This window comes from Bradyrhizobium sp. LA6.8, assembly GCF_040547935.1.
Classification (GTDB): domain Bacteria; phylum Pseudomonadota; class Alphaproteobacteria; order Rhizobiales; family Xanthobacteraceae; genus Bradyrhizobium; species Bradyrhizobium barranii.
In genome coordinates, this window is sequence record NZ_JBEPQQ010000016.1 from 54,995 (window position 1) to 111,067 (window position 56,073).

At 64.7% G+C, this 56,073-nt stretch carries 52 protein-coding genes (2 of these 52 only partly in view); 19 read left to right on the top strand and 33 right to left on the bottom strand.

The genetic code is table 11. The features are described from left to right. The 9 genes from pstC to ABIA90_RS43650 form a co-directional block, all read right to left on the bottom strand. Window positions 1–933, bottom strand: partial view of a phosphate ABC transporter permease subunit PstC gene (gene pstC / locus ABIA90_RS43610; RefSeq protein ID WP_063979880.1) — the 5' portion only. It extends 57 nt beyond the left edge of the window; only the first 933 of its 990 coding nucleotides appear in the window; it begins with the start codon at window positions 931–933; the stop codon falls past the left edge of the window. A gap of 144 nt (window positions 934–1,077) precedes the next feature. Continuing rightward, window positions 1,078–2,091, bottom strand: coding sequence for a phosphate ABC transporter substrate-binding protein PstS (gene pstS / locus ABIA90_RS43615; RefSeq protein WP_063985930.1), 1,014 nt, complete (start codon window positions 2,089–2,091; stop codon window positions 1,078–1,080). A gap of 144 nt (window positions 2,092–2,235) precedes the next feature. Next, window positions 2,236–3,534, bottom strand: a complete 1,299-nt coding sequence (locus ABIA90_RS43620; RefSeq protein WP_354118929.1) for an ATP-binding protein — start codon at window positions 3,532–3,534, stop codon at window positions 2,236–2,238. Window positions 3,535–3,565: 31 nt separating this feature from the next. After that, a complete protein-coding gene (locus ABIA90_RS43625) occupies window positions 3,566–4,621 on the bottom strand; it encodes a lysylphosphatidylglycerol synthase domain-containing protein (RefSeq protein WP_208084046.1) in 1,056 nt (351 codons plus the stop codon). A gap of 453 nt (window positions 4,622–5,074) precedes the next feature. Continuing rightward, window positions 5,075–5,302: an Rdx family protein gene (locus ABIA90_RS43630; RefSeq protein WP_354118930.1), complete on the bottom strand. Its 228-nt coding sequence runs from the start codon at window positions 5,300–5,302 to the stop codon at window positions 5,075–5,077. 11 nt (window positions 5,303–5,313) lie between these two features. Further along, a complete protein-coding gene (locus ABIA90_RS43635) occupies window positions 5,314–6,246 on the bottom strand; it encodes a haloalkane dehalogenase (protein WP_354118931.1) in 933 nt (310 codons plus the stop codon). After that, window positions 6,243–6,833 carry a TetR/AcrR family transcriptional regulator gene (locus ABIA90_RS43640; RefSeq protein WP_354118932.1) on the bottom strand — a complete coding sequence of 197 codons (591 nt, stop codon included), beginning with the start codon at window positions 6,831–6,833 and terminating at the stop codon, window positions 6,243–6,245. Before ABIA90_RS43640 ends, ABIA90_RS43635 begins: the two co-directional genes overlap by 4 nt. Before the next feature lie 125 nt (window positions 6,834–6,958). Next, on the bottom strand, window positions 6,959–7,255 hold the full coding sequence (locus ABIA90_RS43645) for a hypothetical protein (protein ID WP_063979886.1): 297 nt from the start codon (window positions 7,253–7,255) through the stop codon (window positions 6,959–6,961). Window positions 7,256–7,257: 2 nt separating this feature from the next. Continuing rightward, entirely contained in the window at window positions 7,258–8,652 is a 1,395-nt protein-coding gene (locus ABIA90_RS43650; protein WP_063979887.1) for an OmpA family protein, read from the bottom strand. 164 nt (window positions 8,653–8,816) lie between these two features. Between ABIA90_RS43650 and ABIA90_RS43655 the strand changes: the two genes are divergently transcribed. Both ABIA90_RS43655 and ABIA90_RS43660 read left to right on the top strand, forming a co-directional pair. Further along, the gene (locus ABIA90_RS43655; protein WP_166348133.1) at window positions 8,817–9,875 is read left to right on the top strand and encodes a polysaccharide deacetylase family protein; all 1,059 of its coding nucleotides are present in this window, start codon (window positions 8,817–8,819) and stop codon (window positions 9,873–9,875) included. Between the two features lie 104 nt (window positions 9,876–9,979). Beyond that, on the top strand, window positions 9,980–10,780 hold the full coding sequence (locus ABIA90_RS43660; protein WP_028155161.1) for an SDR family oxidoreductase: 801 nt from the start codon (window positions 9,980–9,982) through the stop codon (window positions 10,778–10,780). A 175-nt stretch (window positions 10,781–10,955) separates the two neighbouring features. On the opposite strand, the gene boxB is transcribed toward ABIA90_RS43660, so the two are convergent. The 5 genes from boxB to ABIA90_RS43685 form a co-directional block, all read right to left on the bottom strand. Then, a complete protein-coding gene (gene boxB, locus ABIA90_RS43665) occupies window positions 10,956–12,392 on the bottom strand; it encodes a benzoyl-CoA 2,3-epoxidase subunit BoxB (protein ID WP_354119230.1) in 1,437 nt (478 codons plus the stop codon). A gap of 133 nt (window positions 12,393–12,525) precedes the next feature. After that, entirely contained in the window at window positions 12,526–14,214 is a 1,689-nt protein-coding gene (gene boxC, locus ABIA90_RS43670) for a 2,3-epoxybenzoyl-CoA dihydrolase (RefSeq protein WP_354118933.1), read from the bottom strand. A 116-nt stretch (window positions 14,215–14,330) separates the two neighbouring features. Continuing rightward, a complete protein-coding gene (locus tag ABIA90_RS43675) occupies window positions 14,331–14,858 on the bottom strand; it encodes a DUF309 domain-containing protein (protein WP_085399608.1) in 528 nt (175 codons plus the stop codon). Between the two features lie 18 nt (window positions 14,859–14,876). Then, window positions 14,877–15,695, bottom strand: coding sequence for an alpha/beta fold hydrolase (locus ABIA90_RS43680; RefSeq protein WP_354118934.1), 819 nt, complete (start codon window positions 15,693–15,695; stop codon window positions 14,877–14,879). Between the two features lie 224 nt (window positions 15,696–15,919). Further along, on the bottom strand, window positions 15,920–17,461 hold the full coding sequence (locus ABIA90_RS43685; RefSeq protein WP_354118935.1) for a benzoate-CoA ligase family protein: 1,542 nt from the start codon (window positions 17,459–17,461) through the stop codon (window positions 15,920–15,922). Window positions 17,462–17,489: 28 nt separating this feature from the next. Between ABIA90_RS43685 and ABIA90_RS43690 the strand changes: the two genes are divergently transcribed. Both ABIA90_RS43690 and ABIA90_RS43695 read left to right on the top strand, forming a co-directional pair. Beyond that, a complete protein-coding gene (locus ABIA90_RS43690; protein WP_256461640.1) occupies window positions 17,490–18,506 on the top strand; it encodes a helix-turn-helix transcriptional regulator in 1,017 nt (338 codons plus the stop codon). Window positions 18,507–18,771: 265 nt separating this feature from the next. Then, entirely contained in the window at window positions 18,772–19,167 is a 396-nt protein-coding gene (locus ABIA90_RS43695) for a group II truncated hemoglobin (RefSeq protein WP_354118936.1), read from the top strand. A 67-nt stretch (window positions 19,168–19,234) separates the two neighbouring features. Here ABIA90_RS43695 and ABIA90_RS43700 read toward each other — a convergent pair whose 3' ends face one another. The 4 genes from ABIA90_RS43700 to ABIA90_RS43715 form a co-directional block, all read right to left on the bottom strand. Continuing rightward, complete coding sequence (locus tag ABIA90_RS43700) at window positions 19,235–19,495, bottom strand: hypothetical protein (protein ID WP_354118937.1); 261 nt, start codon at window positions 19,493–19,495, stop codon at window positions 19,235–19,237. After that, entirely contained in the window at window positions 19,446–21,179 is a 1,734-nt protein-coding gene (gene ybaL / locus ABIA90_RS43705) for a YbaL family putative K(+) efflux transporter (RefSeq protein ID WP_354118938.1), read from the bottom strand. Before ybaL ends, ABIA90_RS43700 begins: the two co-directional genes overlap by 50 nt. Window positions 21,180–21,264: 85 nt before the next feature. Next, entirely contained in the window at window positions 21,265–21,597 is a 333-nt protein-coding gene (locus ABIA90_RS43710; protein WP_014491274.1) for a PRC-barrel domain-containing protein, read from the bottom strand. 68 nt (window positions 21,598–21,665) lie between these two features. Then, entirely contained in the window at window positions 21,666–22,451 is a 786-nt protein-coding gene (locus tag ABIA90_RS43715) for an IclR family transcriptional regulator domain-containing protein (protein ID WP_354118939.1), read from the bottom strand. A 111-nt stretch (window positions 22,452–22,562) separates the two neighbouring features. Between ABIA90_RS43715 and ABIA90_RS43720 the strand changes: the two genes are divergently transcribed. Beyond that, window positions 22,563–23,921, top strand: coding sequence for an aromatic ring-hydroxylating dioxygenase subunit alpha (locus ABIA90_RS43720; protein ID WP_354118940.1), 1,359 nt, complete (start codon window positions 22,563–22,565; stop codon window positions 23,919–23,921). Window positions 23,922–24,084: 163 nt separating this feature from the next. Further along, window positions 24,085–25,521, top strand: a complete 1,437-nt coding sequence (locus ABIA90_RS43725; protein ID WP_354118941.1) for a glutamine synthetase family protein — start codon at window positions 24,085–24,087, stop codon at window positions 25,519–25,521. A 312-nt stretch (window positions 25,522–25,833) separates the two neighbouring features. Here ABIA90_RS43725 and ABIA90_RS43730 read toward each other — a convergent pair whose 3' ends face one another. The 9 genes from ABIA90_RS43730 to ABIA90_RS43770 all read right to left on the bottom strand — a co-directional run bounded on the left by ABIA90_RS43730 (window position 25,834) and on the right by ABIA90_RS43770 (window position 34,597). After that, on the bottom strand, window positions 25,834–28,125 hold the full coding sequence (locus ABIA90_RS43730) for a TonB-dependent siderophore receptor (RefSeq protein WP_354118942.1): 2,292 nt from the start codon (window positions 28,123–28,125) through the stop codon (window positions 25,834–25,836). 110 nt (window positions 28,126–28,235) lie between these two features. Then, window positions 28,236–29,117: an AraC family transcriptional regulator gene (locus tag ABIA90_RS43735; RefSeq protein ID WP_502916637.1), complete on the bottom strand. Its 882-nt coding sequence runs from the start codon at window positions 29,115–29,117 to the stop codon at window positions 28,236–28,238. A gap of 143 nt (window positions 29,118–29,260) precedes the next feature. Further along, window positions 29,261–29,989 (bottom strand): ABC transporter ATP-binding protein, encoded by a 729-nt coding sequence (locus ABIA90_RS43740; RefSeq protein WP_354118944.1) that lies wholly within the window; start codon window positions 29,987–29,989, stop codon window positions 29,261–29,263. Continuing rightward, window positions 29,982–30,749, bottom strand: a complete 768-nt coding sequence (locus ABIA90_RS43745; protein ID WP_063979902.1) for an ABC transporter ATP-binding protein — start codon at window positions 30,747–30,749, stop codon at window positions 29,982–29,984. Before ABIA90_RS43745 ends, ABIA90_RS43740 begins: the two co-directional genes overlap by 8 nt. Beyond that, on the bottom strand, window positions 30,742–31,686 hold the full coding sequence (locus ABIA90_RS43750; RefSeq protein WP_071909117.1) for a branched-chain amino acid ABC transporter permease: 945 nt from the start codon (window positions 31,684–31,686) through the stop codon (window positions 30,742–30,744). The genes ABIA90_RS43745 and ABIA90_RS43750 overlap by 8 nt, the downstream gene beginning before the upstream one ends. Next, complete coding sequence (locus ABIA90_RS43755; RefSeq protein WP_354118945.1) at window positions 31,683–32,600, bottom strand: branched-chain amino acid ABC transporter permease; 918 nt, start codon at window positions 32,598–32,600, stop codon at window positions 31,683–31,685. The genes ABIA90_RS43750 and ABIA90_RS43755 overlap by 4 nt, the downstream gene beginning before the upstream one ends. A gap of 296 nt (window positions 32,601–32,896) precedes the next feature. Next, window positions 32,897–33,115, bottom strand: a complete 219-nt coding sequence (locus ABIA90_RS43760; RefSeq protein WP_008540920.1) for a hypothetical protein — start codon at window positions 33,113–33,115, stop codon at window positions 32,897–32,899. A gap of 1 nt (window position 33,116) precedes the next feature. Continuing rightward, the gene (locus ABIA90_RS43765; RefSeq protein ID WP_071909116.1) at window positions 33,117–33,776 is read right to left on the bottom strand and encodes an acyl-homoserine-lactone synthase; all 660 of its coding nucleotides are present in this window, start codon (window positions 33,774–33,776) and stop codon (window positions 33,117–33,119) included. Between the two features lie 83 nt (window positions 33,777–33,859). After that, complete coding sequence (locus ABIA90_RS43770; RefSeq protein ID WP_063979905.1) at window positions 33,860–34,597, bottom strand: helix-turn-helix transcriptional regulator; 738 nt, start codon at window positions 34,595–34,597, stop codon at window positions 33,860–33,862. Window positions 34,598–34,762: 165 nt separating this feature from the next. Here ABIA90_RS43770 and ABIA90_RS43775 point away from each other — a divergent pair, with 165 nt between their 5' ends. The 9 genes from ABIA90_RS43775 (at window position 34,763) to ABIA90_RS43815 (ending at window position 43,805) form a co-directional block, all read left to right on the top strand. After that, complete coding sequence (locus tag ABIA90_RS43775) at window positions 34,763–34,939, top strand: hypothetical protein (protein WP_014491261.1); 177 nt, start codon at window positions 34,763–34,765, stop codon at window positions 34,937–34,939. Window positions 34,940–35,191: 252 nt separating this feature from the next. Further along, window positions 35,192–36,130, top strand: coding sequence for a LysR family transcriptional regulator (locus ABIA90_RS43780; protein WP_135215216.1), 939 nt, complete (start codon window positions 35,192–35,194; stop codon window positions 36,128–36,130). Window positions 36,131–36,274: 144 nt separating this feature from the next. Further along, window positions 36,275–37,153, top strand: a complete 879-nt coding sequence (locus ABIA90_RS43785; RefSeq protein WP_354118946.1) for a shikimate dehydrogenase — start codon at window positions 36,275–36,277, stop codon at window positions 37,151–37,153. A gap of 58 nt (window positions 37,154–37,211) precedes the next feature. Next, the gene (locus ABIA90_RS43790) at window positions 37,212–38,342 is read left to right on the top strand and encodes an ABC transporter substrate-binding protein (protein ID WP_354118947.1); all 1,131 of its coding nucleotides are present in this window, start codon (window positions 37,212–37,214) and stop codon (window positions 38,340–38,342) included. 237 nt (window positions 38,343–38,579) lie between these two features. Further along, window positions 38,580–39,455: a branched-chain amino acid ABC transporter permease gene (locus ABIA90_RS43795; protein ID WP_063979909.1), complete on the top strand. Its 876-nt coding sequence runs from the start codon at window positions 38,580–38,582 to the stop codon at window positions 39,453–39,455. Continuing rightward, on the top strand, window positions 39,452–40,450 hold the full coding sequence (locus ABIA90_RS43800; protein ID WP_354118948.1) for a branched-chain amino acid ABC transporter permease: 999 nt from the start codon (window positions 39,452–39,454) through the stop codon (window positions 40,448–40,450). The genes ABIA90_RS43795 and ABIA90_RS43800 overlap by 4 nt, the downstream gene beginning before the upstream one ends. Beyond that, window positions 40,447–41,190, top strand: a complete 744-nt coding sequence (locus tag ABIA90_RS43805) for an ABC transporter ATP-binding protein (protein ID WP_354118949.1) — start codon at window positions 40,447–40,449, stop codon at window positions 41,188–41,190. The genes ABIA90_RS43800 and ABIA90_RS43805 overlap by 4 nt, the downstream gene beginning before the upstream one ends. A 9-nt stretch (window positions 41,191–41,199) precedes the next feature. After that, on the top strand, window positions 41,200–41,937 hold the full coding sequence (locus ABIA90_RS43810; RefSeq protein ID WP_208067631.1) for an ABC transporter ATP-binding protein: 738 nt from the start codon (window positions 41,200–41,202) through the stop codon (window positions 41,935–41,937). Next, on the top strand, window positions 41,934–43,805 hold the full coding sequence (locus ABIA90_RS43815; protein ID WP_354118950.1) for a bifunctional sugar phosphate isomerase/epimerase/4-hydroxyphenylpyruvate dioxygenase family protein: 1,872 nt from the start codon (window positions 41,934–41,936) through the stop codon (window positions 43,803–43,805). Before ABIA90_RS43810 ends, ABIA90_RS43815 begins: the two co-directional genes overlap by 4 nt. Before the next feature lie 293 nt (window positions 43,806–44,098). Here the strand turns inward: ABIA90_RS43815 and ABIA90_RS43820 are convergent, their stop codons facing one another. Next, a complete protein-coding gene (locus ABIA90_RS43820; RefSeq protein ID WP_028148067.1) occupies window positions 44,099–45,271 on the bottom strand; it encodes an ABC transporter substrate-binding protein in 1,173 nt (390 codons plus the stop codon). 301 nt (window positions 45,272–45,572) lie between these two features. On the opposite strand from ABIA90_RS43820, the gene ABIA90_RS43825 reads away from it, so the two are divergent. Then, on the top strand, window positions 45,573–46,835 hold the full coding sequence (locus tag ABIA90_RS43825; RefSeq protein WP_354113888.1) for an NAD(P)/FAD-dependent oxidoreductase: 1,263 nt from the start codon (window positions 45,573–45,575) through the stop codon (window positions 46,833–46,835). A 219-nt stretch (window positions 46,836–47,054) separates the two neighbouring features. Here the strand turns inward: ABIA90_RS43825 and ABIA90_RS43830 are convergent, their stop codons facing one another. Genes ABIA90_RS43830 through ABIA90_RS43840 form a run of 3 tightly spaced genes read right to left on the bottom strand, consistent with a single transcriptional unit; the run spans window position 47,055 to window position 49,863 of the window. Next, a complete protein-coding gene (locus ABIA90_RS43830; RefSeq protein WP_354118951.1) occupies window positions 47,055–48,266 on the bottom strand; it encodes an ABC transporter substrate-binding protein in 1,212 nt (403 codons plus the stop codon). Between the two features lie 52 nt (window positions 48,267–48,318). After that, window positions 48,319–48,642, bottom strand: a complete 324-nt coding sequence (locus ABIA90_RS43835) for a 2Fe-2S iron-sulfur cluster-binding protein (protein WP_208067634.1) — start codon at window positions 48,640–48,642, stop codon at window positions 48,319–48,321. A 12-nt stretch (window positions 48,643–48,654) separates the two neighbouring features. Continuing rightward, window positions 48,655–49,863 carry a cytochrome P450 gene (locus ABIA90_RS43840; protein WP_354118952.1) on the bottom strand — a complete coding sequence of 403 codons (1,209 nt, stop codon included), beginning with the start codon at window positions 49,861–49,863 and terminating at the stop codon, window positions 48,655–48,657. Window positions 49,864–49,946: 83 nt separating this feature from the next. On the opposite strand from ABIA90_RS43840, the gene ABIA90_RS43845 reads away from it, so the two are divergent. Then, window positions 49,947–50,453: a MarR family winged helix-turn-helix transcriptional regulator gene (locus ABIA90_RS43845; RefSeq protein ID WP_354118953.1), complete on the top strand. Its 507-nt coding sequence runs from the start codon at window positions 49,947–49,949 to the stop codon at window positions 50,451–50,453. A gap of 352 nt (window positions 50,454–50,805) precedes the next feature. On the opposite strand, the gene ABIA90_RS43850 is transcribed toward ABIA90_RS43845, so the two are convergent. Further along, entirely contained in the window at window positions 50,806–52,656 is a 1,851-nt protein-coding gene (locus ABIA90_RS43850; protein ID WP_354118954.1) for a feruloyl-CoA synthase, read from the bottom strand. A gap of 148 nt (window positions 52,657–52,804) precedes the next feature. Between ABIA90_RS43850 and ABIA90_RS43855 the strand changes: the two genes are divergently transcribed. Both ABIA90_RS43855 and atzF read left to right on the top strand, forming a co-directional pair. After that, window positions 52,805–53,311: a MarR family winged helix-turn-helix transcriptional regulator gene (locus ABIA90_RS43855; RefSeq protein ID WP_354118955.1), complete on the top strand. Its 507-nt coding sequence runs from the start codon at window positions 52,805–52,807 to the stop codon at window positions 53,309–53,311. Between the two features lie 192 nt (window positions 53,312–53,503). Further along, window positions 53,504–55,309: an allophanate hydrolase gene (gene atzF, locus ABIA90_RS43860; RefSeq protein WP_354118956.1), complete on the top strand. Its 1,806-nt coding sequence runs from the start codon at window positions 53,504–53,506 to the stop codon at window positions 55,307–55,309. A 111-nt stretch (window positions 55,310–55,420) separates the two neighbouring features. Here atzF and ABIA90_RS43865 read toward each other — a convergent pair whose 3' ends face one another. Further along, window positions 55,421–56,073, bottom strand: partial view of a GntR family transcriptional regulator gene (locus ABIA90_RS43865; protein WP_071909100.1) — the 3' portion only. Its footprint extends 70 nt past the window's final position; only the last 653 of its 723 coding nucleotides appear in the window; the start codon falls outside the window, past its right edge; the stop codon is at window positions 55,421–55,423.

A 56,073-nucleotide genomic window follows, 5' to 3' on the forward strand; every position in this document is an offset into this window, starting at 1 on the left:
GAAGAATGTCAGCACGAACAGCAGCAGGCCGAGCAGGATCAGGCCGGACTGGTGCAGGCCGTCGCTCTCGGCGAACTCCGATGCGATCGCCGCCGAGATCGTGGTGCCCGGGGCGAAGATCGACGACGAGATGCGGAACGAGTTGCCGATGATGAAGGTCACCGCCATGGTCTCGCCGAGCGCGCGGCCGAGCGCCAGCATGACACCGCCGATGACGCCGACGCGGGTGTAGGGGATCACCACGCTGCGCACGACTTCCCAGGTGGTGCAGCCGACGCCGTAGGCGGCTTCCTTGAGCACCGGCGGCACCGTCTTGAACACGTCGACCGAGATCGAGGTGATGAAGGGCAGCACCATGATGGCGAGGATCAGCGCCGCGTTGAACAGGCTGAGATAGGACGGCGGGCCTGCGAAGATCGCGCCCAGCACGGGGACGCCGTCGAAGATCTTGATCATGAAGGGCTGGAACGTGTTGGCCAGGAACGGGCCGAGCACGAAGAAGCCCCACATGCCGTAGATGATCGAGGGAATGCCGGCGAGCAGCTCGATCGCCATGCCGATCGGGCGGCGCGCCCATTGCGGGCAGAGCTCGGTCAGAAAGATCGCAATGCCGAGACCGACCGGAATGGCGATCGCCATCGCGATGAAGGAGGTGATGAGCGTGCCGTAGATCGGGCCGAGCGCGCCGAGCACGGGCGGATCTGCCGACGGCGCCCAGCGCTGCGTCCACAGGAAGGCGAAGCCGTATTCCTTCATCGCCGGGAACGCGCCGACGATCAGCGAGATGATGATGCCACCGAGGATGAGCAGCACCGAGATCGCGGACAGCCGCGTGATCCAGTAGAAGGTGAGGTCGCCGAGCTTGAAGGCGCCCAAGGCCTTGGCGCGGTCATACGGTCCGGCGTCGTCGATTACATCGCTCTGAACGGCCATCTCTGCCACGCCGATCCCCTGTGCCCGTTTGATATGCGCTTGTTGTCGGTCTTGTTGTTGGTCTTGCGCTCCGGATGCGGCGCGAGGCCGATCCGGAGCGGAGGTCTTGTGAGATCCCGGCGCCCAGTCCGGGACACAGAGCGCTTAGCTCTTGATCTCGGCAGCCCAGGTCTTCTCGATCAGCTGGACGACCGGGTCCGGCATCGGGATGTAGTCGAGCTCTTCAGCCGCCTTGCCGCCGCTCTTGAAGGCCCAGCGGAAGAACTTGATGGCTTCCTGCGAGGCTGCCTTGTCGGTGGCATCCTTGTGCATGAGGATGAAGGTCGCCGCCGTGATCGGCCAGGACTTGTCGCCGGGCTGGTCGGTCAGGATGACGTAGTAGCCGGGAGCCTTGGCCCAGTCGGCGTTGGAAGCCGCGGCCTGGAAGGCCTCGACGGTCGGCTGCACCGGCTTGCCGGCTTTGTTGACGAGACCGGTGTAGGTCAGCTTGTTCTGCTTGGCATAGGCGTACTCGACGTAGCCGATCGAGTTCTTGGTCTGGCTGATGTTGCCCGACACGCCTTCGTTGCCCTTGGCGCCGACGCCGACCGGCCACTCGACCGCGGTGCCCTCACCGACCTTGCTCTTCCAGTCCGCGCTGGCCTTGGCGAGATAGTTGGTGAAGTTGAAGGTGGTGCCCGAACCATCCGAGCGGCGGACCACGGTGATCGCGTCCGACGGCAGCTTCACGTTCGGATTGAGCTTCTTGATCGCGGCGTCGTCCCACTTGGTGATCTTGCCGAGATAGATGCTGGCCAGGGTCTCGCCGTCGAACACCAGCTCGCCGGGCTTCACGCCCTCGATGTTCACGACCGGAACGATGGCGCCCATCACCATCGGCCACTGGACGAGGCCGTCCTTTTCGAGCTGCTCGGCCTTGAGCGGCGCGTCGCTGGCGCCGAAGGTCACGGTCTTGGCCTGGATCTGCTTGATGCCGCCGCCGGAGCCGATCGACTGGTAGTTCAGACCGTTGCCGGTCTCCTTCTTGTAGGCGTCAGCCCACTTGGAATAGATCGGGAACGGGAACGTCGCACCGGCACCCGTGATGTCGGCAGCAAACGCCGCCGTCGCCGATGCGGCGACCAAGCCGGCAGCGACGATAGTTTTGATGAAATTCATGGTGGTCTCCATACAGGGGAGCGAAGCGCCATCCGCGCCCGATCGCGCTCCCCGTGCCGCCCCTTTAGGAGCGGTCGGCTGTGCTTTTACGAAGGTTTCGTGACAGCTGGATGACACGGCCAAGCGATTGAAATCGCTTGAATATCAGGTTGGAGCCGCGGTCTTCGCCTGGGGAAAACAGGCCGTGAATACGGCGCCCTGCTTGGGCACGCTCTCGATCAAAAGCCGGCCGCGATGGCGGTTAAGAATATGTTTCACCAGCGATAATCCGAGCCCCGTCCCGCCCTGCGAGCGGCTGTCGCCGACGTCGACCCGGTAGAACCGCTCGGTCAGTCGCGGCAGATGCTCGGGCGCGATGCCGGGTCCGAAATCCCGGACCAGGACCCGGATTTCCTGAGTTCCATCAGTGGCTGCCGCGGCGGCCAGCGACACGATGACACGTCCGCCCGACGCCCCGTATTTGAGGGCGTTCTCGATCAGGTTCTCGAACAGGCGAAGCAATTCCTCGCGGTCGCCCGCAATCATCACCGGAGTCTCAGGCAGATGGGTCTCGACCTCGACCTGGCGCTCCCGCGCCAGCGGCTCGAGCCCGTCGGCGACCTGGAAGATGATCGGCAGCAGGTCGACCAGGGTGTCGGGCCGCACATGGGCCGACAGCTCGACCCGCGACAGCGAGAGCAGATCGTCGATCAGGCGCGCCATCCGGGTCGCCTGATTGTGCATGATGCCGAGGAACCGCTCGCGTGCCTTGGGATCGTCCTTGGCCTGGCCCTGGAGCGTGTCGATGAAGCCCGACAGCGCGGCGAGCGGCGTACGCAGCTCGTGGCTGGCATTGGCGACGAAGTCTGCGCGCATCTCCTCGACCCGGCGCAGCGGCGTCTGGTCGTGGAAGGTCATCAGCATGCATTTGTCGGCGCCGCCGAAGGAGGTCGGCACCGGCACCGGTGTGATGGTCAGCTCCATCCAGCGGTCGACCGGCACATGGTCGAGATAGGTCGTGCGCCGCGGCTCGGTGGTCGCGATCGACTCCCGCAGCGCTGTGATGATCTCCGGCGAGCGCAGCGCGAACTGGGCGAGCTCGTTCTTGCGCAGTGCCGGCGCCAGCTGGGCGGCGGCGGCATTGAGATGGATGACACGCCCGGCGCGGTCGAGCAGCACCGCCGGATCCGGCATGCCGGCGACGACCGCGGCCACTGCCGCGCTCTCGACCGGGTTGACGCGGCGGGTGTCGTCGCGCGAGGCCGCATTGTCGTGCAGCCGCCAGGGGATCAGCGCCGCGGCCGCGATGCAGAGGAACACCGTGGCTGCCCGCATCACCGACAATTCGCCGAGCGAGACCACCACCGACAGCGCCAGCGCCGCGGCGATCAGGATGACGGTCGAGTGCCGCAGCCGGTCGGACCAGGGCTGCGCGGAGGGAGAAGATGGGGCGTCGATCGCCATCGGGGCGGGCTTCTCCTAAGGGATGCGCCGGTCAGGCGCCGGTGTCGCTGCGCTCTCTCACATAGGCGGCTTCACGCGCCGGGCCGGGGTCGAGCTTGAGCGCCGCCTGCTGCAAGCGCTTCGATCGAGCGCCGATTATAACCTCGCGAAACGTCAGCAAGATTACAGATATGACGAAGGGGGAGAGATAATAGAGGACGCGGAACAGGAGCATGCCACCCAGCAGTTCTTCGCGGTCCATCTGCCAGAGGCCAACCAGCATGGCGGCATCGAACACGCCGAGCCCTCCCGGCGAGTGGCTGGCGAAACCGAGCAACGTCGCCGAGACGAAGATCACCGCCACCACGACGAAGCCGAGATTGGGCTCGTCCGGGACCAGCACGTACATCGCGAGCGCGCAGAAGCCGAGATCGATGATGCCGATGGCGATCTGGAGCAGCGTCAACGGGCCGCCCGGCAGCACCACGGTCCAGGGCCCGCGGCCGACCACCCGCGGCTGGGTCCAGACCCAGACCACATAGGCGACCAGCCCCGCGATGATCATCATCGCCAGCATCCGGTTCAGCCAGGGCGGAAGCTGGTCGATCGAGGCAGCGGCTTCCGGATGGTAGGAGATGCCGAGGCCGAGCACGGCGGCATTGCCGAGCCAGAAGGTCAGGCCGGCGAGAAAGCAGATCTTTGCGACGTCGATCGCGTTCAGGCCATAGGCCGAATAGATGCGGTAGCGCACCGCGCCGCCGGTGAAGACGCTGGCGCCGACATTGTGGCCGATCGAATAGCTGGTGAAGGCGGCGAGCGCATTGATGCGGTAGGGCACATGGGTGTGACCGATCGCGCGCACGGCGAACAGATCGTAGAAGGTCAGGGTGAAATAGCCCGCGGCCACGAACAGCGCCGCCATCGCGATCTGGCTCGGCTCGGTGCTCTTGATCGCTTCGAGGACCTCGTTGACGTCGATGCCCCGCAGCATGTGGTAGAGCACATAGCAAGCGATGCCGATGACCGCGACGCTGATCACAACTCCAAGCTTATGCAGGACTTGCTTCTGGCGCAGAAACGTCATCGCCCTGCGTATGGCTTCCAGCATCTAGACCTCGAACAACGCTTCAGCGGCCGGGGTGGCCGGCGGACAGGCGGACGACGCACAGGCATTCAACGAACCCTTGCCGCCGGCTCCGGCATCGCGCATGCCCCATGCCCTTCCACTAGCGCGTTTTGGGGCGGAGTGGAATTCAGCAATTCGAACAAAAACTCGTGCCTTCAATATTTTAGGCAGGGTTGCGGGCTCCTGATGCACGGATTGGCGCTTTCGGCGGCAAGACTGACGCGAATCTCCATGGCAATCCTGCGCAGGCGCCATGAAGTTTTGATGATTTCGACCGCACAATGTTCCGTCACGACTTAAGCCGACGTCAATCTATGGGCCGCCCCCGCCTGGCGAAAGAGGGGGTGGCCGGCGCTGTTGTTCAGGGATTTCAGGTGGGCCGAAAGGCCGCGGCGAGGGTGGCGGCCTCAGGAAGCGATCGGAATCCGCCCCGGATCAGTGCCACGCCGAAGTGACGGCGGCCACGATTTCGTCGGTACCGGGAAAGTGGCCCTTGCTGCGGCTGGCGACGATGCTGTCGCCGACCTTGACCTGGAAGATCCCACCCTTGGCGGGCACGAGAGCCGCCTCCAGCGCCAGATGCTGCCGCAGCGCAGCAGCGGCGTCCTTGGCGCGCTTCTCGTAGCCGCAGGGACGGCAATAGATGATGGTCACATCAGCCATCTCGCCCGCCTTCAGGCAGCACGCTGCTGGCGCACGGCTTCGATGCCGGCGATCCAGCCGGCGACGGAGCGGCCGATCGCCTCGGGGTGATCCTCCTGGAGAAAGTGCAGCCCGGGTCCGAGGCGAACCAATGCGCAGTGCTTCAGCGAGGCTGCGAACCGCTCGGCGAATTCGGGCGCGACGAGCGCGCCGGGCGTGCCCGAGAACAACAGCTTCGGATAGGACGATGCAGCCAGCGCCGCATGCGCGGATTGGAGCGTCTCGTAGACGTCGGCGGGCTCGCCTGCGATCGGCAGTTCGCGGGGGAAGGCGAGAACGGGCCGGCGGCTCTCCGGCGTTGGGAATGGCGCACGGTAAGGCGCCATCTCGTCCTCGCCGAGCTTGCGAACGATGCCACCGGGCAGCACGCGTTCGACGAACGCGTTCGCCTCGAGGATCATCGCTTCGCCCTCGCCCGGCGTCCTGAATTTGCGGAACGCCGCCCTCGCCGCCTCGGCGTGGTCCTGCTCCTCCGCGACCTCGGTGTGGTGAAAGTCCTGCCAGGTCGGCATCGGGCGGATGAACTCCATGAAGGCAAGGCCGCGTACGAAATCCGGCCGGCGCGCGGCGAGATGGAACGCGAGCGCGGTGCCCCAGTCCTGCGCGACGAGATAGGCCGATTTGATGCCGCGCTGTTCGATGAATGCATCGAGATAGCGGACGTGGTCGACGAAGCGATAGCCGATGTCGGGCTTGCCGGACTGGCCGAAGCCGACGAGATCGGGCGCGATGCAATGTGCGACCGGCGATACAAGCGGCAGGATGTCGCGCCAGATATGCGACGACGTCGGGTTGCCGTGCAGGAACAGGGCAGCGGGCGCATCGCGATCTCCCGCCTCGCGATAGGCCATCGTGCTTCCCAGCACGGACGCTTTGAGAATCTCGATTTCAGTTGGCTTGCTCATGTCAGCTCCCTGAAGACGGTTTGAAAGGCGATGGTCTTGAAACGTTCGAGGGCGTTGGGATTGCGGTCGACCTTCATGCGCAGGATCGCGCCCTGCCAGGACGCGAGCAGGAAATCGGCAAGCTCTTCGGGCTCGAAATCGGATGCGATCTCGCGGCACGTCTGGGCGTCCCTGATGCAGGCGGCGAACGGCGCGCGCCATTGCGCGAAGATTTCGGCGAGACGCGCGCGCAGCATTTCGCTGCTGGCTGATGCCTCCAGGCTGAGGTCACCGATCAGGCAGCCACGGCCATAGCCGTCGACCTCGAGCCGGCCGGTGATGATGTCGAGATAGCGCCGCAGCCGCGCGCGCGGCGTCAGCGAGGTGTCGTCGAGCGCCTCCGCGACCAGCCCCCTCGTGGTGTCGAAGTAGCGGTCGAGCACCTCGGAGGCGAATATCTCTTTGGAGCGAAAATGGTTGGTGAAGGACCCCTGCGGCGCGCCTGCCGCAGCGGTGACGTCGCGCACGCTGGTGCCGTGATAGCCGGTCCTGAACATGACCTTCAGGCCGGCATCGAGGATGGCGTCTTTGAGTGAGGGCTTTGGCATAAGGAAAACAATACGTACGTACGTATTAATGTCAAGCGCATTGCGATCGTTCGGCAATTTGCTTGCCGATCAAGCCGTTATCGCAATGTTGGATAGAGGCCCGCCCTCCGAGCGAGCCTGAAGATCTAAGCCGCCGGCTGGCTCCGCGAGACCACCCTGTCGCGCAGCCAGGCGCCGATGGTGCAGCCGACGAGGTAGCAGGCGAACATGACCAGCCCGAGATCGAGCCAATAGCCGAAGCGGCCGGGCACCACATGCGCGAACGAGGCTGCGACCAAGGCGGCGGCAAGCACGGCGAGCCAGCGCGCGGTCACCTTCGAGGTGCCGTTGCCGCGCTGGACCACCGAGATCCAGCCCATGCAAAAGCCCAGCAGCAGCGAGCCGATCAGCCAGCCCAGATGGAACGAGACGAGATAGGGCATCATCACCTCACCAGAAATTCGATGCGGCGGTTCTGCGCCTTGCCTTCGTCGGTGTCATTGCCGGCGAGGGGTTGCGTGGCGCCATAGCCGACCGGAGTGAAGCGGGTGGCCGGCAGCCCGGCCTTGACCAGATAGTCGATCACGGCCTGCGCGCGCTTCTCCGAGAGAGCCTGGTTGAAGGAGTCCTCACCGTCGGCATCGGTGTGCCCGGCCACCTCGATATTGGTGGTGGGGCAGCGCAGCGCCGTCTCGATCAGGTGGTCGAGAATGCCGGCGGAATCCGGGTCGATGTCGGCGCGTTTCGTTGCGAAGCGGATCTTGCCCTTGTTCAGGAGCTCCGTGAACAATTGCTGGCAGACCGTGCCGTCGACCGGACCCGCGGCAGGCTTCACCGTAATCTCCGGCTTGTACTGCCAGTTCTTCGGAAAGTCCTTGCCGAGGCCTGCGCGGATGTCGTTGGCGGCCCCTTCGTAGAGCGCATCGCCCGACAGCTTCACCTCGCGATCGGACACCACGAGCGTACCGGTCGACAGCCGCGACAGCCCGCCGAGCGCTGCGACCACGGCAGTATTGAAGGAGCCGGGTGCGCCGACGCTGGCCTTGAGATTGTCGACGACCTTTTCGGTGAAGAACTTTCGCGAGGCACTCGTTGCAATGGCCGCGTGCACGTTGTTGTCAGGCACGTAGCCCGTCAGCGTCACCGTCGCAGCAACCGGGTCCTTGTAGGCCTGGAAGATGTAGGGCGGCGCCTTGACATCGTTGGCGGCGACCGAAAAGCCCTCCGGCAGGTTCTTGAGCGCGGCCGCGATCGCCTCACGGCCGCCGAGGTCGCGCGCCATGCCCGACAGATTGACCTTGGTGTCGGTGATCGTGATCTTGCCGTCCTTGAGCTTGCCGATCTGGTCGAGCAGCAGCATCGCGGCCGCCTCGAACCGCGGCGGCGCGCCGCGCGCGAGACCCATCTGATCGGCGACCTCGGTCCCGTTGACCTCCTTGCGCGCGGCCTCGGTCAGGCGCGCCTTCATCGACGGCAGGGGCGCGGAGCCGGACAGCGTCACCCGCACCACGTCACGCTCGGCATTCCAGACGAAGGGCGTTGCTTCGGGAACAAGGCGGGTCCGGTCGTCGACCAGGCGCACGCCCGGGACGAGCTCGACTGCCATCACGGCATCGCGGCGCCCCTCCTCGGAAAAGGCGTCCGCGGCCAGGCCGACGTCCCGGCCGTCGACCGCGATCCGGGTCTTGTCCAGAACGGTCTCCTTGAGCGCGGCCGAGCTGCGGGCGGACAGGTCCGCCTCGACCGGCAAGGTATTATTCCAGGCCGCAAATCCCCACATGACGGCCAGGGGGATCAGCCCTGGCCACCATTTGCTGGCCCACCTGAAAAGCTTCTGCATTCAACGACCCGAACTCTGGAACCGGAGACAAAACAAACCCTTGGCGGGCTGTCAAACCGGAAATGATGCCCTTCCGAAGGCCATGCGTCGACAATTGGAATAACTTTTTCTTCAAGAGTTCTTCCGTAAGTTGAAAGTGGAATGCCAGAGTTCGCCAGCCGGTCATGAAACAACTCCGAAATAACGTCATCCGCGCCGGGCTGGGGGCACTCTATTTCAGCGGGGCGCACCACCTGTTGCGCCCGCTCTTGTCGGGCGTCGGCGCCATTTTCATGCTGCACCACGTGCGGCCGGCCCGCGAGGCTGCGTTCCAGCCGAACCGGCACCTCGAAGTGACCCCCGATTTCCTGCGCGCCACCCTGAGCCATTTGCGCTCGCGCGGGATCGACATCGTCAGCATGGACGAGCTGCATGAGCGGCTGGTGCAGGGCCGGTTCACCCGCCCCTTCGCCGCCTTCACCCTCGACGACGGTTACCGCGACAATCTCGAATTCGCGCTGCCGGTTCTGCGCGAATTTGACGCGCCCTTGGCCGTCTATGTCGCGAGCGAATTTGCCGAGGGCACCGGACGCCTGTGGTGGACCGCGCTGGAAACCGTGATCGCCAAGGCCGAACAGATCGACATCCAGATCGGAAATTCCGCGCTGCGGCTGGACGCAACAACCCCTGCCGCAAAACAAATGGCGTTCGACCGCCTGCACGATTGGCTGCGCGCGCTGCCGGGCGAACATGATCTCAAGCGCGAGATCGAGGCGCTCTGCGCCAGATACGACGTCGACATGGCCGCGCTGTGCCGCAGCCTGTGCCTGTCCTGGGACGAGGTGAAGGCATTTGCCGCCGATCCGCTGGTCACGATCGGCGCGCACACCATCAGCCATTGCAATCTCGCCAGGCAGAGCGAGGGGATCGCCGCACAGGAGATGGCGGTAAGCCGCGCGCGGATCGAGCAGGCGCTCGGCCGTACCGTGCTGCACTTCGCCTACCCCTATGGCGACCGCGAAGCGGCGGGCGAGCGCGAATTCGCTCTCGCTGCATCGGCCGGCTTCAAGACCGCGGTGACGACCCGGCCCGGCATGCTGTTCGCCGAGAACGCCGGCCACATGACCGCGCTGCCGCGCGTCTCGCTCAACGGCAATTACCAGGACGCGCGAATTTTGCCGGTGCTGACCTCAGGCGCCGCGACCGCGATGTGGAACGGCTTTCGCCGGATTGCGGCGGCCTGATCCACCACTCAGACCTCATCCTGAGAAGCGCTCCGTAAGAGCGACGGCGGAGATTGACTCCCCTCTCCGCCGCGCTCAAAACGGCGTCAACCAAGGGAGGCACCATGTTCAACGATCTGTTCTCGCTCAAAGGCCGCGTCGCGCTCGTGACCGGCGGCTCGCGCGGCATCGGCAAGATGATCGCGGCGGGCTTCCTCGCGCAAGGCGCGGCGAAGGTCTACATCACCGCGCGCAAGGCCGGGCCGTGCGAGGCCACGGCGAAAGAACTCTCCGCCCAATATGACGGCGAATGCATCGCGCTGCCGATCGATATCTCGACCATCGAAGGCTGCGACAGGCTGGCCTCCGAGATCATCAAGCTGGAGCCGAAGCTCGACATCCTCGTCAACAATGCGGGCGCAGCCTGGGGCGCGGAGTTCGACGAATTCCCGGAGAGCGGCTGGGACAAGGTGATGGACCTCAACGTCAAGTCGCTGTTCTTCCTGACGAAGGCACTGGCAAAGCCGCTGCGCGCGGCGGCCTCGCACGAGCGGCCGGCCAAGGTCATCAACATCGCCTCGGTCGATGGCATCTTCGTCAATCCCAGCGAGACCTACTCCTACGCCGCCAGCAAGGCCGCCGTGATCCATCTGACGCGGCGCATGGCGACTAAACTGATCAAGGACAATATCAACGTCACCGCGATCGCGCCGGGCGCGTTCAAGTCCGACATGAACCGCGCCGCGCGCGACCATGCGGACGAGGTCGCAAAGCGCATTCCGGCGCGGCGTATCGGAACCGATGAGGACATGGCCGGCGTTGCGATCTATCTCGCCTCGCGCGCGGGCGATTACGTCGTCGGCAACACCATCGCGGTGGATGGTGGCGTGGTGTACGCCAATGCCGGGCTGGAGATCGCGGGGTAGGCGGGGCGTTTCAGCACAGAGCGCGCGTCACACTCCGCAGTCATGCCCCGGCTTGACCGGGGCATCCAGTACGCTGCAGCGTCTCGATCTATCTCTGCCGCCTCTGGAATACTGGATCACCCGCTTTCGCGGGTGATGACACCATTTGCATTGCGCGAGGGTCGAACCCTGACTCTTACGACTCGATCTTCACGTACTCGAAATCGCCGGGCTTGTTATCGATGCCGACCTTCGGTGGCGAGATCCAGGAGGCGAACTTGCCGGTCTCGGTGACGGGCTGCATCAGCGAGGTGATGAAGTCGCCATCGGCGGTCGAGGGCAGCCACTCGTCCTTGCGCTTGGCCCAAATGGCATCGTCGATCAAAAGACCATCCGGCGTCGCATGGATGCCCTTGAACTCGCCGATATGGCGATGGAAAGCGACGTTGGGCAGTTTGAGCTGGAAGTTATAGCCCGCGGTCGAGATCACCTTGTTCCAGCGCAGCATGCCCTTGACGCAGTCCTGGCTGTAATCGTCGCGCAGGCGCATGTTGAGCGCGGTCAGCGCCGGCTCGTCGACCAGCTTGATCTCGCCGTTGATGAACTTGAGCACCGGATAGGTGGCGTTCTTGAGCTGGTGATCATCGTCGATCTGGGTCTCGTGATAGCGGCCCTTGATGCCGGTGTTGAAGGCGTTGGCAGCGTTGGTCGAGACCTCCGAGCCGAACAGGTCGAGCGACAGAGTATAGTGCAGGTTCAGCTTCTTCTGGATCGTCGGCAGGTCGATCACGCCGAGCGCACGGACCTTTGCGATGTCGGTCGGATCGGTGATGCCGGCTTCGCGCATCGCGTCGCAGGTGCGCTGCACGACGCGGGTGATGCCGGTCTCGCCGACGAACATATGGTGCGCTTCTTCCGTCAGCATGAAACGGCAGGTGCGCGACAAGGGATCGAAGCCCGACTGCGCGAGCGAGTGCAGCTGCATCTTGCCGTCGCGGTCGGTGAAGTAGGTGAACATGAAGAAGGACAGCCAGTCCGGCGTCGCCTCGTTGAAGGCACCGAGCATGCGCGGCGCATCGGCATCGCCGGAGCGACGGCGCAGCAAATCGTCAGCTTCCTCGCGGCCGTCGCGGCCAAAGTACTTCTGGAGCAGATAGACCATCGCCCAGAGATGGCGGCCTTCCTCGACATTGACCTGGAACAAATTGCGCATGTCGTAGAGCGAGGGCGCGGTCTTGCCGAGGTGGCGCTGCTGCTCGACGGAAGCCGGCTCGGTGTCGCCCTGGATCACGATCAGGCGGCGCAGCATGGCGCGATACTCGCCCGGGACTTCCTGCCACGCAGGCTCGCCGAAATGCTCGCCGAACGGAACGACGCGATTTTCCTCCTGCGGCGCAAGCAGGATGCCCCAGCGATAGTCGGGCATGCGGACATAATCGAACTTGGCCCAGCCGCGCGGATCGACGGAATAGGCGGTGCGCAGATACACCAGCGACTCCTGAAAGCCTTCCGGCCCCATGTCGCTCCACCAGTCCATATAGCCGGGATGCCATCCTTCCAGCGCCTTCAGCACCTGGCGGTCTTCGGCGAGATTCACGTTGTTCGGAATCTTGGTCGAGTAGTCGACGTTCATGATGTTCATGGCCGTGCTCCTTGCGATCTCTTTCCGTCATGCCCGGCCTTGTGCCGGGCATCCACGTTCTTGCTTCCTCGAGCGAAGGACGTGGATGGCCGGGACAAGCCCGGCCATGACGCAGTGAATGCCGTTAGACTCTCGTCATATCGAATTTCGGCTTCTGGCCGCTGCCGTAGCGGCGCAGTGCGCCTTCCTCGCCGACCGCGTTCGGGCGCTGGAAGATCCAGTTCTGCCACGCGGTCAGACGCGAAAAGATCTTCGATTCCATCGTCTCGGGGCCGACGAAGCGCAGGCTGGCTTCCATGCCGGTGAGGCTGTCCGGCGAGAAGCTGGCGCGCTCCTCCAGGAAGACGCGCACCTCGTCGTCCCAGTCGATGTCGTCGAGTGCGAAGGTGACGAGGCCGAGCTCTTCCGCCTGCTCGGCGTCGAGAGCGGTGCCCATGGTGGCTTCCGCACGCTCGATGTCGGACGGATCGGCCTGGAAGCGCGATTCCAGCCGGGTCAGGCCGTGGCTCATCGGATACGGACCGAAGTTCATGGCCGACAATTCGATCGACGGCGGCGGACGGTTGTCGCCCTGGCGCGCGCCGATCAGAATGTAGGAGCGGTCTGCGGCGAAGACGAGCTCGGCGAGCGTGCCGGCAAAGCAGGAGCCGGGCTCGACCAGCGTCACCAGCGTGCGCGAGGTGACGTCGATGCGCTTCAGCACGCGCTTCCAATAGTGCCTGATTTCGTTGACCAGCCAGTGCGCCTTGTTGGCTTCGAGGAAGCCATCGGATGCCAGCACATGGGCGCGGTCGCCATGGCTCTTGAAGACGAGCATCGCAATCTCGAGCTCGTTGATGCGCAGATGCAGGATGGCGTCGTCGAGCTCGCGCGCGACCTGGAGCGGCCAGAACGAAGGACCCTGCGCCATCATGCCGTCGATGTCGGCCGGCGGCGCGGCCTCCGGCGCCTTGATCGAGATGGTGGCGATGCGCGCCGTGCGATCGATGTCGACGCTGACAAAACCGTAGCGGATGCTGGTCTCGTCGATGGCGCGCCTGAGCGGCGTCAACGTGATGCCTTTGCCGCTGCCCTTGCGCTTCGACTGGCCTGCGAACTCCTTGGCGCGCTCGGCGATCTTGGCCTCGAGCTTCGAGTTCGGCGCGATCTCGTCGACGAGACGCCACTGCACGGCGCGCTTGCCCTTCACGCCTTCCTCGATGGTGCAGAAGAAATCGGCGTGGTCGCGGCGCACCTTGCGCTTGTCGACGACGCGGGTGAGGCCGCCGGTGCCCGGTAGCACCGCGAGCAACGGCACTTCCGGCAGCGCAACGGCCGACGAGCCGTCATCGGCGAGGATGATGTGGTCGGTCGCGAGCGCCAGCTCATAGCCGCCGCCGGCGGCCGAGCCGTTCACCACCGTGATGAAGCGCTGGCCGGAATTCTCCGACGAATCTTCCATGCCGTTGCGGGTCTCGTTGGTGAATTTGCAGAAGTTCACCTTGTGGGCATGGGTCGAGCCCGCAAGCATGCGGATGTTGGCGCCGGCGCAGAACACGCGGTTCTTGGCCGAGCGAATCACGACGACCTTCACCTCGGGGTGTTCGAAGCGCAGGCGCTGGACGACGTCAGCCAGCTCGATGTCGACGCCGAGATCGTAGGAATTGAGCTTGAGCAGATAGCCCTCGAACAGGCCGCCGTTCTCGTCGACGTCCATGGTCAGGGTGGCGACGTCGCCATCGACCGCGAGCTTCCAGTGCTTGTAGCGGGACGGTTCGGTCTGGAAATCGATGAATGTCGCGCCGCCTGCGAGGCGCCGATCTTCCCCGGCCATGGGCCACCCTTGAGCTTGGTTATGCGTTTTGGCAGTAGCGTTAGATGCACAATAATGCATCTTTTTGAACGCGTCTAGCCCTTAACGGCCGCCGCATGCACTTTGTTTCATGAGGCCTATTGAGACCGTACGATGGCGCCGAGGGTGATCCAGTCCGCCTTGGAGAGTTCGGAACGGCCCAGCTTGGCCTGGAGCAGAGCCGTCAGCGCCGGAATGGGGAAGCTCTCGACAAAGCCGTCGCCGCCCGCGGCCGCCTTGCGCGAGTTCAGCGCCCGCAACTCCGCCTGCGCGTCGCCGAACAGGCGCGCGGCCGAATGCAGGCGTTGCATGCGCAGTCGCAAATTGGCATTGGCGATGTGAATGCAGGCGCGCAGCAGGATGCGCTCGCGGCCGCCTTGCGGGGCTGCGGCCCAGACCGCTTCCAGCACCTCCTGCGATTCCCAGAAATAGCCGCGGTCGTTGAGCGCGAGCCCGTAGCGCAGCGCCGGATGGCGCGCCGGCACGTAGCCGCGGAACGCCGGGGGCACCAGTGCTTTGGCCAAATCAAGCGTCTCGTAATCCGCGTCGACCCCGTCGGTCTCGCCCGGCACATAGGCCCATCGCGGCCACGGCAACGGGCCACTCGCATCCGAAGGCACATTCATGGATGCGCCTCCGCAGGATCATGCGGCGCGTCCCTGAAGTCCCTGATCGTCGCGCAGGGCCGCTCTTGCAAATTGCTCAATCGCGTCAAGCGTCGCCCCCGGCGCTTCACGATGCGGGGAATGTCCCGCGTCTGAAATAATTTTCAAATCTACCGGACAATAACACTCTTCCTGCGCAATATCGACCTGTCGCAATGTCCCATATTGGTCGTCCTTGCCCTGCACGACCAGGATGGGAACGCGGATGTAGGCGAGGTATTCCGAGATGTCCCAGTCGCGGAATTTCGGATCGAGCCAGGCGCCGTTCCAGCCGTAGAAGGCGTTGTCGACATCCTTGTGCCAGCGCGCCAGCTTCGCCTTGAGGTCGGTGGTCTCGAAGGTCGTCTTGATCGCTGCGATGGATTTCACCGAGATATCCTCGACGATGAAATGCGGCGCCATCAGCACGAGGCCGTTCAAGCGGTGATCCTGATGCGCACCGGCATAGATCGTCGCGATCGAGGCACCGTCGGAATGGCCGAGCAGGAGGCCGCGCTTGAAGGAAATCGCATCGAGGATCTTCGGCAGCACATCCAGCGCCTCGCGCTGCATGTAATCGAGCGGCCGCGGCAGCGTGACCGGGCTCGACTGGCCGTAGCCTGCACGCGAATAGACGAAGATGCCGGCGCCGGTGGCTTGCTGGAGATTCTCGGGCAAGTCGCCCCACAGGCCGACGGAGCCGAGGCCTTCGTGCAGCATGACGATGGTGGGGGCGTCCGCCGATTGCGGCGCGAGCCATTTGTATTCGAGGCTGGCGCTACCGATGGTCAGGAAGCCGGTGGGGGTGAGGTTGGTCATGGTCGTATTCCTGTTCGCTCCGTCTGTACCCTCCCCTGGAGGGGGAGGGTCGGCTCACATCGAGCGCAGCGAGATGTGAGACGGGGTGGGGTGACAGTCTCTCGGCGGATGCGGTGCCCGAGTGGAGAGATCACCCCACCCCGCTTCGCATTGCGCTTCGCTCCATGCGAAGCGACCCTCCCCCTCCAGGGGAGGGTCAGCAAGCGAGCCCGCCGCTTGCACGCTCAATTCGCCCCTTCCCGCAACTTGAACCGCTGGATCTTCCCGGTCGCCGTCTTCGGCAGCGACTCCACCACGTCGATCCAGCGCGGATATTTCCACGGGCCGATCTTCTGCTTGACGTGCTCCTTCAGCATCTCCTGCAAGTCCGCCGTCGCCGCACCCGGACGCAGCACGACGAAGGCCTTCGGCTTCAGCAGGCCTTCCGGATCGGCTTCCGGCACGACGGCGGCTTCCAGCACGGCGGGATGCGTGATCAGCGCGCTCTCGACCTCGAACGGCGAGACCCAGATGCCGGACACCTTGAACATGTCGTCGGCGCGGCCGCAGAAGGTGTAGCGGCCTTCGCCATCGCGGACATATTTGTCGCCGGTGCGGGTCCACGGACCTTCAAAGGTGCGGCGGCTCTTGTGGCGCTGGTTCCAGTAGCCCTCGCCGGCGGAGGGCGCATCGACCAGGAGCTCGCCGACCTCGCCGTCGGCGACATCCTGGCCGGCCTCGTTGACGAGCCGCACCGCATAGCCCGGCACCGGCTTGCCAGAGGAGCCGTATTTGATGTCGCCGGGCGCGTTCGACAGGAAGATGTGCAAGAGCTCAGTCGAGCCGACGCCGTCGAGGATGTCGACGCCGAAGCGCGCCTTCCAGCTGTTGCCAATGGATTCCGGCAGCGCCTCGCCGGCCGAGGTGCAGATGCGGAGCGACTTGCCGCCGCGCTCGGCCTTCATCGTCTCGTCGTTGAGCATCGCCGCGAACAATGTCGGCACGCCGAAGAAGATCGAGGGATTGTACCTGTTCATCAGGTCGAACATGCGCGCCGGCGTCGGGCGCTCGCTGTTCAACACCACGGTGGCGCCGACCGACATCGGAAAAGTCAGCGCATTGCCGAGGCCATAAGCGAAGAACAATTTTGCCGCGGAGAGGCAGACGTCGTTCTCGCGGATGCCAAGCACCTGGCTCGCATAGGTGTCCGCGGTCGCCTGCAAATTCGAATGGATGTGGCGCACGCCCTTGGGCATGCCGGTTGAGCCCGACGAATACAGCCAGAACGCAGGCTCGTCCGGATGCGTCGCGGCGGTCGTGAACTGGTCGCTCTCGCCGGCGACCTCTTCCGCGAGCTGCTTGTGGCCGTTCATCTTGGCGCCGGAGACCACGACGTGCTCGAGATCCGGCATGCGGCCGACGACGTCCTTGATGACAGGGTAGAGCGCTTCGGAGACGAACAGCACACGCGCGCGGCAGTCGGCGAGGATGTAGGCGTATTGGTCCGCGGTCAGCAGCGTGTTCAGCGGCACCGGCACGATGCCGGCGCGGATCGCGCCCAGGAACACGATCGGGAAATCGACCGTGTCGAGCATGATCATCGCCACGCGCTCCTCGCGGCGGACCCCGAGCCGGCGCAGCATGTTGGCGGCACGCCGGGTCTCGCGCTGGAGCTCGCCATAGGTGAGCCGCGAGACGGTGTCGTCGAAGACGAGCTTGCCGCCCCTGCCGTCCTCGACGTTGCGGTCGAGTAGCCAGGTCACCGCATTATAGGATCCCTCGCTCACGGACTTCTCCCCCGGATTTAGAATTATAATTCATAGAAAGACACCGCAGCGGCTTGCTGTCAATGCTGGCAGGCATTATGTTTCATTAAAACGCGCCGCAGGGCATCAACTAAAGAAGGCCCATGATCTGCAGTCCATGACCGACAGTCCCGACGCCGAATCCCGATTTCTCGAACAGCTCGGCCAGCGCGTGCGCACCATGCGCGCGCTGCGCGGCATGTCGCGCAAGGTGCTCGCCAAGGTATCGGGAATTTCGGAGCGCTACATTGCGCAGCTCGAGAGCGGCAAGGGCAACGTCTCCATCGTGTTGCTGCGCCGCGTCTCCGATGCGATGGGCGCGCATCTGGAAGATCTGCTTCCCTCGGCCGATCCGACGCCGGACTGGCAGATGTTTCGCGATCTCCTGCGCAAGGCGACGCCGGCGCAGATCGCTCAGGCCAAGGACGTTCTCGCCGGCGGCAGCGCGTCGGCGCCGCGGCGCGCACCGTTCTGCGGAATTGCGCTGATCGGCCTGCGCGGCGCCGGCAAATCCACGCTTGGGCGGATGCTGGCGAAGAAGGTCGGCTGGAGTTTTGTGGAGCTCAACAAGGAGGTCGAGCAGCAGAACGGGCTCTCGGTCGCCGAGATCATCGCGCTCTACGGCCAGGAAGGCTTTCGCCGCATGGAGCAGGCGGCGCTGCAACAGCTGCTCGCGCGCAACGAGCTGATGGTGCTGGCGACCGGCGGCGGCATCGTGTCGGAGCCGTTGACCTTCGACCAGATTCTGTCGTCGTTCTACACGATCTGGCTGAAGGCCGAGCCCGAGGAGCACATGGCCCGCGTGCGCCGCCAGGGCGACCTGCGCCCGATGGCGGACGACCGCTCCGCAATGGCCGAGCTGCGCAACATCCTGCTGAGCCGCGAACCGCTTTATTCGCGCGCGACGGCTGTGGTCGATACGGCGGGGCTGTCGGTCGATGCAGCGGCTGCACGGCTGATCGACGCGGTGCGGCCGGTGCTGCAGAACGAAGCGCGCAGCTTTGGGCTGCGCAGCGTGGCGTTGTAGGGCAATCCGCGCGCCGACCTCCGCTGCGTTCCCTCCCCCCTTGCGGGGGAGGGTTAGGGAGAGGGGTCCACACGGGGACTCCATCGATCGCGCAACGCGCTTCTTCTTCGCGACAACCAACACCATTTCCTGGGCGACCCCTCTCCCCTGCCCTCCCCCGCAAGGGGGGAGGGAGCAGAGCTGAGCGCGCAGCTAAGCCATGCGTCCCCTTTCCGTTTCGCAAAGGGAGACGATATGAAGAGCCTTGCACCAGACAGGACTCACGATGACCTCCAGCGACGTCACCACCTCCATGTTCGAGCGGATCGGCGGCAGCGGCACGATCGACCTTCTGGTCGACCGCTTCTACGAGCGCATGGACGCGCTGCCGGAGGCGAAAATAATCCGCGCGATGCACGCGGATGACCTCGGACTGATCAGGGACGTGCTGAAGCGCTACCTCACCGAATGGACCGGCGGCCCAAAACTCTATTCCGTCGAGAAAGGCCATCCGCGGCTGCGGCAGCGGCACATCGGCTTTGCCATCGGCGACGCCGAGCGCGATGCGTGGCTGCTCTGCATGCGCGGCGCGCTGGAGGAGATGGTCACGGACGCCGCCGCGCGGCAAGACCTCGACAAGGCGATATCGGGCCTTGCCGACTGGATGCGCAATCGGCAGTAGTGACACAGAACGCGAGGCGGGGACGAGGTGGGTTACGCCAGCGGACTGCGCTTCGCGCAGCTGCAGCCTAACCCACCCTACGCATCCCGGCCCTGTCATTGCACGCGTCAAACACCGAGCGATCCAGCGCCTCGGCCACAAAGCCCGCCACATAGATCAACGCCAGGATCGCCGCGGAGATCGCGACCGTCTCCCCATGCGCGAGCCCCCACCGCAACAACCGCTGCAACAATGTCGGCGGCGGAAAGCGGTAGGTCCGGCCCTGCGGCGTGATCAGGTCAAACGATCGAACCGACCGCGAGCGCACGGGGATCTTGCTGGGCAGCATCCGGATTTCTCCTCTCCAGCTCCTCTATCATGCCGCGCGCGATCTCCCGCTCGCCCATGATGACGACATCCGCCCCCAGCCCCTTCAAATGATCGACCTCGGCATCCGCATGCGCTCGCGCGATGATGCGGATGTCCGGATTGGCCGCGCGCGCCTGCTGCACGATCTGCCCCGCCTCGAACGCCTCGGGGATCGCGATGACGAGATGCCGCGCCCGTGACGGATTGGTGGCACGGAGAATTTCGGGCTGCGCGGCATTGCCCATGACGGTCTCGATGCCGCCCTGCTTCAGCTTCGCCAGCGCACTCTCGCCGACCTCGGCGACAAGGAACGGCAATTGCCGCTGCTTCAGGGCATCGCCGACGAGCGCGCCGACGCGGCCATAGCCGATCACGATCGTATGGTCGGTCAGGTCCGTGGTGCGGATCGGTTCGGGCACGGCGGCCGCGGCCTGCGGTGAATCCCGGCGCGGGTCGAGACGCGGCGCGAGCCAGGTGGCGGCCGCGAACATCAGCGGGTTGAGCATGATGGAGAGGATCGCGCCGGCCATGATCAGGTCGCGACCGTCGCTGGGCAGAATCTGCGAGGCGACGCCGAGCTCGGCCAGGATGAACGAGAACTCGCCGATCTGCGACAGGCTCGCCGAGATCGTCAGCGCGGTCGCGACCGGATGCCGAAACAGCACCACGATCATGAACGCCGCGAGTGATTTGCCGAGCATGATGATCGCCAGCGTCGCCAACAGCGGCCAGGGCTCGCGGACCACGCTCATCGGATCGAACATCATGCCGACCGAGACGAAGAACAGCACTGCGAAGGCATCGCGCAGCGGCAGCGATTCCTGCGCGGCGCGCGCGCTGAGCGGCGATTCCCGCAGCATCATGCCGGCGAAGAACGCGCCCAGCGCCAGCGAGACGTCGAACAGCTTCGTCGCCCCGAACGCGATGCACAGCGCGATCGCAAGCACGCCAAGACGGAACAATTCGCGCGAGCCGGTATGCGCGATGTAGTGCAGGATCCAGGGGATCACCCGGCGCCCCACCACCAGCATCAGCCCGATGAACACGATGATCTTGGCCAGGGTCAGCATCACGATGCCGGCAAGCCCGAAGCCGGCCTGCGCGGCCAGCGGCTCGAAGGCCGGCTTGTCGCCGCCGCCCTGAAGGCTTGCGATCGCCGGGAACAGCACCAGCACGAGCACCATCGCGAGGTCCTCGACGATGAGCCAGCCGACCGCGATGCGGCCGCGATCAGTCTCCATCAGGCGCCGCTCCTGCAGCGCGCGAAGCAGGACCACAGTGCTCGCGACCGACAACGCCAGTCCGAACACGAGTCCCGCACCGACGCTCCAGCCCATCAGCCATGAAAGGCCGAGCCCCATCAGTGTGGCGACCGCAATCTGTACGACGGCGCCCGGAACGGCGATGTGCCGGACGCTCAGCAGATCCTGGAGCGAAAAATGCAGGCCGACGCCGAACATCAGCAAGATAATGCCGAGTTCGGCGAGCTCGGTCGCAAGTGCCTGGTCGGCGACGAAGCCTGGCGTGAACGGGCCGACGGCAACGCCGGCAAGCAGGTAGCCGACAAGCGGCGGAATGCGGAACCGCTGCGCTATAGTTCCAAGTACGAAAGCTAGTCCAAGTCCGACGACGATGGTGGCGATGAGAGGTGTGTCATGCGGCATTTTTGCCTTTTGACACAGCGCGCGCGCCGGCGCACCGCGACCAAGTGAGGCGGCTCAGCGCGCGACGCCTGCGGCAATCGCGCCGTCAGATCGACCAATAATTTGGGTGCGCGTAGGGTCGCGAACGATCGCCCCAGTCGAATTCGTCGCCGTCGAACTCGCACGGTCCGCTGGCGAGTTCGTCCTGCGTCACTTCGACACGAAAAGCCTGCCGCGCGGGATCGTATTTCAGCGCGCCCCACTGCACCGGATAATGGTGGTGCGTGCCGAGCAGCCCGCCAGTCCTGATCACGGCGTAGGCGACCGTGCCGGTCACCTTGTCGAGCATCAGCCGCTCGATCGAGCCGAGCTTCGCGCCGTCGCGCCCGTAGACGCAGACGTGCTCCACGCGATCACTGGGAACCATGGTGTGTTTCATGGCGTCCTCCCTGTTGTCTTGCGTGACGAGATTATAAGCCCGCGGACGCGCGGCGCCAACGATCGTTGCTAGAACAGCTGCGACCGCACGGACTCCGCGCCTTCGCGGAGCAGCGGGAGCAACCGGTCGATCAGCTCCCCTGCCGGCACGCGGTCGACATGGGCGCCCATGTTGATCGCGGCGACGATCACGCCGTCGTAGCGGCGCACCGGAACCGAGATCGAGCGGAAATGCGGCTCTGCCTCGCGATCGACCAGCGAATAGCCCTGGTCGCGATCGGCTGTGATGCTGGCCAGCAGCGCCTTGGGATCGGTCACCGTCTGCGGCGTCAACATCTCGCGCTTCATTGCCTTCAGGCGTGCGGCAAGCGCTGCGTCATCGAACTGCCCGAGCATGGCACGGCCGACCGAGGTGCAGAACGCCGGCAACCGGTAGCCGATCTCGAGCCCACCCGAAAACATCCGCGCCGGGCTGCTGCGCGCGACAAACACGACGTCGTCGCCGTCGAGCACCGCGAGCGAGGAGATTTCCTGCGCTGCCGTGGCGACGCGATCGAGCACCGGCTGAAGCACGGCGACGAGCTGGCTGGAGCGCAGGTAGGACGCCGCGAGCGTCAGCACGTGCGGCGTCAGCGAGAACAGCTTGCCGTCGCCGGCGACGAAGCCGCCGCGCTGGAGCGTGAACAGCATGCGCCGTGCGGTGGCGCGCGGCAGCTCTGCGGCCCGGGCGAGATCGCTCAGCGTCATCGGACCGGTGGTCGTGCCGAAACATTGCAGCAGGCGCAGGCCGCGATCGAGGCTCTCGACGAAATCCGTCGACCGCTCGTCGTTTTCGCTGCGCTTCAGCTTGGGCATAGGTCCGGGAACATCCTGCAAAATATTGCTTGCCGCCGGACCAAGGCATGGCATAATTCGCCCATTCGTTCAATAGGCGAACAAACGCCTCTCCGATAAAGGACGCCCGCCATGATGAGCCAGGAGCAGAACGACCTGATCACCCGTACCGGTCCGAAGGACCCCTGCGGCAAGCTGATGCGGAGCTATTGGCAGCCGGCGGCGCTGGTCGACGAGCTGGAGGGCGCGCGCCCGATCCGCCCCGTCAAACTGCTCGGCGAGAACCTGGTGCTGTTCCGCGACGAAATCGGACGCTACGGCCTGATCGATCGTCACTGCGCCCATCGCGGCGCCGACCTCGCCTTCGGACGTCTCGAACATGGCGGCCTGCGCTGCGCCTTCCATGGCTGGCTGTTCGACGCCACCGGCCAGTGCATCGAGACGCCGGCCGAGCCGAAGGACTCAAAACTCTGCCAGAACATTCGCCAGCGTTCCTATCCCGTGGTCGAGAAGAGCGGCATCCTCTGGGCTTATCTCGGCGAGGGTGAGCCGCCGGCCTTTCCGGAGCTCGACTGCTTTGTCGCGCCCGGCACGCACACTTTTGCGTTCAAGGGCCACATGGCCTGCAACTGGCTTCAGGCACTGGAGGTCGGCATCGATCCCGCGCACGCCTCCTATCTGCACCGCTTCTTCGAGGACGAGGATACGTCGACGGCTTACGGCAAGCAGTTCCGCGGCGCGTCCGCCGGCAGTGACCTGCCGATGACAAAGATCCTGCGCGAGTACGACCGGCCGATCATCAATGTCGAGCACACCGAATATGGCCTGCGGCTGATCGCGCTGCGCGAGATCGACGAGGAGCGCACCCATGTGCGCGTCACCAACCAGCTCTTCCCGCACGGCTTCGTCATCCCCATGAGCACGGAAATGACGATCACGCAGTGGCACGTGCCGGTCGACGACGAGAACTGCTACTGGTACGCGATCTTCACCAGCTACACCAACCAGGTCGACAAGCAGAAGATGCGCGACCAGCGGCTCGAGCTCTATGAGCTGCCCGACTACAAATCGCGCAAGAACCGCGGCAACGATTACGGCTTCGATCCGCACGAGCAGGCGACCGCGACCTACACCGGCATGGGCACCGACATCAACGTGCACGACCAATGGGCGGTGGAATCGATGGGCGCGATCCAGGACCGCACCAAGGAGCATCTCGGCTCGAGCGACAAGGCGATCGTGCAGTACCGCCGCCTGCTGCGGGCTGAGATCGAGAAGGTCGGCGGCGGCGAGAAGCCGATGCTGTTCCTGGACGAGAGCAGGGCGCGCAGCATCCAGGGACCGGCCACCATGGACGGCATCGGGCCGACCCAGGGTTGGGAGCTCTACTGGATGGAGGTCGACGTCAAGCGCCGCCGCGGCGCACCTTGGGCCGCGCCGGTGCCGAAGGAGATCGCGGACAACGTGCACCGGCTGACGGCCGCGGAGTGATAATGCCGTCAATCAGCGGCGGGCGCCACATATTCCACTGTCATGCCCCGCGAAGGCGGGGCATCCAGTACGCCGCGGCCTCTCGTGGACACGTCGCCGTCTCTGGAATACTGGATCGCCCGCCTTCGCGGGCGATGACAGCACGGACTGAAGGAGCAACCGAGTGACTTTCGTCGCGCGTCATGCGCTGTGGTCGGATGAACAGAGGGACGCCGCAGCGCGCCTGCGCCGCATCGTCGAGGAAAAGAACCTCGAGGTCATCCGCCTCGCCTTCCCGGACCAGCACGGCATTTTGCGCGGCAAGACCATCATCGCCGCCGAGGCGATCGCCTCGCTGGAGAGCGGCTGCTCCATCACCACGACCATGCTCGCCAAGGATACCTCGCACCGCACGGTGTTTCCGGTGTTCACGTCAGGCGGCGGATTCGGCATGAAGGAGATGGAGGGCGCGGCCGACGTGTTGATGGTCGCCGACCCAACCACGTTCCGCGTGCTGCCATGGGCGCCTGCGACGGGCTGGGTGCTCTGCGATCTCTATTTTGGCGACGGCCGTCCCGTGCCGTTCGCGACCCGCGGCCTCTATCGCAAGGTGCTCGATGATCTCAGCGGCCGCGGCCACGATTTCGTCGCCGGCCTCGAGGTTGAATTCCACATCTTCAAGCTCGACGATGCGCATATGCGGCCCGAGGATGCCGGCCAGCCCGGCACGCCTCCGTCGGTGAGCCTGCTCAGCCACGGCTATCAATACCTCACCGAGCAGCGCTTCGATCAGATGGAGCCGGTGCTGGAGATCCTGCGCCGCGATATCGTCGCGCTCGGACTGCCCTTGCGCTCGGTCGAGGTCGAGTTCGGGCCGAGCCAGTGCGAATTCACCTTCGCGCCGAGGAAGGGGCTGGAGCCCGCCGACAACATGGTGCTGTTCCGCTCCGCCGTGAAGCAGATCGCGCGCCGCCACGGCTATCACGCCACCTTCATGTGCCGGCCGAAACTGCCGAACGTGTTCGCGAGCGGCTGGCACTTGCATCAGTCGATCGTCTCGCGCGCGTCTGGCGAAAATCAGTTCATGGCGAAAGACGGCAGCGAGCCGCTCAGCGCGTTCGGCCGGGCGTACCTTGCCGGCCTGCTCGACCATGCCCGCGCCTCGACCGTGTTCACCACCCCGACCATCAACGGCTACAAGCGCTACCGCTCCTATTCGCTGGCGCCGGACCGGGCGATCTGGGGCCGCGACAATCGCGGCGTGATGATCCGCGTGCTCGGCGGCGCCAATGATGCCGCAACGCGCCTGGAGAACCGCATCGGCGAGCCCGCCGCCAATCCCTATCTCTACATGGCCTCGCAAATTTTGTCGGGCCTCGACGGCGTCGACCGCAAGCTCGACCCCGGCCCGTCCGCCGACACGCCCTACGAGACCAAGGCGCCGGCGTTGCCGAAGAGCTTGCGCGATGCGGTCGCCGCGCTGAAGGACGATCCGTTCTTCCGCGAGAAGTTCGGGCCTGAGTTCGTCGACTACTACACCCACATCAAGAATGCCGAGATCGACCGCTTCCTGTCAGAGGTGACCGACTGGGAGCACCGCGAATATTTCGAGGTGTTTTGACGGAGATACGTCTCACGCCCGCGTGAGGCGACTTCGTCCGGCCTGTTCCGACGACATCACGGCGCTCGCCGACGAAGCCATTTTCCCTGTCCCTCGAAAACGGCCGGAAAGACTGGGGGCCTAATATCGCGCGTGTGATCAACAGTGGAGTTCGATCATGTGGGTTCAATTGTTCAGCCTGATCTACCGCCTGTCCTGCCGGACCACCCTGGTTGAAATCGGCACCCACCACCTGGCGCGTTAGTCGCCGGCGCCAGCGATTTGGGTAAGACATATTGACCGGATAACCGGGGTTCTCATGGGGAAGCTGGTTCACCAGCGATAGCCGAGAGTTGCGATGACGGTCAGCGGCGCGCCGCGGTAGCAGTAACCGACCTGGCACGTGGTGTAGTGCAGGTTGAACAGGTTCTTGGCATTGACCTGGAACTGGAGGCCCTTCAGCTCCTTCGCCGCCTGACCAAAATCATATTTCAGCGCCGCGTCGATCAGAGTTACCGAGCTGTTCTTGAACGTGTTCGCATCATCGCCATAGCTCCAGGACATGTAACGCGCGCCGCCACCGACGCTCAATCCTGCAAACGGTCCGGCCAGCGGCAGGGCATAGTTCGCCCACAGCGTCGCGGTATGCGGGGGATTACCCGAGGGAAACTTGCCGATCAGCGAGTCGTCCGCGGCCTGCTTGGTCACCATGTCGAGATAGGTGTACGACGAGGTGATGTCGAAACCACCGCCCAGGCTTGCAAGCGCCTGCACTTCGAAGCCGCGGCTTTGAATCTCGCCACGCTGGACCGTCACGCCCGTCCCCGTCGTGACCAGGCCGCCGTCCTGGGTCAAATCGAACACCGCCGCGGTAATGAAGCTCCTCGTGCCCTGCGGCTGGTACTTCACACCGACTTCAGTCTGCTTGCCGGTGGTCGGCTTGAAGAAGGCGCCCGACGGATCGACGCCGAGATTGGGAAAGAACGAGGTCGAATAGGCGACGTAAGGCGCAACGCCGGAATCGAACACATAGGTCAGCCCGGCTCGCCCGCTATAGGCCTGATCGGACTGCGTCTGCCGGGTCAGCGCAAACAGATCCTCACCCGTGGTGCTGACCCAGTCGCTGCGGCCGCTCAATGTCAGGATCCAGTGATCGAGCCTGGCCTGGTCCTGAACATACACGCCGGACTGGGTTTGCCGCTGGGCTGTCGAGGACGAGATCGCGGGATCGGGAATGGATTCCGGCGCGTAGACCGGCGCGGCCAGGTTGAGATCGGAGACGCCGAAGCCGAATCCCTGCTTGTCGTTGAACTTCGACGAGGTGTAGTCGGTGCCGATCAGGAGTGTGTGCTGCACGGGCCCGGTCGATAGCCTGGCCTCGACCTGGTTGTCCATGATGGCAGATTGCAGCGTGTCGTGGACGTAGCCGGTGTAGCGCGAGACGACATTGCCCACGGGAGCGCCGAGAAAGCCGACATAGCGGGTGACCGCATCGACATCGACGTAACGGAATTTCTGGCGGACGGTCACGGCGTTGTTGAACGCATGCTCGAACAGATAGCCCACGCGTCCCTGCTCCTGGTCGAGCGAATTGTAGGACGGACTGCCCGTGAAGATGTCCGTGGTGGTGCCGGTGCCCGTGGAATAGGTGAACATGGACCCGGGCGTCTTGGATTTCTGATAGGAGCCGAGAATCGTGAGGGTCGTCGACTGATCCGGCTTCCAGGTGACGGCGGGCGCGATGTAGGTCCTGTTATCCTTGCCGCCGGGCACGAACACGTTCGCGTCACGCATCACGCCGGTCAGCCGATACGAAAATTGACCGTTGGCATCGACCGGACCCGACAGGTCGAAATTGCCCTGAATGCGATCGCGGTCGCCGAACACCGTCTGTACCTCGTGAAACGGCTGGCTGGTCGGCAGCTTGCTCGAGAGGTCGATGAGTCCGCCGGGCGAGCCGAGGCCATAGAGCGCCGAGCTCGGCCCACGGACCACCGTGATGCTGTCGACCCCATAAGGCTCGGTCTTGAACACGCTGAGACCGGCTCCGACGAGCCGCAAGCCGTCGAGATAAACGCCGTTATAAGTGATGTCGAAGCCGCGGATTGCGATCGCGTCGAAACGCGGATCGTAGCCGGAGGCATCGATGCGGACGCCAGGTTCATAGCCAACCGCCTCCGTCAGCGTCTGGACGGCGCGGTCGTTGAGTTCCTTGCGCGTCACGACCGAGATCGACTGCGGTGTCTCGAGCAACGGCGTGTTGGTCTTGGTACCCGCCGAACTGCTGTCTGCAACATAGCTGCTCTCGCTCGACGCGTTGGCGCGACCGGCACCGGCCTCGCGCACGCCCGAATTTCCGGCTGGCGCGGGCCGGGCATTGCGTTGCGTCGCGACGCGGCCGCGCGACGACTGCGAAGCTCGCTGGGCGGGCTGGGTGCGCGGACGCGCCTGGATCGGTGCCTCCACCGTGACGGGAGGCAATGTCGCCGCGGTCGACGTCGAATTGGTCCCGGAGGTCTGTGCGACCGACGGCGTTGCGTGCAGGACTATTCCCAGCCCGGCCGCTCCCAGACCAGTTCTCGCCATCCGTTCCCAGCCGAGCGTCCACCCGTCGTTGCGCGTCATTGTCTTCCCCGAGTTCCGTGTTCGAACAACCCGGGAGTAACCAGATCGAGGCGCACACCGCCTTTGCGCGCGCGCAAATCACCTTTGATCGCACGTGGAGGCGTTCAAGTTCACTGACAGCGGCTCGGCGAATAGCCGAAGTGCCTGCGGAATGCCGTCGCGAAATTGGCCGGATGGGCATAGCCGACCCGAAAGGCCGCCTCGGTGACCGACAACCGTTGATGAATCAGAAGGTCACGTGCGGCATCGAGTCGGCGGGCCCGCAAATAGTCGATCGCGCTCTCGCCATACGCCATCTGGAATTTCTGGTTGAAGGACCGGCGGCTCAGCCCCGCATTCCGCGCCAGTTCGTCGATGCTCCAGGGATAAGCGAGATCGGCATCCATTCGCGCCTTGACCGATTGCAACCGCACCCGCTGGAGGTCGGCTGCAGGATCGGGCGCGATCCCGCGCTCGCCGAACAAGGCGTGGACCACGATCTCGGCGGCATGCGCCGACAGCAGCAATTGCGTCGCGTTTCCGGCCACCGGTGGCGAGAACATTTCTGCCGCGAGGGCCTGCACACGCGGAGACGCCGTGAGAGAGACGATGGCCGTGCCCAACGCGTCGGTCTTGAACAGCGCCCGAACCTCGTCGCCGAGTCCAAGCCCGTCGATGGAGGCTTGGGGAAGCGCCAGGCCGATCGCAGGACCTTCGCCGCAGCGAACCGAGCCTCCTACGGCGACGGATTCGCGCACGGCAATCGCCGTCATCTGCCCTGCACCGGTTGTGCGCGTCAGAATGCCGCGGCCTGCGCCTTCATCGAGCGCAACGGAGATGAACAAGCCCGGCCCTACGATCGCTGGCCGATCGGGATCGGCGCGAAACTCACCTCTGATGAACACACAGCCCGGGAAATCCAGCCACTGAGGCGCTGTCGAAGCGCCTCGCTGTGCGGAGCCGATGATGTCGTCGTCAGGCCGTCCGGCAATTTGATTGTAAAAGTCCTGCATCGAATCCGCTACGCCGCGACATTGGCGGCTGGCGGCGGCGCACTCAAGACCTCTGCGTACAGTTTGGAGAGCTTCGAAACTGACGTCCTCGACGAGGTTCTGCGCGCGCGGCGATCTGCACGGCAGTCAGATCCAGGAGCGCGTCAGATGCCCAGATATTTGTGCTGGAGATCCGGCTCGGCCATCAGCGCGGCGGACGTGCCGCTCCACACCGTCTTGCCGCGCTCGATGATGTAGTGGCGATCGCAGATGCGGGCGAGGTGGTCGACGTTTTTGTCGACGACCAGGATCGACTGTCCCCGGCTCTTCAGCAGCGACAGGCAGTTCCAGATTTCTTCGCGGATCAGCGGGGCGAGGCCCTCGGTCGCTTCGTCCAGGATCAGCAGCTTCGGGTTGGTCATCAGCGCGCGGCCGATCGCGAGCATCTGCTGCTCGCCGCCGGAGAGCTGGTTGCCCATGTTGGAAGCACGCTCGGCGAGGCGCGGAAACATCACGTAGATGGCGGCGAGCGTCCACGGATTGCTGCTGCCGAAGCGATCGGCCGCGGCCGCGACGAGATTTTCGCGCACGGTGAGATTCGGGAATATCTGGCGCCCCTCGGGAACGAGGCCAACGCCGAGTTTTGCAATTCTGTAGGATGGAAGCTGCCGCACTTCTGCGCCGGCGAAGCGGATCGTTCCGGCGCGCGCCGGTGTCAGGCCCATGATGGAGCGGATGGTGGTGGTCTTGCCCATGCCGTTGCGGCCCATCAGCGAGACCATCTCGCCCGGCTTGATCGATAGCGACAGGCCGAACAGCACCTGGGATAGGCCGTAGCAGGTCTCGATGCCGTCGACGTCGAGCAGCGTGTCAGCCATCGCCTTTTCAGACATGGTGCGTCACCACATGCTGGTCGCCGAGATAGGCGCGCTTGACGTCCTCATTGGCCCGGATCGCGGCCGGATCGCCCGAGGCGATGACGCGGCCATAGACCAGCACCGAGATGCGGTCGGCCAGCGCGAACACCGCCGGCATATCGTGCTCGACCAGCACGATCGAGACTTCCTTCCGCAGCTCCTGGAGCAGTTGCACCATGCGCTGGGATTCGGTGACGCCAAGACCCGCCATCGGCTCGTCCAGCAGCAGCAGCTTCGGCTTGCTCGCGAGCGCGACCGCGAGTTCGATCTGGCGGCGCTCGCCATGGCTGAGCCTGGACACCAGGACATCGGCGCGATGGCCGAGCCCGACGCGGTCGAGCGCGGCATGGGCGGCATCGCGCAGGCCCTTCTCCTTGCGCGCATTGGCGAAGAAGCGGAACGAGTGGCCTGCATGCGCCTGCGCCGCCAGCGCGACATTGTCGGCGGCGGTGAAGTCGAGCAGCAGCGAGGTGATCTGGAACGAACGGGCGAGCCCCAGCGCGCAGCGGCGATAGGCCGGCAGATAGGTGATATCGCGGCCGCCGAGCGAGACGCTGCCGGAATGCGGTTCGAGGTGCCCTGTGAGCTGACTAATCAGCGTGGTCTTGCCGGCACCGTTCGGGCCGATGATGGCGTGCAGCTCGCCGCTAGCTACGTCGAGCGAGACGTTGTCCGTCGCAACGATGCCGCCGAAGCGGCGCACCAGTTTTTCGACGCGGAGCAGCGGTTCAGCCACGATTGAGCCTCCCGAGCAGGCCCATGATGCCACCGCGGCCGAACAGCACGATCAGCAGCAAGAGCGGGCCCATGATCAGCGCCCAGTATTCGGTGATCTGCGACAGGAATTCTTCCAGCAGCAAAAACACCACCGCGCCCATCACCGGGCCGAACAGCGTGCCCATGCCCCCCAGGATCACCATCACCATGAGGTCGCCGGAGCGGGTCCAGTACATCACGGCCGGGCTGATGAAATCGGTGTTGTTGGCGAGCAGTGCGCCGGCAAGGCCGCACATCATGCCTGAGATGACGAAGCAGACGAGCTGGTAGCGTTTTGCCGGAAAGCCGATCGCCTGCATGCGCTGCTCGTTGGAGCGCAGGCCCTGCAAGACGAGGCCGAAGCGCGAATTGGCGATGCGCCAGATCAGGACGATCACGGCGAACAGGCAGGCGAGGCAGAGATAATAGAACTGCGTGCGGTTCGACAGGTTGATCAGGCCGGAGAAGTCGCTGCGCTTGTAGACGGTGAGACCGTCATCGCCGCCGTAACGCGCGAGGCCCGAGGCGACGTAATAGGCCATCTGCGCAAACGCCAGCGTGATCATGATGAAGTAGACGCCACGCGTGCGAAGCGAGAGCGCGCCGATCACCAGTGCATAGATCGCGGAAGCTGCGAGCGCGACCGGGAACTGGATGAAGCCGGAGCCGACGCCTTCCTGCGCGAGCATGCCGACCGCGTAGCCGCCGATGCCGAGATAGGCGGCGTGGCCGAAGCTCATCATGCCGCCGAAACCCATGATGAGGTTGAGGCTCGCGGCCGCCAGCGCCAGGATGACGATGCGGGTGAACAGCGTTAGGATGAAGATGTTGCCGGACAGCTGCGAATAGAGCGGCAGCAGCACAAGGCCCGCCAGCATCAGGGCCGTGACGGCCTTGCTCACAGTGAAAGCCTTCATCGACGGTTGGCCGGAAACAGCCCCTCCGGGCGCACCACCAGCACGATCGCCATCAGCAGATAGATCAGCATGGACGACAGAGCGGGCGCGGCGGTGGAGGCGGCGGCTCCGCTCAGCACCTGCCGCAACAGGTTGGGCAGGAAAGCGCGGCCGAGCGTGTCGATCATGCCGACGAAGATCGCGGCGAGGAACGCGCCGCGGATCGAGCCGATGCCGCCGATCACGATGATGACGAAGGCGAGGATCAGGATGTTCTCGCCCATGCCGATCTGCACGGTGAGGATCGGCGCCTGCATCAGGCCGGCGAGGCCGGCGAGCGCGGCGCCCAGGCCGAACACCAGCGTGTAGAGCAGCTTGATGTTGATGCCGAGCGCGCCGATCATCTCGCGGTTGGAGGCGCCGGCGCGGATCAGCATGCCGATGCGGGTGCGCATCACGCCGAGATAGAGCAGCAGCGCGACCAGCAGCGCCACCACGATGATGGCGAGACGATAAGCGGGATAGTGGATGCCGGGCAGGATCGGCACCGGCACCGTGAGCCAGCCCGGCAGCGGCAGCGCAAGCCCGGCCGGCCCCCAGATCAGCCGCACGGCTTCATTGAAAAACAGGATCAGGCCGAAGGTCGCGAGCACGTGGTCGAGATGGTCGCGCCCGTAGAGATGCCGCAGCGCCGACATCTCCAGCACGATGCCGAGCACCAGAGTCGCGCCGAGCGCCAGCAGCGCACCGAGCAGGAAGCTGCCGGTCCAGGCCGCAAAGGTCGCGGCGAAATAGGCGCCCATCATGTAGAGCGAGCCGTGCGCGAGGTTGACGAGATCCATGATCCCGAACACCAGCGTCAGGCCGGCGGCGAGCAGGAACAGGAGCAGGCCGAACTGCAATCCGTTCAAGAACTGTTCGACGACGAGCAGCATCAAAACTCTTTCAGGCGCACGCGGTGTCGCGCCGATGTTCGAACTCGGTCGCCATCAGTGAAAGAGCTCCCCCTGCCTCTTCAAGGCGGAAAAATGGGTAATGGCAGTATCGTTCCGAGGCAAGAGCGATTCAACACCAGACATGCACTTTGTTGCATGCCGGTGCATGCGATCGAAATTGGCCTTGCAAGAAGGCTGCCGCACAGGATGGGTCAACCTGCCGCACCCAAACGATCGCCCTCCCCCAGGCATGCCTGGGAGAGGGCGCGAAGGTCGACGGAAGTCGGAGAAGGCGTCTAGTGCGACGTCATCTGCCGGGGGAGATCATCCGGCTCGGCCAGCACGCTGTTGGCCGTCGAGGCTTCCAGCGCCGCCATCCGGAACAGATAGGCGAGCGTTGCCAATCCGGTGTCTTCCGCCATCTGCGCCAGCTCGAGCGCCATGTCGGACATGTAGCCGAGATTCTCGTCCTTGGTCTGCGCCATGATCTGGCTGTCCCGCATCATGTTCGACATTTCAGGCGCTCTTTCGTTGCGCGGCAGCAAGGCCGCAGAGGTTGGCACGGGCGACGGCGTCCAGACGCGGGCCGTCCTGTTGTACGATCGAATCCATGCCGATGCGATCATGCAGGGCATCGAGGGTCTCGCGGCGAATGTCGATGGTCGCCGCCATGGTCCAGGCGTTCTCCACCAGCTCGGGCAGACCAAGCGGCGTCACGACGAAGCCGGCCTCATGGAAGCGCGGCAGCCACCAGGTCTCCATGATCGCGCTGACCTGCGCGATTCCCTGATCGAGGCAGAACTCCTGCACCGCTGCCATCAGTTGCAGGTTGAGAGTGCCGTCGCGGCGATCGCGCACGACAAAGTAGCGCGACCATTCCCAGACCAGCGGATTCGCAGGGCAGCCGCGAACCGATGCCAGATGCGGGAAGACCTCGCTCATCATCGAGGGTTTGGTGGTGGGGTAGAGCCGGTGACCGCCGACGACGCGCCGGCCTTCCAGCGCGAGCAGATAGACGGTGTCCTCGTCGTCGTAGGAATCGACCTCGCGGCAATCAGGCCGGCGCAGCGTCTCCCAGTGCCGCTCCTCGACGAAGATGTCGTGGCGTAGTCGGAAGTGCTGCTCGAGTACGTCTTCGTAAAGGTGGCGATTGACCGAAGAAATTGCGTGAATCATGAAAACCCCCATTCAGCCGGAATGAGGGGCAGCCTCTGCGAAAAGAGGCAGGTTCGATATTGGGAAATTTCCCAGTACGTCGCTTAGGGATTGATGAGCTTGTTGCGAATCGCCAGTGCAACCGCATGCGTACGGTTGACGGCGCCGAGCTTGCGCGCGGCGGTTGCAAGATGCTCTTCTGCGGTGCGCTGCGTGATGTGCAGGATCTCGCCGATCTCCCAGGCCGACTTGCCCTGCGAGGCCCAGGCGATCACCTCGCGCTCGCGCGGGGTGAGACGCGTCGACAGATGCGGCGCCGGATCCAGCAGGCGGCGAATATGGTCGAAGCCATACATTGCCATCAGGTGCAGTGCCGGCTTGCTGCGGGGATTGAGGTCGAGATGGACGCCGCCGAGCGACACCGCCGCCTCGTAGCCGGTGAGCCCGTGGATCGGCACGATGAAGCCGCGCGACATGCGAAAATCGCCGGCGCGGTTCATCACCTCGGCCGCGCTCGGCTCGAGCTCGGCATCATAGGGCGCTTCCGACCACTCGAACGGATTGACCGATTGCCGGCACAGCCGCACCACGGGGTCGACTCGGTCGTAATTGTTCTGGGTGTAGAGATTGAACCATCCTGCCGGCCAGCGCTTGGCGAGCACCATCTGCGCGAACCGCTGATCGGGATTCGGCAACCCCGTCACGATGATAGTCTCGAAGCCGAAGCGACCGAACGCCGCCTCAAGCGCATTCATGGCGTCCGGTACCTTGCGATAGGTCCCCAGGCCTTCGATGAAGTCGAGCGCTTCCCGGCCATAATCTACGGCGTCTACGGCGGACATCGGTGCGTTTCCTGAGCCTCGCCGTCGGTATAGCACGTATTTGGGAGCTGCCTCAATTCGCTGCTTCCGTAGTTTACCGGCCCTCGTCTGCACCCGAGATTTAATCTACTTGTGGAGGAAGTGACGTCAAGTTACACCTATGGCGTCTGAAGCGGGAAAATCACGATGGAAGACGAGGACATCGCCCTCAACAGCGTGCTCGGCCTGGAACTCAACCGCGTGTTTTTCGCCGTCCGCGAAACGGCAAACAAGCAGAAGATCATCGAGTACGCGCGCGAAGTGCTGCAGCGCGAACGCGCGGAGCGGCCCGGCAGCGCGTCGCCCGAGAGCCCGGCGAGCTAGAACACAGTTACAGGTGAGGCGTACGTTCTGCGCGAGCGGCGCCCTTCCATTCGAACGCGCCGATTTTAGCCGAAACATTCTGACTGCGAAGTTAATCAGAAATTGTTGCCGGTGAGCGAGCTGCGCTCTTACCTCCCCTGGAGGGGGAGGGTGAAGCGCCGCCCGCTCCGTCCACATCACACTTGCCGCTGGATGACATCACGGCTCTCGTGAGATGATCGCCACCACGATCCTCTTTGGGATGCCCACGACATGATGACGCTGCGCCAGGTTGAAGTGATCCGTGCCGTGATGGTGACGGGTACCATCGGCGGCGCGGCGAAGCTGCTCAACGTGTCGGCGCCGGGGATCAGCCGGCTGGTCAAATACACCGAGCGCACGCTCGGCATCCGCTTCTTCCAGCGCCAGAACGGGCGCTATTTCCCGACGCCGGAAGCCGAGAACATCTTTGAGCAGATCAACGGCGTCTACAAGAAGGTCGACGACCTCTCCGAGCTCATCTCCAAGATCGGCCGCGGCGGTTTGTCGGAATTGCGCATCGGCTCGGTGCCGAGCATCTCCCAGGTGATGGTGCCGCGCGCGATCGAGCGCGTCCGGCGCCGCTACCCCGATCTCGGCATCGACATCAACATCCTCAAGCTCGAGGAGGCCATCGACTACCTCCTGCTCGGCCGCGGCGAATGTGTGGCGATGAGCTATCGGCTCGAGCATTCCGGGCTCGACTTCATGCCGCTCGCCTCGGGTGAGCTCTATTGCATCGTGCCGCCGGGTCACGAGCTTGCCGGCCGCAAGCAGGTCTCGGCGGCCGAGATCACCCGCTATCCGCTGATCGGCATCGATCCCAACGATCCCTACGGCCGGATCATGGCCGGGATCTTTGCGCGCCACCGGCTCGACTACAACATCACGATCCGCGCGCGCTTCGGCACCACGGTGTGTGCGCTGGTGAAGGCAGGGCTCGGCATCGCCATCATCGACCAGTTCACGGTGGCCCATGGCGGCTATCCGGGAATCGAGCTGTTGAAGATCACCGAGCCGACGCGGTTCGAGACCTATATCGCGGTGAAGCGCGGCGCGCCGCTGTCGCTCCATGTCGAGTATTTCATCGAGTCCCTGCGCGCCGAGATGCGCGCGGTGGAGCCGTCCCGCAGCGAGGGCAACACCGCCCCGGCACGCGCGCGGAAGAAATAACATTATGTTAGGTTTGCCCAATAAATGGGTAATTGTGTTAGGCACGGGAAAGGCTATCGTCGCAACTGGAAGCCCCCTTGGAATTGTGCGGATTTCCCCGCTAATGGCCAGGACCCAACGCTCCCAACGAGACGATAGCCAACCATGTCCAAGCGCGGATACGCCGCCAGCAAGAAGCTTCTCACCGGCCTGATCGGGGCGCCGATCGCGCATTCCGCCTCCCCTGCCATGCACGAGCGGGCCGCCGAGGCGCTTGGCCTGCGCGGTCACTACCAGCTCATCGAGGTCGCCGGCGCCGATGCGGCCGGGCTCCGCATGATGCTCGAGGGCGTACGGCGGCTCGGCTTTGCCGGCGTCAACGTGACTTACCCTTACAAGGAAGCGGTGGTCCCGCTTCTCGACGAACTGGCGCCGGGCGCGGCCGCCATGGGCGCGGTCAACACCGTCGTCGTCAAGGACGGCCGGCTGATCGGCCACAACACCGACACGACCGGGTTTGCGCGCGCGGTCGCGCCGCTGCTGGCACCGTCCGGAAATGCAGTCGCCGTGATCGGAACGGGCGGCGTCGGCAAGGCGATCGCCTTTGCGCTGGCGAGCCTGAAGGTCTCCGGCCTCCGCATCTTCGACAGCGAGACGGCGCGCGCCGAAAAGCTTGCTTCATTGCTTGCCAGGCACGGCGGCGCCACGGTGGCGAAAAGCGTCGAGGACGCGCTCGATGGCGCAACCGGCCTCGTCAACGGCACGCCGGTCGGCATGCTGCCGAACCGGGGCATGCCGGTCCCGGCGGCCTTGCTGCACGAGAAAATGTGGGTCGCGGACGCCGTCTATTCGCCGCTGATCACGCCGCTGCTGGCAGCGGCACAGGCCAAGGGCGCGCGGATCATGACCGGGCGGGAGCTTGCGATCTACCAGGCCGCCGACGCCTTCGAATTGTTCACCGGCCTTGCCCCATCGACCGAGGTCATGGGAGAGGCATTTGACGAGGTGATGGCGGCACGAAGCGCGGCCTACCACGCAGCGTAACCGAAGCGGCCGGACACAAGGCCGCGGACCACATCAACGAAAAATGGGAGGAGTGACCATGAAATCGACCCTACTGGCGGGCGCCTTGCTTGCCTTCGCGACTGCAACCAGCGTCCACGCGCAGGCGATCAAGCTCGCCGACGTCGCCGAGCTCTCGGGCGGCGGCGCCACCGTCGGCACCAACTGGAAGAACGGCATCGACCTCGCGATCGAAGAGATCAACGCCAAGGGCGGCGTGCTCGGCCGCAAGCTGGAGGTCAGCCACGCCGATTCGCAGTCCAACCCCGGCGTTGCCCGCGCCCAGGTACAGAAGGCGCTCGACGCCGAGCCCTATGTGCTGCTCGGGCCCGGCTATTCCGGCTCGGTCAAGGTGACCGCGCCGCTCGCGGCCGAAGCCGGCATCGCGCAGATCATGGGCGGCGAAGCCGCCGAATTGACGCAGGCCGGCAACAAGTTCCTGTTCCGCACCTCGTTCGGCCAGCAATCGTCGATGCCGAAGGTCGCAAAGTACATCCACGACGACATGAAGGCGAAGACGGTCGCGGTGGTCTGGGTCAACAACGACTTTGGCCGCGGCGGACGCGACGTCGTCGTGAAGGAACTCGACCGGCTCGGCTCCAAGGTCGTCGCCGATCTCTCGACCGAGGCAGGCCAGGCTGACTTCGCCGCCGACGTCGGCAAGATCAAGGCCGCCAATCCCGATGCCGTGTTCGTCTATCTCAACGAGGAAGAGAGCGCGCGCATCCTGAAAGAGCTGAAGCGCCAGGGCGTCACCGCGCCGCTGATGGGCGAGACCACGCTGATCGGCCAGAAGGTAATCGAGCTCGCCGGCGATGCCGCCAACGGTGCGCGCGGCCATGTCGGCCTCACCACGGACGCACCGGTCGACCTGATCAAGGCGTTCCGCGACAAGTTTTCCAAGAAGTACAATTACGTGCCCGACCATAACGGACTGAAGGGCTATCTCGCCGTCTACATGGTGAAGGCCACCACCGAGAAGATGGGCAAGGTCGACAGCAAGGCGTTCGCCGACACGCTGCATGGCCTGACCATCAAAGCCGCGGACGAGCCGGGCATCCTGATGGACGTCACCTTCAGCGAGACCGGCGACATCGACCGGCAGAGCTTTCTGGTCGAGGTGGTCGAAGGCAAGCAGGTGGTGAAGCAGGTGCTGCCCAAGGTGAAGTGAGGGACGTGATCTTTCACCTCTCCCCGCGCCCGTCCCGCCGAAGCTTCAGCGAAGGCGGATGCAGGGGCCTCTCTTCTCCCTCGCCCCGCTCTTCGCGGGGAGAGGGTTGGGGTGAGGGGTGCTTCTGCAAGGACGGTGAGAGATGGGCTCGCGGATAGAGCTCCTCACCCCGCCCTCTCCCCGTAAGAACGGGGCGAGGGAGACGACAGAGCTGGGCGAGGGACACGAGAGGGGAAAATGTCCAATCTGTTCGATCTTCTGGTCGCGGGACTAGCCACCGGTGCGATCTATGCGCTGGTCGCGGTCGGCTTCACGCTGCTGTGGCAGACCTCGCAGACCATCAACTTCGCGCAAGGCGAGTTCGTGATGCTGCCGGCGTTCCTGATGCTGGCGGCGATGCATGCCGGCGCGCCGTTCTGGCTCGCGATCATCCTCGGCATCCTGCTCTCGATGCTCCTGCTGGGCCTCGCCTTCAAGATGTTGCTGGTCGATCCGATGATGCGCCATGGCGTGCTGCCGCTGGCGATCGCGACGATGGCGCTCGCGATCGGCATCAAGGAGGCCGTGAAGCAGTTCTTCAGCGCGGAGGCCTCGCCCTTCCCCTCGATCGTGCCGACCGGTGATATCTCCATTCTCGGACATGCCGTCTCGCTGCAAAGCATCGGCGTCCTCGTCCTCGCCATTCTTGCCGTCTTCGGCCTGACGAGCCTTCTCAACCGCACCTCGCTCGGTCACCAGATGCAGGCGGCGGCGCAGAACCCGACGGTGGCGCGCATCATCGGCGTGCCGGTCGAGCGCATGATCCTGCTGACGTTCCTGATCAATGCCTTCCTGGTCGCGCTGGCGTCGCTTTTGATCACGCCGATCTACCTCGCAAAATTCTCCTCCGGCGAGGTGCTGGGCCAGGCCGCCTTCATCGCCGCGATCGTCGGCGGCTTCAACCAGGTGCGCGGCGCCATCGCCGGCGGCCTCCTGATCGGCGTGCTCGACAATCTCGCGGCCGCCTATGTCTCGACGCAGTACCGCGCCGCCGTGCCGATGATCTTCCTGATCGCCGTCATCCTGTTCCGGCCGCAGGGCTTGCTCGGCCGCGCCGAGGAGCGCACCGTATGAGCGGCTTCGCCAAACCGTTGAAGATCGCGCTCGGCCTCATCGTCATTGCCGGCCTGATCATCGTCCCCATGAATTTCAACCGCTACGGCCTGTTCATCCTGAGCCAGTGGGCGGTGATGAGCATCGCCGCGATGGGGCTCAATTTGACACTCGGCTATGCCGGCCAGGTCTCGCTGGCGCAAGGCGCCTTCGTCGGGATCGGCGCCTATGCGGCAGCGATCATGACGACCCATGGCTGGCCGCTGCCGGCGGCGATCGTGGTCGCGATTGCCTTGAGCTTCGCGGTCGGCTGGGTGCTCGGCTATCCCGCGCTGCGCGTGCAGCACCATTACCTCGCCTTCGTCACCCTCGCCTTCTCCACCCTCGCCTTCCTGGTGTTCCGCAACGAAAGCTGGCTCACCGGCGGCATCTACGGCATCTCCAACATTCCGCGGCCGCACATCTTCGGCATCGCGACCAGCAAGCCGCTACCGTTCTACTATGTCTGCCTCGGCTCGCTTGCGATCGTGTCGCTGGCGGTGTGGTGGCTGATCCGCTCGCCCTGGGGCCGCGCCTTCATGGCGTTGCGCGAAAATCCGCTGCGCGCGCAGTCGCTCGGCGTCGACACAAGGCGCTATACGCTGATGGCCTTTGCGATCGGCTCGGCGATCGGCGGCGTCGCCGGCGCGCTCTATGCGCCGCTGACGCAATACATCGATCCCGTGCCGTTCAACCTGTCGCTCTCGCTCGACCTCTTGATGATGGTGATCGTCGGCGGTGCCGGCTTCTATTTCGGCCCCTTCCTCGGCGCGATGATCGCGGTGCTGTTGCCGGAATGGCTGCGCTTCACGGAAGGGTATTATCTGATGCTCTACGCGGTCGCGGTGATGCTGCTGTTGATCTGGTCGCCGACCGGCATTCTGGGAATTCTCGATCGCTATCTCGCCGAGCGCCGCACCAAGGCGGCCTCCGCGCTGCGGGCCGTTGCAAAGTCCCGGCTGGAGACGGTGCAATGAGCGCGGTCCTGGAAGTCACCGGCATCAAGAAGAATTTCGGCGGCATCAGCGCGGTCGATGGCGTCTCATTCGACGTCCGCGAGGGCGAGATCCTCGGCCTGATCGGCCCGAACGGCTGCGGCAAGTCGACCCTGTTCAACTGCATTCTCGGCCAGCTCACACCATCAGGCGGCGAGGTCAAGCTCGACGGCAAGGTGGTCACGGGCCTGCGTCCTGCCGAGCTCAACAAGCTCGGGGTCAGCCGCACCTTCCAGCTCTTGCAGGTCTTCCCAAAGCTCTCGGTGCGCGAGAACCTGATCCTCGCGGGGCAGGAGCACCAGGGCAATATGGCCTCGCGCCTGATCGGCCGCTCCGATGCCGGGCTGACCGAGACCGCCAACCAGATGATCGGCTTCTTCAAGCTCGACCATCTCGCCGACGAGCCGGCCGGCGGGCTCTCCTATGGCCAGCAAAAACTGCTCGATGCCGCCATGGCCTTCATGGGCGGGCCGCGCCTCGTGCTGCTCGACGAGCCCGCCGGCGGGGTCAACCCGTCGATGCTGTCGGACCTGAAGGATCGCCTGGTCGCGATCAACCGCGAGAAGAACGCGACCTTCGTCGTGATCGAGCACAACATGGAATTCGTGATGTCGCTGTGCTCGCGCGTGATGGTGATGGCGGAGGGCAAGGTGCTGGCGATGGGGCGGCCGGACGAAGTGCGGAAAAATCCCGCCGTGATCGAAGCCTATCTCGGACATTAGGAAGCCATCATGAGCGACCCGATCCTCTCGGTTCACAATCTCGTCGGCGGCTACGGCAAGATGACGATCCTGAACGGCACCACCTTCGCCGTGCCGCAGGCCACCATCACCACCATCATCGGCCCCAACGGGGCCGGCAAGTCGACGGTGTTCAAGGCGATCTTCGGCCTGTTGAAGCTGCGCGAAGGCAAGATCAGCTTTGCCGGCCGTGACGTCACCAATTTGAGCCAGCGCGCGCTGCTCAATGCCGGCATCTGCTACGTGCCACAGGGCCGCAACATCTTTCCCGAACTGTCGGTGCGCCACAATATCGAGCTCGGCGGCGTCTCCGCCGGCAAGGGAATCGACCTGCCGGCACGGATCGAAGCTGCGCTCGACCTGTTTCCCGCGCTGCGCCGCAAGTCGGCGCAGCAGGCCTCCACGCTCTCAGGCGGCGAGCAGAAGCAGCTCGAGATCGCGCGCTCGCTGCTGCTCGAGCCAAAGCTCGTGCTGATCGATGAGCCCTCAATTGGCCTGTCGCCGCTGATGGTGCAGCAGACCTTCGACATCCTGAAAGGCTTGCGCGACCGCGGCGTCACCATCCTGATGATCGAGCAGAACGCGCGCTCGGCGCTGGAGATTTCCGACATCGGCATCGTGCTCGAACTCGGCCAGACCCGCATGGTCGACGGCGCGAAGCGCATTCTGAACGATCCGCGCATCGGCCAGCTCTTTCTCGGCGGCGCCATGGAGGACAACGCAGCATGAACAAGCGTTCGATCGCGACCGTCTCGCTCTCTGGCAGCCTGGACGAGAAGCTCCGCGCCATCGCATCAGCCGGGTTCGACTCGGTCGAGATTTTCGAGAACGATCTGCTGTCGTTCGGCGCAAGTCCGCGCGAGGTAGCGCAGCTGTGCAAGGATCTCAATCTCGAGATTTGCGCATTCCAGCCGTTCCGCGATTTCGAGGGCATGCCGGAGCCGCAGCGAACACGCAACTTCGCTCGCGCCGAGCGCAAGTTCGATCTCATGCAAGAGCTCGGCACCGACCTGCTGCTGATCTGCTCCAACGTCTCGCCCGCCTCGCTCGGCGGCATCGATCGCGCCGCCGACGATTTTCGCGAGCTCGGCGAACGCGCGGCCAAGCGCGGCTTGCGCGTCGGCTATGAGGCGCTGGCCTGGGGCCGCCATGTCAACGACTACCGCGACGCCTGGGAGATCGTGCGCCGCGCCGATCATCCCGCGATCGGCGTCATCCTCGACAGTTTTCACGCGCTCGCGCCCGGCTTTCCGGTACGCGCCATGGCCTCGATCCCCGGCGACAAGATCTTTCTAGTGCAGCTCGCGGATGCGCCGAAGCTCGAGCTCGACATCCTCTCATGGAGCCGGCACTTCCGCTCCTTCCCCGGCCAGGGCGACCTCCCGGTTGGTGAATTTATGCAGGCCATCGCGGCGACCGGCTATGCCGGGCCGCTGTCGCTCGAAATCTTCAACGACCAGTTCCGCGCCGGCTCGTCCGCGCAGACCGCGGTCGACGGCCTGCGTTCGCTGATCCTGCTGGAGGATCAGCTTGCACCGGATTGGCCGAAGCTTGTCAGCGAGCCACTGGCGCCGAAGGCCAGGAGCCATGGCACCGGCTTCATCGAGTTTGCCGTCAACGAGACCAAGGCGGTCGACCTCGCCCGCCTGCTCGCGCAGCTCGGCTTCCGCAAGACCGGCAAGCATCGCAGCAAGGCCGTGGAGCGCTGGTCGCAAGGCAAGGTCGAGCTCGTGATCAATTGCGAGACCGACGGCTTTGCGCATTCGCATTACGTCACGCACGGCCCCGGCGTCTGCGCGATTGCGCTCGACGTCGACAATGCCGGCCTTGCCATGCAGCGCGCCGAAGCGCTGAAGACGCGCACCTTCTACCAGCCGGTCGGGCCGGGCGAGCTGGAGATTCCCGCGATCCATGGCGTCGGCGGTAGCCTGCTCTATTTCCTCGACCAGGCCGGCAAGAACTGGGATACCGATTTCGAGCCGGTCGCAAGTGACGCGAACGCCGACGCCCTGCTCGCCGTCGATCACATCGCGCAGTCGATGCCCTATGACGAGATGCTGTCCTGGCTGCTGTTCTACACCGGCATCCTCGACCTGAAGCGGCTGCCGCAGATGGAAATCGCCGATCCGCGCGGCCTCGTGCAGAGCCAGGCTGTCGTCAACGCCGACCAGAGCCTGCGCTTCGTGCTCAACGGCTCATCCGCCAACCGCACCTTGCCGGCGCGGTTCATCTCGGAGTTCTTCGGCTCGGGCGTGCAGCACGTCGCGTTCTCCTGCCGGGACATTTTTGCGACGGTCGCCGCGATGCGCAAGCGTGGCGCGGATTTCCTGGATATCCCTGATAACTACTACGACGACATCGAAGCCAAATATGACCTCGCGCCCGACCTGATGGCGCAGCTGCGCGCCAACCACATCCTCTACGACCGTGAGGGCGACGGCGAGTTCTTCCAAGTCTACACCCACATCTTCGATGAGCGCTTCTTCTTCGAGATCGTGGAGCGACGGGATTATCAGGGATTTGGGGCAGCCAATGCCGGGATCAGGCTCGCGGCGCAGGCCCGCGAGGTAAGGCCTGCGAGCATGCCGCGGGTGTAGGTCTTCGCCTCTCCCGGCCTGCGGGGAGAGGCCGGAATTTGCGGCAGCAAATTCCGGGTGAGGGGGACTCTCCGCGAGAGATATGTCCCCAGGAGCAACGCTCTCTCAACACGTCGTTGCGAGCGCAGCGAAGCAATCCAGAGTCCCTCCGCGGAGACAGTCTGGATTGCTTCGCTGCGCTCGCAATGACGATGTGGGGACTATCGAGGAATACAACGACCTCCGTCCCCGCGGAGACTCCCCCTCACCCTGACCCTCTCCCCGCAGACGGGGAGAGGGGAAAAGGCATCAGCTCACTTCATCGCGCACTTGTCGTGGAAACGATCCTGGTCGTTCTCCACGATGGTCGCGACCGTCTTCAGCGAGAGCTGGCCTTCGCCGTCCTTGACCACGTCCTGGAGATAGAAGCTCTGCACCGGAATGTGGTTCTTGCCGTATTTGAACGGGCCGCGCAGCGACTTGAAGTTGGCCTTCTCCATCTCGGCCTTCATCGCGTCCTTCTTGCTGGTGTCGCCCTTCACAGCGACCACCGCGCTGTTGATGAGCTGGGCCGCGTCATAGGCCTGGGCGCCGTAATAGGTCGGGCGCAGATTGGGGTACTTCTTCCGGTAGTCGGCGACGAAGCGCTTGTTCTGCTCGTTCGGAAGGTCATTGACCCATTCCTGCGCGCCGGGCACGCCGAGCGCGTTCTCCTTCTGGAGCGGCAGCGACAGCTCGTCGACCGTGAAGGCGGTGTAGAGCGGCATCGTGCTCTTCAGGCCGGCCTGCGCATATTGATTGAGGAACTGCACGCCGGCCGCACCGGGATAGAACACGAAGATCGACTCGGCGCCCGAGGCGCGCGCCTTTGAGAGCTCGGCGGAGAAGTCGAGCTGGCTCGGCCAGACCGTGTATTCCTCGCCCTTGACCTCACCCTTGAACGTGCTCTTCAGGCCCGCGAGCATGTCCTTGCCGGCCGCGTAGTTCGGCCCGATCAGGAACACGCTCTTGACGCCCTTCTGGTTCATGTAGAGGCCCATGGCGGCGGGCGTCTGGTCGTTCTGCCAGGAGGTCGAGAACACGTAAGGCGAGCACAGTTCGCCGGCGAGTTGCGACGGACCGGCATTGGCCGAGATCAGGAAGGTCTGCGAGTCCACCGCGGTCTTGAGCGAGGCCAGGAGCACGTTCGACCAGATGTAGCCGACGATGAAGTCGACCTTGTCGGACTGTACCAGCTTCTCGGTCTTCTGCTTGCCGACGTCGGGCTTCTGCCCGTCGTCCTCGTAGATCACCTCGACCGGCTTGCCGTCCATCTTGCGGCCAATGTGATCCAGCGCGAGCTCGAAGGAGTTGCGCATGTCGTTGCCGATCACGGCGGTCGGGCCGCTGAAGGTCGAAACGAAACCGATCTTGATGGTGTCGCCGGCGAAAGCCTGATTTGCCAGCACCAGCGCCGCTGCGCCCGCCAGCCAGAATGCCGTCCTCATAACCACTCCCCTCCTTATTATTGATCCCGGAGACGGGGTGATCGCCGCCCCCGGGTCGTCTCTATTGAACGTAAAATCTGTCGCGCCGCCAATGGCTCAGCGCCCGCCCCTGCACCATATTTCGCCCCAATCGAGGATGGCAAGAAATATAATTCTACTCACTTCGACCAAGGCTGCGGCGCTTTTTCGCGGGGCATGACGATACGCCCAGCCTATGCCGCGATTGATGACGGCTATTGGACTACGGCGCCCAATGCGCACTTAGATGAAGAAGAGCAGCAGCGAGATTCGAGGGTGTATCATGGCCGCAAATCCCCACCGCGTCGTCATCGTCGGAGCCGGCTTCGGCGGGCTGGAGGCGACCTACCGGCTTGCGGGCGCGCCGGTCGAGATCACGCTGATCGACCGCCGCAACCATCACCTGTTCCAGCCGCTGCTCTACCAGGTCGCGACCGCCTCGCTCGCGACCAGCGAAATCGCCTGGCCGGTCCGGCACCTGATGCGCGACCGGCGCGAGGTGACGACCCTGTTTGCGACGGTGAGCGGCGTCGATGCCGACCGGCGCTGCGTGCTGATCGACGACGGCAGCGAGGTGCCCTACGACACGCTGGTGCTCGCCACCGGCGCGCGTCATGCTTATTTCGGCCATGACGAATGGGAGCAGTTCGCCCCCGGCCTGAAGACGCTGGAAGACGCGACCACTCTGCGCCGTCACATCCTGGTGGCATTCGAGCGCGCCGAACGCGAGACCGATCCGGCCAAACGCGCGGCGCGATTGACCTTCGTCATCGTCGGCGCCGGCCCAACCGGCGTCGAGCTCGCCGGCACCATCGCCGAGATGGCGCACCACACGCTCCCCGCCGACTTCCGCAACATCGACACCCACAAGGCACGCGTGGTGCTGATCGAGGCCGGACCGCGCGTGCTCGCAGGCTTCCCCGATGACCTCTCGGCCTATGCGCAAGCCTCGCTGGAAAAGATCGGCGTCGAGGTCGTGCTGGGCCAGGCCGTCACCGAGATCAACCGTGAGGGCGTCGTATTCGGCGGCAAGCTGCTTGAGGCAAAGACGCGGATCTGGGCCGCCGGCGTGCGCGCTTCGCCCGCCGCCGAATGGCTGGGCGCACCAAGCGATCGCGCCGGGCGCGTGGAGGTCGACGACGACCTGACGATACCCGGTCATCCCGAAATCTTTGCGATCGGCGACACCGTTGTGATCAACGCCTGGGAGGGGAAGCCAGTGCCCGGCATCGCGCCGGCCGCCAAGCAGCAGGGCCGGCACGTCGCCGAAACCATCAAGGCGCGCCTGCGTGGCGAGAACAAAGGTGCATTCCGTTACAAGCACTCCGGTAGCCTCGCACAGATCGGCAAGCGGCTCGCCGTGATCGATTTCGGCAAGGTCAAACTGCGCGGCACCATCGCCTGGTGGATCTGGGGCATCGCCCACATCTACTTCCTGATCGGCCTGCGCCACCGCCTCAGCGTCGCCCTGAGCTGGCTCTGGATCTACGCCCGCGACCAGCGCGCGGCGCGGTTGATCACGCAGGGGAGTAGCAAGGTGGCGTAGCCTTTCTTCCTTCTCCCCTTGTGGGAGAAGGTGGCATAGGCGGCCTTCGGCCGCCGTTCTCAAGAACGCCGAAGCAAAGCTTCGGTTATGGCGCCGGATGAGGGGTTCTCTCCACTCGCACGACCATTCGTGAGGAGAGAGACCCCTCACCCGGCTTCGCTTCGCGAAGCCACCCTCTCCCACAAGGGGCGAGGGTGCAGCAGCGCTCGCAGCTATCTTTTACTTCACCAACTCACATCCGCCCTCCGCGAGTGGCCTAAACGCCTGGTCCGCGGGAATCGTCGAGACCAGCTTGTAATAGTCGTACGGATATTTCGACTCCTCCGGCTTCTTCACCTCGAACAGATACATGGGATGCACGACGCGGCCGTCCTGGCGGATCGTGGTGTCACCGAACAGCTTGTCCTTGCCCCTAAACTTCTTCATCTCGGGCACGGCGTCCTTCGCATTGTCGCTGCCGGTCGCGGCGACCGCGTTCAGATAAGCGAGCGTCGAGGCATAGACGCCGGCCTGGTTGCCGCTCGGCATCTTGCCGTTCATGCCGGGCCGCGCCGCAAATCGCCTGGCGAAGGCGCGGGTGTCGTCGTTCATGTCCCAGTAAAACGCTTCCATGAGCTGGAGGCCCTGGGCGACCTTGATGCCCATGCCATGGACGTCGTTGATGAAGAGCAGGAAGGCGACGAGCTTCTGCCCGCCTTGCTGGATGCCGAACTCGGCAGCCTGCTTCACCGCGTTGATGGTGTCGCCGCCGGCATTGGCGAGGCCGATCACCTGCGCTTTCGAGCCCTGCGCCTGCAACAGGAAGGAGGCAAAGTCCGACGTGCCGAGCGGGTGCTTGGAGGAGCCGAGCACCTTGCCGCCGTGCGCCTCGATGTATTTCTGCGCCTCCGCCTCGATGCCCTTGCCGAGCGCATAGTCGACCGTGAGGAAATACCAGTCCTTGCCGCCGCGCGACATCATCGCGGCAGCGGTGGTGTTGCCGGTCGCCCAGGCATCGTTGACCCATTGGATCGTATTGGGCGAGCAGGCCTTGCCGGTGAGATCCGAGCTTGCGGTCGACGACGCCAGGAAGGTCATGCGGCTGTCGCGCAGCAGCGTGTTGATGGAGAGGCCGACGGCCGAATTCGGCACGTCGACGATGGCATCGACACCCTCGACATCGAGCCATTTGCGCGCGATGGCGTTGCCGACATCGGCCTTGTTCTGGTGGTCGGCATAGACGATCTCGACCTTGATGTTCTTGCCGCCGCCGTTGAAATCCTCGGCCGCCATCCGCGCAGCCTCGACCGAGCCCATACCGTTGGTGTCCTGGAAGATGCCCGAGATGTCGTTGAGCACGCCGACGCGCACGACATTGTCGGAGATCTCGGCGCTCGCCGCGCCGCTCATCAGGCTCGCCGCCAGCGCGAGTGTCCATTTCAGGTGTTTCATCGTTCCCTCCCCTTTGTGTGTCGCGCCGGTCGCCGCCGGCACGTTCTGGAATTCAGACCTGCCGTTCCGGCAATCTCAGCACCAGCCCGTCGAGCGCGGGCGTGATCATGATCTGGCAGGCCAGCCGGCTGTTCGGCAGCCGCTCGGCGGCGGTGCCGTCGAGCAGCGCGTCTTCGTCATCAGCCATCGCGGGCAGGCGCGCGAGCCAGGCTGCGTCGATATAGACGTGGCAGGTCGCACACATGGCATTGCCACCGCACTCGGCCAGGATGCCGTCGAGACCATGGCGGGTCGCGGCCTGCATGGCGCTTTCGTCGCCTGAAGTTTCGACACGATCGGACTTGCCGTCGGCATGGATGAAAGTGATGGCTGGCATCAAGGCTCCTCGTCAGGCCGGGGTGATGGTGACCGGCAGGCTGTCGAGCCCGCGCAGCGTGTTGTTGAAGCGGCGTTTCGGCTCGCCCGTGATCTCGATCTTCGCGATACGCCGCGCCAGCGCCGTCAGCATCACTTCGCCTTCGAGGCGCGCGACGAGCTGGCCGACGCACATGTGGATGCCGGAGCCGAAGCCGACATGGCCGGACGAGCGGCGCGTGATGTCGTAGCTGTCGGGCTTGTCCCAGCGGCGCGGATCGCGATTGGCGGCGGCAAGGAACATCAGCACCTTCTCACCTTCGCCGATCGTCGCGCCTGACAGCTCGACCTCACGTGTGGTGGTGCGGAAGAAGGTCTGCACCGGGCTTTCGAAACGAACCGCTTCCTCGAAGGCGCTACGCGCGAGCGTGAGATCGCCGCGCAGGCGCTGCCATTGCTCGGGGAAGCGCGCGAGGCAATAGACGGCCGCGCCGATACCGTTGACAGTGGTGTCGAGACCAGCCGACAGCAGCGAGCGCACTAGCAGCGGCGCTTCGGTGGCCGTGATCGCGCCCTCGTCGACCTGGGCATGAATGCAGGCGCCAAAGCCGCCGGGCGCAAGGTTCTCACGCTGGCACTGCTCGGCAACATAGGCTTGATGGGGCGTCGAACGCGCAATCGCCTCCCGGCGCAGCTCGTTGGGCGGCCCGAATGCGTTGAACACGACGCTCGCGTAGGGAATCAGATGCTCGCGCCCCTCGGATTTCAGCCCGAGCGCATCCGGGAAGATCGAGAGCGGATAGGCCTCGGCGAGGTCGGCGATCGCGTCGAAGCTGCGCCTTTCGATCAGCGCGTCCACCCGCTCCTCGGCCGCCGCGGCAAAGCGATCGCGCACCTGCTTCATCACGGTCGGCGACAGCACCTTTGAGAGCACGGCGCGGGTCCGCGTATGCGCGGGCGGATCGGCCTCGAGGATCAGGCTCGGCGGCCGCCACGGCGTCTCCTTCTTGAAATCGGAGAGGCCGACGCCGCGGCTGGAGCAGAACGTCGCGGGATCGTTCAGCACGGCGTGGACCTCGGCATAGCGTGCCACGCCATAGACGTTCCACTTGTCGAGATAGACGACCGGCCCCGCCTCCCGCAGCCGCTCGTGCGTGGGATAGGGATCGGCGAAAAAATTCATGTTGAAGGGATCGATGTCGAGATGCGGGACGCCTGATACGGCGGAGCCAGGTGCGCTCATTGAAGTCCTCCCTCATTTTGATCTTGTGAAAGAGCCGCGCTTGCCCTTAGGTCTTCGGACACGCCGCGAGACAAAAGACCGATATGCCGCCGTCTTCGACCAGAGCCCGCCAAAGGCCCGCACCCGCCGAAACCGGGCCGACGCTCGATCTCGACCGTTACGTCCCGGCTTTCATCACCTTCATCGCCAACAAGCTCTCGAACAGCGCCACCGCGTTCTACCAGCGAGAGTTTGGCGTCAATGTCACGGAATGGCGGATCATGTCGCTGCTGGCGATCGAGCCCGGCATTCCCGCCTCGCGTATCTGCCACGTCATCGGTTTTGACAAGGGGCCGGTGAGCCGGACGCTCGCGGGGCTGGAGAAGCGCGGACTGGTCTCGATTCGAACCGACCCGAACGACGGCCGCACCCATTCGATCTCGCTGACGGCGAAGGGCCGCGCCACCCATGACAAGGTGATCGTCGCGGCGTTCGAGCGCGAGCGGCGGCTGTTGTCCTGCCTGAGCAAGGACGAGCGCGAGGCGCTGATCGATCTGCTGCGCCGGCTGCACGAAAATCTCGGCGCAGTGACCGGCAGCACCACCACCTGACGCGCGCGTAAAGCGCGCGGCATCGCCGCCTTCAGGCATACGCCGGCGTTTGCCCGCGGCCACCTCTCTGCCGAGCATCGTTTCCTCCAGGATCAGGCGCAGCGGTTCCCCCGCCGTCATCCTTGTTTGGAACGGTTCGCACAAATTAGTTGCTTAAGCAACAAAAGAATCATGCATGATATTGCGGCAGAATGGCTGGCGCATTTTGCGAGCTGCTCGACCCATCCCCGTCATTGCGAGCGCAGCGAAGCAATCCAGAGCCCCACCGGGGAAAGATTCTGGATTGCTTCGCTGCGCTCGCAATGACGATGTGGACAGAGCGTGGCCTCACTCCGACTTGATCTGCCAGTGGCTACAGACCGATCCACTCACCCGACGCATCATCATGCACCCGCGCCACCGCATCGGCACGCCGCGTCAGCACGGCGCGTTGGTTGATGTAACCCTTGTCGGTGATCTCGCCGCCGTCGACTGACGGCGGCTCGGCGAGCAGCAACGCGCGCGTCGCGTGGCCGGAGGAGTTGGTGCCCTGCCCCTTCAGCTTCGCCAGGCCCTGCGCGATCGCGGTCCTGACCTTGTCATGCGCGAGCACATCGTTCACGCCTGCCGTCTCGGGCAAGCCGGCATGGGCACGGCAAGCAGCCATGTTCGGGAAGACCAGGAAGCGCACCTCGTCGCCGCCATGGCCGGTGACGACGATGTCCTGCGCCAGCGGCGCCAGCGCGGCGATGCCGGCGACGCGCAGCGTACCGACGCTGACCCAGGTGCCGGAGTTAAGCTTGAAGTCCTCCGCAACGCGGCCATCGAAGAACAATCCGCGCTCAGGCCGTTCCGCATCGGCAAGCTTCACGGCATCGCCAATGAGATAGAAGCCCTCGTCATCGAAAGCCTGCTTCGTCAGCTCCGGCGCCTTCCAGTAACCCGGCGTGACATTGGGGCCGCGCACGCGCACCTCCAGCTTGTCGCCGGACGTGACGAGCTTCAGCTCGGTGCCGGGAATGGGCACGCCGATATTGCCCGAGCGCTCCGCGAGGAAATGACAGTCGGTCGCCAGCGGTGACGTCTCGGTCGAGCCCCAGGCCGACACCATCGGCAGCGGACGACCAACAGTCTCCACCGAAAGCTGCTCGAGCGCGTCCCAGAGGTTCTGCGGCAACGCGGCGCCGGCATAGAAGGCGAATTTCACCTCGCCGAAGAAGTGGCGGCGCAGCTCCTCGTCGCCGCGCAGCGCTGCGATCAGCATGTCGAAGCCGCGCGGCACGTTGAAATAGACCGTCGGCATCACGCTCTTCAGATTGGCGAGTGACGTTGCGAAGAGACCGGGCGCGGGCTTGCCGCCGTCGATATAGAGCGACCCGCCGTTGCGCAGCACGAGATTGAAATTGTGGTTGGCGCCGAAGGTATGGCTCCAGGGCAGCCAATCGAGAATGACGAGATCGCTGGCAGCCTGCTCCAGGAACGTCCAGGTTTGCGCCTTGGCCTGCTGGCTCGAGGTCAACATGCGCTGGGTGTTGATGACGGCTTTCGGCGTGCCGGTCGAGCCCGAGGTGAACAGGAATTTTGCGATCGTATCCGGAGTCACCGCGGCGAAGGCTTTTGCGACGTCGCCCGTTTCGGGCGTCGCCGCGATGTCACGGAAGGCCAGCGCATCGGCATCGCCGGCATTGCCACTGATGATCTGCGCCTTGTGCAGCGGCTTGATCGCGGCCAGCGCCGCGGCAAACGGCTTTGTCGCCGAGACATAGATCGCGCCCGGCTGAAGCAGCGAAATCATGCTCTTGAGCTTGTCGAAATCTTTCGACATCAGCGAATAGGCCGGCGAGATCGCGGCCGAGGGCACGCCGACATGCTGGGCGGCCAGCGCGAGCAGCGCGTGGTCGATGCTGTTGTCGGAGAGGATGACGACGGGACGCTCGGCGCTGAGCTCTTGCGCCAAAATCCAGCTCGCCGCTGCGCGTACCCGCCGCAGGGCGCCCGCGTAGGTCATGGTGGCCCAGGGCGTGTCGGCGCTGTCACGCTCGGCGAGGAAGATCGTGTCAGGCGTCTGCCGCGCAAAATGCTCCAGCCAGTCGCCGATGCAGCGGGCGCTGTCGCGCAAGGGTTCTGGCGAGCGCAGCACGATGCTGCCGTCGGGGCGATGCTCGGCGACGGTCTTGGGTGTTGCGAACAGGCTCGAAGCGTCACCGCGTGCGGCGGTTGTCATGGTTTCCTCCTCGCCCGTATCAGGGATCGGCTACAGCCTCGTTCCGGGCCGCTTTGGCCATATTGTTGGGCATGACAATTGTTGTCGCCAACAACAATCTTCCGTAGGGGCCTTCGAGGCGCTAAGGTTGCACGACAGGAGAGATCACGTGACAGCCAGCGCAGCCCGAACTGAGCCCCGCCCCTCCCCACGCAAGCGTGCCGGCAACGGCGCGGCGCGGCCGAACGACGCGGACGAGATCGGCCTCGACGCGCTGGTCGGGCACGCCGGTTATGCGGTGCGTCGCTTCCAGATCTGGATCTTTCAGGACTTCATCAAGACGCTCGGCGCGGTCGACATCAAGCCGACGCAGTATTCCGTGCTGACGGTCATCGGCGCCAATCCGGGCCTCTCCCAGATGGCGGTGGCGAAGCGTCTCGGCATCGAGCGCGCCCGGCTGGTGCATCTGCTCGACAGCCTCGAACAGCGCAAGCTGGTGAAGCGGGTCAAGTCGAAGGCGGACCGCCGCTCCCACGCGCTGCACCTCACCGCACCGGGGGAGACGGCGCTGGCAAAGTTCAAGCGCCTCGCCGCCGAGCACGAGCGGCATGTCGTGGAGAAGATCGGCAAGGAGCACCGGGAGCAGCTGCTCCAGATCCTCGCCGGCTTCACCTGATCGACGCTGCCCAATATTTGCGCAAATGCCCGTATCGGGGCGCTGGCACGACGGCCCAACAATCCTCGAAATATCTTACAAGCCACTGATCCTTCGATAATATCCGAGGCATAGCGCCTGCCCGGATTGTGTACACAATGGCACATCGCTTGCTTCAATCCGGGTAAGACCTGTTGCCGGAGTTTTGTCACCATGGGGGCTGAGCAGCCTGAAACGATCGCCGCGATTGTGGCCGCGCATCGCGCGGGCACGATCACGCCTGCGCAGACCGTCGCGCGAACCTATCAGCGCATCCGCGATCACAACGATCCCGCAATCTTCATCAGCCTGCGCGACGAGAAGGACGCGATCGCGGAGGCCGAGAAGCTTGCCGCAAGGGATGCCACCAGCCTGCCGCTCTACGGCGTGCCGATCGCGGTGAAGGACAATATCGACGCGCTGGGATTTCCGACCACCGCGGCCTGCCCGGCCTTCTCGTATACGCCGACGCATGATTCGACCGCGGTGGAGCGCCTGCGCGCGGCCGGCGCGATCATCATCGGCAAGACCAATCTCGACCAGTTCGCAACCGGCCTCGTCGGCGTGCGCTCGCCTTATGGCATCCCCAAGAATTCGATCCGCGAAGATCTCATTCCTGGAGGCTCGAGCTCTGGCTCGGCGGTCGCCGTGGGTGCCGGACTGGTGCCGCTGTCACTGGGCACGGACACCGCCGGCAGCGGCCGGGTGCCGGCGATGCTCAACAACATCGTCGGGCTGAAGCCGAGCCTCGGCATGATCTCGACTGCCGGTCTGGTGCCGGCCTGCCGCACGCTCGATTGCATCTCGGTATTCGCTCTGACTGTCGACGACGCCGCGCTGGCACTCTCCGTGATGGCGGGGCCGGACCAGGCCGACCCGTTCTCGCGCGACCGGCCGCTGGGCGCGATCACGCCGTTCCCCGCGAATTTGCGCCTCGGCGTGCCCCGCAACGGGCAGCTGATCTTCTTCGGCGACAGGAAGGCGGAAGCCGCTTACGGCGATGCGCTGAAGCGCTGGACTGCGCTCGGCGCTAAGCTGGTCGAGTTCGACCTCGAGCCGTTCTACGAGACGGCGCGGCTGCTCTATGAGGGTCCCTGGGTCGCCGAGCGTTATCTCGTGATCAAGGATCTGCTGGCGTCCGCGCCTGATTCGATTCATCCGGTGACGCGCGAGATCACCGTCGCCGGCGCGCGGCTGACCGCTGCGGAAACCTTCTCTGCGCTCTACCGTTTGCAGGGCCTGCGCAAGATCGCCGAGCGGACGTTTGCCAATATCGACGCGCTGGTGCTGCCGACTGCGCCGACGGCGTATACGACCGCCCAGGTGCTGGCCAATCCGATCGAGCTGAACAGCCGGCTCGGCACCTACACCAATTTCGTCAATCTGCTCGATCTCTGTGGTCTTGCGGTACCGGCGTCGATGCGCACCGACGGCATTCCGTTCGGCATCACGCTGCTCGCGCCCGCAGGACGCGATGCACTGCTCGCGAGCATCGGCCGTGTATTCCATGCGGATACGAAACTGACCGTTGGAGCGAAGGGCGTGGCGCAGGCCCCGCTGGCGGCGCTTGCCGCAAGCAGCAGCGACGAGATTCCGATCGCAGTGGTCGGCGCTCACCTGTCCGGCATGGCGCTGAACGGCGAATTGAAGGCGCTCAACGGAAAGCTGGTCGAGGCGACCAGGACAGCGCCGGACTACAAGCTCTATGCGCTCCAGACCACGCCGCCGAAGCCCGGCATGCTGCGCGTGGAAGCAGGCAAGGGCGCGGCGATCGAACTGGAGATCTGGTCGCTGTCGTCATCCGCGTTCGGCAAGTTCGTCAATGCGATTCCAGCACCGATGGCGATCGGGACGGTGCGGCTTGCCGACGGTCGCAGCGTGAAGGGGTTTCTCGTCGAGCCCGAAGTGCTGGGCGAGGCGCGCGATATCACGGCGTATGGCGGCTGGCGGAAGTTTATGGCGAAAGCCACGACGGCGTAGGTCTCGTAGGGTGGGCAAAGCGAAGCGTGCCCACCAACAGCATTAGTTAGGATAGATGGCGGGCACAGCGCTTTGCGCCTTTGCCCACCCTACGGTACCGCGTTTGCCGCCCTACACCGACACCGCGTAAATCTCATACTCGCCGCGCACCAGCTCGATATGCGCGCGCATGGCGGCGGCGGCGCCCTGCTTGTCGCCGCGCATGATGGCGACGACGACTCGGTCGTGCTCGGCTTGCGACTTTGCCAATCGGCCAAGGTTGCGGAACTGGGCGCGGCGGAACGGCTGGACGCGGACGCGGGTCGCCAGCGTGATCTCGGCGATGTAGCCGTTCTGCGATCCCGCATAGATCGCATTGTGGAAGCGCTCGTTGACCTCGTGGAAGCGATCGGGATTGCCGGCGTAGCTGAGAACGCGCAGCTCTTCGTGGATGGCTTCGAGACCGTGGCGCTCGGCCGCCGACATGCGCTCGGCGGCAAGGCCGGCGCAGAGCGCCTCGAGCTCCGCCATTGCCTCGAACATGCTTTTCAGCCGCTCGACCGAAGGCTGCGCCACCACCGCGCCACGATGGGCGCGCGATTCGACGAGGCCGCTCGCCACCAGCTGGCGCAACGCCTCGCGGACCGGCGTGCGCGAGACGCTGAAGCGCCGCGCGATGTCGGTTTCATCAAGCGGCGCGCCCGGGGCCAGGGTTCCGCGTACGATCTCGTCGGCGAGTTGAAGCCGCAGTTCCTCGGCGCGCGTGATCTTGTGCAGGCTGGGCT

Excerpts from the sequence above, each read along its gene's own strand:
- boxC (WP_354118933.1), bottom strand. The coding sequence starts at position 14,214 with ATGGCCGGGGAAGATCGGCGCCTCGCAGGCGGCGCGACATTCATCGAT.
- ABIA90_RS43850 (WP_354118954.1), bottom strand. The coding sequence starts at position 52,656 with ATGACAACCGCCGCACGCGGTGACGCTTCGAGCCTGTTCGCAACACCC.
- ABIA90_RS43700 (WP_354118937.1), bottom strand. The coding sequence starts at position 19,495 with ATGCTGCCCAGCAAGATCCCCGTGCGCTCGCGGTCGGTTCGATCGTTT.
- boxB (WP_354119230.1), bottom strand. The coding sequence starts at position 12,392 with ATGAACGTCGACTACTCGACCAAGATTCCGAACAACGTGAATCTCGCC.
- ABIA90_RS43810 (WP_208067631.1), top strand. The coding sequence starts at position 41,200 with ATGAGCGACCCGATCCTCTCGGTTCACAATCTCGTCGGCGGCTACGGC.
- ABIA90_RS43695 (WP_354118936.1), top strand. The coding sequence starts at position 18,772 with ATGACCTCCAGCGACGTCACCACCTCCATGTTCGAGCGGATCGGCGGC.
- ABIA90_RS43765 (WP_071909116.1), bottom strand. The coding sequence starts at position 33,776 with ATGATTCACGCAATTTCTTCGGTCAATCGCCACCTTTACGAAGACGTA.
- ABIA90_RS43775 (WP_014491261.1), top strand. The coding sequence starts at position 34,763 with ATGGAAGACGAGGACATCGCCCTCAACAGCGTGCTCGGCCTGGAACTC.
- ABIA90_RS43720 (WP_354118940.1), top strand. The coding sequence starts at position 22,563 with ATGATGAGCCAGGAGCAGAACGACCTGATCACCCGTACCGGTCCGAAG.
- ABIA90_RS43815 (WP_354118950.1), top strand. The coding sequence starts at position 41,934 with ATGAACAAGCGTTCGATCGCGACCGTCTCGCTCTCTGGCAGCCTGGAC.
- ABIA90_RS43835 (WP_208067634.1), bottom strand. The coding sequence starts at position 48,642 with ATGCCAGCCATCACTTTCATCCATGCCGACGGCAAGTCCGATCGTGTC.
- ABIA90_RS43650 (WP_063979887.1), bottom strand. The coding sequence starts at position 8,652 with ATGCAGAAGCTTTTCAGGTGGGCCAGCAAATGGTGGCCAGGGCTGATC.
- ABIA90_RS43735 (WP_502916637.1), bottom strand. The coding sequence starts at position 29,117 with ATGCAGGACTTTTACAATCAAATTGCCGGACGGCCTGACGACGACATC.
- ABIA90_RS43710 (WP_014491274.1), bottom strand. The coding sequence starts at position 21,597 with ATGAAACACACCATGGTTCCCAGTGATCGCGTGGAGCACGTCTGCGTC.
- ABIA90_RS43625 (WP_208084046.1), bottom strand. The coding sequence starts at position 4,621 with ATGCTGGAAGCCATACGCAGGGCGATGACGTTTCTGCGCCAGAAGCAA.
- ABIA90_RS43760 (WP_008540920.1), bottom strand. The coding sequence starts at position 33,115 with ATGTCGAACATGATGCGGGACAGCCAGATCATGGCGCAGACCAAGGAC.
- pstS (WP_063985930.1), bottom strand. The coding sequence starts at position 2,091 with ATGAATTTCATCAAAACTATCGTCGCTGCCGGCTTGGTCGCCGCATCG.
- ABIA90_RS43830 (WP_354118951.1), bottom strand. The coding sequence starts at position 48,266 with ATGAAACACCTGAAATGGACACTCGCGCTGGCGGCGAGCCTGATGAGC.
- ABIA90_RS43790 (WP_354118947.1), top strand. The coding sequence starts at position 37,212 with ATGAAATCGACCCTACTGGCGGGCGCCTTGCTTGCCTTCGCGACTGCA.
- ABIA90_RS43770 (WP_063979905.1), bottom strand. The coding sequence starts at position 34,597 with ATGTCCGCCGTAGACGCCGTAGATTATGGCCGGGAAGCGCTCGACTTC.
- ABIA90_RS43840 (WP_354118952.1), bottom strand. The coding sequence starts at position 49,863 with ATGAGCGCACCTGGCTCCGCCGTATCAGGCGTCCCGCATCTCGACATC.
- ABIA90_RS43755 (WP_354118945.1), bottom strand. The coding sequence starts at position 32,600 with ATGCTGCTCGTCGTCGAACAGTTCTTGAACGGATTGCAGTTCGGCCTG.
- ABIA90_RS43680 (WP_354118934.1), bottom strand. The coding sequence starts at position 15,695 with ATGACCAACCTCACCCCCACCGGCTTCCTGACCATCGGTAGCGCCAGC.
- ABIA90_RS43750 (WP_071909117.1), bottom strand. The coding sequence starts at position 31,686 with ATGAAGGCTTTCACTGTGAGCAAGGCCGTCACGGCCCTGATGCTGGCG.
- ABIA90_RS43640 (WP_354118932.1), bottom strand. The coding sequence starts at position 6,833 with ATGCCAAAGCCCTCACTCAAAGACGCCATCCTCGATGCCGGCCTGAAG.
- ABIA90_RS43795 (WP_063979909.1), top strand. The coding sequence starts at position 38,580 with ATGTCCAATCTGTTCGATCTTCTGGTCGCGGGACTAGCCACCGGTGCG.
- ABIA90_RS43730 (WP_354118942.1), bottom strand. The coding sequence starts at position 28,125 with ATGACGCGCAACGACGGGTGGACGCTCGGCTGGGAACGGATGGCGAGA.
- ABIA90_RS43620 (WP_354118929.1), bottom strand. The coding sequence starts at position 3,534 with ATGGCGATCGACGCCCCATCTTCTCCCTCCGCGCAGCCCTGGTCCGAC.
- ABIA90_RS43800 (WP_354118948.1), top strand. The coding sequence starts at position 39,452 with ATGAGCGGCTTCGCCAAACCGTTGAAGATCGCGCTCGGCCTCATCGTC.
- ABIA90_RS43660 (WP_028155161.1), top strand. The coding sequence starts at position 9,980 with ATGTTCAACGATCTGTTCTCGCTCAAAGGCCGCGTCGCGCTCGTGACC.
- ABIA90_RS43740 (WP_354118944.1), bottom strand. The coding sequence starts at position 29,989 with ATGTCTGAAAAGGCGATGGCTGACACGCTGCTCGACGTCGACGGCATC.
- ABIA90_RS43820 (WP_028148067.1), bottom strand. The coding sequence starts at position 45,271 with ATGAGGACGGCATTCTGGCTGGCGGGCGCAGCGGCGCTGGTGCTGGCA.
- ABIA90_RS43635 (WP_354118931.1), bottom strand. The coding sequence starts at position 6,246 with ATGAGCAAGCCAACTGAAATCGAGATTCTCAAAGCGTCCGTGCTGGGA.
- ABIA90_RS43845 (WP_354118953.1), top strand. The coding sequence starts at position 49,947 with ATGCCGCCGTCTTCGACCAGAGCCCGCCAAAGGCCCGCACCCGCCGAA.
- ABIA90_RS43645 (WP_063979886.1), bottom strand. The coding sequence starts at position 7,255 with ATGCCCTATCTCGTCTCGTTCCATCTGGGCTGGCTGATCGGCTCGCTG.
- ABIA90_RS43785 (WP_354118946.1), top strand. The coding sequence starts at position 36,275 with ATGTCCAAGCGCGGATACGCCGCCAGCAAGAAGCTTCTCACCGGCCTG.
- ABIA90_RS43630 (WP_354118930.1), bottom strand. The coding sequence starts at position 5,302 with ATGGCTGATGTGACCATCATCTATTGCCGTCCCTGCGGCTACGAGAAG.
- ybaL (WP_354118938.1), bottom strand. The coding sequence starts at position 21,179 with ATGCCGCATGACACACCTCTCATCGCCACCATCGTCGTCGGACTTGGA.
- ABIA90_RS43715 (WP_354118939.1), bottom strand. The coding sequence starts at position 22,451 with ATGCCCAAGCTGAAGCGCAGCGAAAACGACGAGCGGTCGACGGATTTC.
- atzF (WP_354118956.1), top strand. The coding sequence starts at position 53,504 with ATGGGGGCTGAGCAGCCTGAAACGATCGCCGCGATTGTGGCCGCGCAT.
- ABIA90_RS43780 (WP_135215216.1), top strand. The coding sequence starts at position 35,192 with ATGATGACGCTGCGCCAGGTTGAAGTGATCCGTGCCGTGATGGTGACG.
- ABIA90_RS43805 (WP_354118949.1), top strand. The coding sequence starts at position 40,447 with ATGAGCGCGGTCCTGGAAGTCACCGGCATCAAGAAGAATTTCGGCGGC.
- ABIA90_RS43675 (WP_085399608.1), bottom strand. The coding sequence starts at position 14,858 with ATGAATGTGCCTTCGGATGCGAGTGGCCCGTTGCCGTGGCCGCGATGG.
- ABIA90_RS43825 (WP_354113888.1), top strand. The coding sequence starts at position 45,573 with ATGGCCGCAAATCCCCACCGCGTCGTCATCGTCGGAGCCGGCTTCGGC.
- ABIA90_RS43655 (WP_166348133.1), top strand. The coding sequence starts at position 8,817 with ATGAAACAACTCCGAAATAACGTCATCCGCGCCGGGCTGGGGGCACTC.